The sequence below is a fragment of the Rhizobium sp. LC145 genome (assembly GCF_001005825.1).
Lineage (GTDB): Bacteria > Pseudomonadota > Alphaproteobacteria > Rhizobiales > Rhizobiaceae > Neorhizobium.
Genome location: NZ_LBHV01000009.1, coordinates 172,071 through 229,741, shown reverse-complemented (window position 1 = coordinate 229,741; position 57,671 = coordinate 172,071). Strand labels below are relative to the sequence as shown.

The 57,671-nt window shown below is 61.1% G+C and carries 50 protein-coding genes and 1 pseudogene (2 of these 51 cut by a window edge); 24 read left to right on the top strand and 27 right to left on the bottom strand.

Annotated elements, in window-relative coordinates; genetic code table 11:
- The 6 genes from YH62_RS23040 to YH62_RS23015 form a co-directional block, all read right to left on the bottom strand.
- Window positions 1-770, bottom strand: the 5' portion of a protein-coding gene (locus YH62_RS23040; RefSeq protein WP_046796619.1) for an alpha-glucosidase/alpha-galactosidase. It extends 604 nt beyond the left edge of the window; the window shows 770 of its 1,374 coding nt (coding positions 1-770); it begins with the start codon at window positions 768-770; the stop codon falls past the left edge of the window.
- Between the two features lie 22 nt (window positions 771-792).
- Window positions 793-2,460, bottom strand: coding sequence for an ABC transporter ATP-binding protein (locus tag YH62_RS23035; protein WP_046796655.1), 1,668 nt, complete (start codon window positions 2,458-2,460; stop codon window positions 793-795).
- Between the two features lie 10 nt (window positions 2,461-2,470).
- Window positions 2,471-3,601: an ABC transporter permease gene (locus YH62_RS23030; protein ID WP_046796618.1), complete on the bottom strand. Its 1,131-nt coding sequence runs from the start codon at window positions 3,599-3,601 to the stop codon at window positions 2,471-2,473.
- 1 nt (window position 3,602) lies between these two features.
- Window positions 3,603-4,610: an ABC transporter permease gene (locus YH62_RS23025; RefSeq protein WP_046796617.1), complete on the bottom strand. Its 1,008-nt coding sequence runs from the start codon at window positions 4,608-4,610 to the stop codon at window positions 3,603-3,605.
- A 115-nt stretch (window positions 4,611-4,725) separates the two neighbouring features.
- Complete coding sequence (locus YH62_RS23020; RefSeq protein WP_046796616.1) at window positions 4,726-6,813, bottom strand: ABC transporter substrate-binding protein; 2,088 nt, start codon at window positions 6,811-6,813, stop codon at window positions 4,726-4,728.
- 119 nt (window positions 6,814-6,932) lie between these two features.
- Window positions 6,933-8,399 carry an alpha-glucosidase/alpha-galactosidase gene (locus YH62_RS23015; RefSeq protein ID WP_046796615.1) on the bottom strand — a complete coding sequence of 489 codons (1,467 nt, stop codon included), beginning with the start codon at window positions 8,397-8,399 and terminating at the stop codon, window positions 6,933-6,935.
- Window positions 8,400-8,599: 200 nt separating this feature from the next.
- On the opposite strand from YH62_RS23015, the gene YH62_RS23010 reads away from it, so the two are divergent.
- Window positions 8,600-9,499, top strand: coding sequence for an AraC family transcriptional regulator (locus tag YH62_RS23010; RefSeq protein ID WP_046796614.1), 900 nt, complete (start codon window positions 8,600-8,602; stop codon window positions 9,497-9,499).
- 310 nt (window positions 9,500-9,809) lie between these two features.
- Here YH62_RS23010 and YH62_RS23005 read toward each other — a convergent pair whose 3' ends face one another.
- Window positions 9,810-10,706, bottom strand: a complete 897-nt coding sequence (locus tag YH62_RS23005; protein WP_245282159.1) for a LysR family transcriptional regulator — start codon at window positions 10,704-10,706, stop codon at window positions 9,810-9,812.
- A 134-nt stretch (window positions 10,707-10,840) separates the two neighbouring features.
- On the opposite strand from YH62_RS23005, the gene YH62_RS23000 reads away from it, so the two are divergent.
- The 4 genes and pseudogenes from YH62_RS23000 to YH62_RS29635 form a co-directional block, all read left to right on the top strand.
- A complete protein-coding gene (locus tag YH62_RS23000; protein WP_046796612.1) occupies window positions 10,841-11,827 on the top strand; it encodes an MBL fold metallo-hydrolase in 987 nt (328 codons plus the stop codon).
- Window positions 11,828-11,947: 120 nt separating this feature from the next.
- Complete coding sequence (locus tag YH62_RS22995; protein WP_046796611.1) at window positions 11,948-12,571, top strand: pyridoxamine 5'-phosphate oxidase family protein; 624 nt, start codon at window positions 11,948-11,950, stop codon at window positions 12,569-12,571.
- Window positions 12,568-13,041 carry a nuclear transport factor 2 family protein gene (locus tag YH62_RS22990; protein WP_046796610.1) on the top strand — a complete coding sequence of 158 codons (474 nt, stop codon included), beginning with the start codon at window positions 12,568-12,570 and terminating at the stop codon, window positions 13,039-13,041. Before YH62_RS22995 ends, YH62_RS22990 begins: the two co-directional genes overlap by 4 nt.
- Before the next feature lie 11 nt (window positions 13,042-13,052).
- Window positions 13,053-13,322 (top strand): annotated as a pseudogene (locus tag YH62_RS29635) (3-keto-5-aminohexanoate cleavage protein); the annotation flags it as partial.
- A gap of 13 nt (window positions 13,323-13,335) precedes the next feature.
- Here YH62_RS29635 and YH62_RS22985 read toward each other — a convergent pair.
- A complete protein-coding gene (locus YH62_RS22985) occupies window positions 13,336-14,094 on the bottom strand; it encodes an HXXEE domain-containing protein (protein ID WP_052760488.1) in 759 nt (252 codons plus the stop codon).
- Between the two features lie 89 nt (window positions 14,095-14,183).
- Complete coding sequence (locus tag YH62_RS22980) at window positions 14,184-15,068, bottom strand: LysR substrate-binding domain-containing protein (protein WP_046796609.1); 885 nt, start codon at window positions 15,066-15,068, stop codon at window positions 14,184-14,186.
- 125 nt (window positions 15,069-15,193) lie between these two features.
- On the opposite strand from YH62_RS22980, the gene YH62_RS22975 reads away from it, so the two are divergent.
- The 7 genes from YH62_RS22975 (at window position 15,194) to YH62_RS22940 (ending at window position 23,813) form a co-directional block, all read left to right on the top strand.
- The gene (locus YH62_RS22975) at window positions 15,194-16,801 is read left to right on the top strand and encodes an ABC transporter substrate-binding protein (RefSeq protein ID WP_046796608.1); all 1,608 of its coding nucleotides are present in this window, start codon (window positions 15,194-15,196) and stop codon (window positions 16,799-16,801) included.
- A gap of 67 nt (window positions 16,802-16,868) precedes the next feature.
- On the top strand, window positions 16,869-18,272 hold the full coding sequence (locus YH62_RS22970) for an adenylosuccinate lyase family protein (RefSeq protein ID WP_052760487.1): 1,404 nt from the start codon (window positions 16,869-16,871) through the stop codon (window positions 18,270-18,272).
- Window positions 18,272-19,252: an ABC transporter permease gene (locus YH62_RS22965; RefSeq protein WP_046796607.1), complete on the top strand. Its 981-nt coding sequence runs from the start codon at window positions 18,272-18,274 to the stop codon at window positions 19,250-19,252. The genes YH62_RS22970 and YH62_RS22965 overlap by 1 nt, the downstream gene beginning before the upstream one ends.
- A complete protein-coding gene (locus YH62_RS22960) occupies window positions 19,249-20,460 on the top strand; it encodes an ABC transporter permease (protein ID WP_046796606.1) in 1,212 nt (403 codons plus the stop codon). Before YH62_RS22965 ends, YH62_RS22960 begins: the two co-directional genes overlap by 4 nt.
- Window positions 20,461-20,473: 13 nt before the next feature.
- Entirely contained in the window at window positions 20,474-21,442 is a 969-nt protein-coding gene (locus tag YH62_RS22955; protein WP_046796605.1) for an ABC transporter ATP-binding protein, read from the top strand.
- Between the two features lie 12 nt (window positions 21,443-21,454).
- The gene (locus tag YH62_RS22950; protein ID WP_052760491.1) at window positions 21,455-22,438 is read left to right on the top strand and encodes an ABC transporter ATP-binding protein; all 984 of its coding nucleotides are present in this window, start codon (window positions 21,455-21,457) and stop codon (window positions 22,436-22,438) included.
- Between the two features lie 1,111 nt (window positions 22,439-23,549).
- On the top strand, window positions 23,550-23,813 hold the full coding sequence (locus YH62_RS22940) for a hypothetical protein (RefSeq protein WP_046796604.1): 264 nt from the start codon (window positions 23,550-23,552) through the stop codon (window positions 23,811-23,813).
- A 248-nt stretch (window positions 23,814-24,061) separates the two neighbouring features.
- Here YH62_RS22940 and YH62_RS22935 read toward each other — a convergent pair whose 3' ends face one another.
- From YH62_RS22935 to YH62_RS22895, 9 genes are all read right to left on the bottom strand, one after another.
- Window positions 24,062-24,337: a DUF2277 domain-containing protein gene (locus YH62_RS22935; protein ID WP_046796603.1), complete on the bottom strand. Its 276-nt coding sequence runs from the start codon at window positions 24,335-24,337 to the stop codon at window positions 24,062-24,064.
- 264 nt (window positions 24,338-24,601) lie between these two features.
- Entirely contained in the window at window positions 24,602-26,377 is a 1,776-nt protein-coding gene (locus YH62_RS22930) for a M14 family metallopeptidase (RefSeq protein WP_046796602.1), read from the bottom strand.
- A 7-nt stretch (window positions 26,378-26,384) separates the two neighbouring features.
- The gene (locus YH62_RS22925) at window positions 26,385-27,233 is read right to left on the bottom strand and encodes an ABC transporter permease (protein ID WP_046796651.1); all 849 of its coding nucleotides are present in this window, start codon (window positions 27,231-27,233) and stop codon (window positions 26,385-26,387) included.
- A 5-nt stretch (window positions 27,234-27,238) separates the two neighbouring features.
- A complete protein-coding gene (locus tag YH62_RS22920; protein WP_046796601.1) occupies window positions 27,239-28,162 on the bottom strand; it encodes an ABC transporter permease in 924 nt (307 codons plus the stop codon).
- 60 nt (window positions 28,163-28,222) lie between these two features.
- Window positions 28,223-29,758, bottom strand: coding sequence for an ABC transporter substrate-binding protein (locus tag YH62_RS22915; RefSeq protein ID WP_046796600.1), 1,536 nt, complete (start codon window positions 29,756-29,758; stop codon window positions 28,223-28,225).
- A 43-nt stretch (window positions 29,759-29,801) separates the two neighbouring features.
- Window positions 29,802-31,628 carry an ABC transporter ATP-binding protein gene (locus YH62_RS22910; RefSeq protein WP_046796599.1) on the bottom strand — a complete coding sequence of 609 codons (1,827 nt, stop codon included), beginning with the start codon at window positions 31,626-31,628 and terminating at the stop codon, window positions 29,802-29,804.
- Entirely contained in the window at window positions 31,625-33,406 is a 1,782-nt protein-coding gene (locus tag YH62_RS22905) for a biotin carboxylase N-terminal domain-containing protein (RefSeq protein WP_046796598.1), read from the bottom strand. Before YH62_RS22905 ends, YH62_RS22910 begins: the two co-directional genes overlap by 4 nt.
- Entirely contained in the window at window positions 33,403-35,049 is a 1,647-nt protein-coding gene (gene pxpB / locus YH62_RS22900; RefSeq protein WP_348625783.1) for a 5-oxoprolinase subunit PxpB, read from the bottom strand. Before pxpB ends, YH62_RS22905 begins: the two co-directional genes overlap by 4 nt.
- A gap of 8 nt (window positions 35,050-35,057) precedes the next feature.
- A complete protein-coding gene (locus tag YH62_RS22895; RefSeq protein ID WP_046796597.1) occupies window positions 35,058-35,825 on the bottom strand; it encodes a 5-oxoprolinase subunit PxpA in 768 nt (255 codons plus the stop codon).
- A gap of 55 nt (window positions 35,826-35,880) precedes the next feature.
- On the opposite strand from YH62_RS22895, the gene YH62_RS31055 reads away from it, so the two are divergent.
- On the top strand, window positions 35,881-36,015 hold the full coding sequence (locus tag YH62_RS31055) for a hypothetical protein (protein WP_280950077.1): 135 nt from the start codon (window positions 35,881-35,883) through the stop codon (window positions 36,013-36,015).
- 103 nt (window positions 36,016-36,118) lie between these two features.
- Window positions 36,119-36,793, top strand: coding sequence for a GntR family transcriptional regulator (locus tag YH62_RS22890; protein WP_046796596.1), 675 nt, complete (start codon window positions 36,119-36,121; stop codon window positions 36,791-36,793).
- A 24-nt stretch (window positions 36,794-36,817) separates the two neighbouring features.
- Here YH62_RS22890 and nikR read toward each other — a convergent pair whose 3' ends face one another.
- A complete protein-coding gene (gene nikR / locus YH62_RS22885; protein ID WP_046796595.1) occupies window positions 36,818-37,216 on the bottom strand; it encodes a nickel-responsive transcriptional regulator NikR in 399 nt (132 codons plus the stop codon).
- 171 nt (window positions 37,217-37,387) lie between these two features.
- Here nikR and nikA point away from each other — a divergent pair, with 171 nt between their 5' ends.
- From nikA to nikE, 5 genes are read left to right on the top strand one after another with little or no spacing between them, the layout of a single operon-like run.
- A complete protein-coding gene (nikA, locus tag YH62_RS22880; protein WP_046796594.1) occupies window positions 37,388-38,974 on the top strand; it encodes a nickel ABC transporter substrate-binding protein in 1,587 nt (528 codons plus the stop codon).
- A gap of 4 nt (window positions 38,975-38,978) precedes the next feature.
- Entirely contained in the window at window positions 38,979-39,923 is a 945-nt protein-coding gene (nikB, locus tag YH62_RS22875) for a nickel ABC transporter permease subunit NikB (RefSeq protein ID WP_046796593.1), read from the top strand.
- Window positions 39,920-40,792, top strand: a complete 873-nt coding sequence (nikC, locus tag YH62_RS22870; protein ID WP_046796592.1) for a nickel ABC transporter permease subunit NikC — start codon at window positions 39,920-39,922, stop codon at window positions 40,790-40,792. Before nikB ends, nikC begins: the two co-directional genes overlap by 4 nt.
- Entirely contained in the window at window positions 40,789-41,577 is a 789-nt protein-coding gene (nikD, locus tag YH62_RS22865; RefSeq protein WP_052760486.1) for a nickel import ATP-binding protein NikD, read from the top strand. The genes nikC and nikD overlap by 4 nt, the downstream gene beginning before the upstream one ends.
- Complete coding sequence (gene nikE / locus YH62_RS22860; RefSeq protein ID WP_046796591.1) at window positions 41,574-42,395, top strand: nickel import ATP-binding protein NikE; 822 nt, start codon at window positions 41,574-41,576, stop codon at window positions 42,393-42,395. The genes nikD and nikE overlap by 4 nt, the downstream gene beginning before the upstream one ends.
- A gap of 10 nt (window positions 42,396-42,405) precedes the next feature.
- On the opposite strand, the gene YH62_RS22855 is transcribed toward nikE, so the two are convergent.
- A complete protein-coding gene (locus YH62_RS22855; protein ID WP_046796590.1) occupies window positions 42,406-43,422 on the bottom strand; it encodes an AraC family transcriptional regulator in 1,017 nt (338 codons plus the stop codon).
- Window positions 43,423-43,564: 142 nt separating this feature from the next.
- On the opposite strand from YH62_RS22855, the gene YH62_RS22850 reads away from it, so the two are divergent.
- Genes YH62_RS22850 through YH62_RS22830 form a run of 5 tightly spaced genes read left to right on the top strand, consistent with a single transcriptional unit; the run spans window position 43,565 to window position 49,110 of the window.
- Window positions 43,565-44,449, top strand: coding sequence for a sugar phosphate isomerase/epimerase family protein (locus YH62_RS22850; RefSeq protein ID WP_046796589.1), 885 nt, complete (start codon window positions 43,565-43,567; stop codon window positions 44,447-44,449).
- The gene (locus YH62_RS22845; protein WP_046796648.1) at window positions 44,446-45,963 is read left to right on the top strand and encodes a sugar ABC transporter ATP-binding protein; all 1,518 of its coding nucleotides are present in this window, start codon (window positions 44,446-44,448) and stop codon (window positions 45,961-45,963) included. The genes YH62_RS22850 and YH62_RS22845 overlap by 4 nt, the downstream gene beginning before the upstream one ends.
- The gene (locus tag YH62_RS22840; protein WP_046796588.1) at window positions 45,960-46,949 is read left to right on the top strand and encodes an ABC transporter permease; all 990 of its coding nucleotides are present in this window, start codon (window positions 45,960-45,962) and stop codon (window positions 46,947-46,949) included. Before YH62_RS22845 ends, YH62_RS22840 begins: the two co-directional genes overlap by 4 nt.
- The gene (locus YH62_RS22835; RefSeq protein ID WP_046796587.1) at window positions 46,946-47,926 is read left to right on the top strand and encodes an ABC transporter permease; all 981 of its coding nucleotides are present in this window, start codon (window positions 46,946-46,948) and stop codon (window positions 47,924-47,926) included. Before YH62_RS22840 ends, YH62_RS22835 begins: the two co-directional genes overlap by 4 nt.
- Window positions 47,927-47,979: 53 nt before the next feature.
- Window positions 47,980-49,110 (top strand): substrate-binding domain-containing protein, encoded by a 1,131-nt coding sequence (locus tag YH62_RS22830; RefSeq protein ID WP_046796586.1) that lies wholly within the window; start codon window positions 47,980-47,982, stop codon window positions 49,108-49,110.
- A 71-nt stretch (window positions 49,111-49,181) separates the two neighbouring features.
- Here the strand turns inward: YH62_RS22830 and YH62_RS22825 are convergent, their stop codons facing one another.
- The 7 genes from YH62_RS22825 to YH62_RS22795 all read right to left on the bottom strand — a co-directional run.
- The gene (locus tag YH62_RS22825; RefSeq protein ID WP_046796585.1) at window positions 49,182-50,426 is read right to left on the bottom strand and encodes a glucarate dehydratase family protein; all 1,245 of its coding nucleotides are present in this window, start codon (window positions 50,424-50,426) and stop codon (window positions 49,182-49,184) included.
- A gap of 14 nt (window positions 50,427-50,440) precedes the next feature.
- Window positions 50,441-51,226 (bottom strand): TIM barrel protein, encoded by a 786-nt coding sequence (locus tag YH62_RS22820; protein WP_046796584.1) that lies wholly within the window; start codon window positions 51,224-51,226, stop codon window positions 50,441-50,443.
- Window positions 51,223-52,248, bottom strand: a complete 1,026-nt coding sequence (locus tag YH62_RS22815) for a hydroxyacid dehydrogenase (protein ID WP_046796583.1) — start codon at window positions 52,246-52,248, stop codon at window positions 51,223-51,225. The genes YH62_RS22820 and YH62_RS22815 overlap by 4 nt, the downstream gene beginning before the upstream one ends.
- A complete protein-coding gene (locus YH62_RS22810) occupies window positions 52,248-52,997 on the bottom strand; it encodes a glucose 1-dehydrogenase (RefSeq protein ID WP_046796582.1) in 750 nt (249 codons plus the stop codon). Before YH62_RS22810 ends, YH62_RS22815 begins: the two co-directional genes overlap by 1 nt.
- Window positions 52,998-53,012: 15 nt before the next feature.
- Window positions 53,013-55,343: an alginate lyase gene (locus YH62_RS22805; protein ID WP_046796581.1), complete on the bottom strand. Its 2,331-nt coding sequence runs from the start codon at window positions 55,341-55,343 to the stop codon at window positions 53,013-53,015.
- 74 nt (window positions 55,344-55,417) lie between these two features.
- Entirely contained in the window at window positions 55,418-56,986 is a 1,569-nt protein-coding gene (locus tag YH62_RS22800) for an extracellular solute-binding protein (RefSeq protein ID WP_046796580.1), read from the bottom strand.
- A gap of 23 nt (window positions 56,987-57,009) precedes the next feature.
- Window positions 57,010-57,671, bottom strand: partial view of a carbohydrate ABC transporter permease gene (locus YH62_RS22795; RefSeq protein ID WP_046796579.1) — the 3' portion only. It continues 220 nt past the right edge of the window; only the last 662 of its 882 coding nucleotides appear in the window; the start codon falls outside the window, past its right edge — the gene reads right to left on this strand; it ends in the stop codon at window positions 57,010-57,012.

The following is a 57,671-nucleotide window of genomic DNA, read 5'->3' as shown; positions in this document are numbered from 1 at the left end:
CCAAGCCGCGTCAGCATCTCGTAGCGCACCTTGTTCGGGCAGCGCGGATTCCAACCAGGTTTCGGCGCGCGTCCTTCGCGATAGGCGCGGACCAGATCGGGATAAAGGTTCCTGTAGGAACCGTCCGGCTGCCGGTGCTCGAACTTCAGGTAGAAGGCCATGTGGTTGATGCCGGCCGAGCGGTAGCGGATTTCCTCATAAGGGATGTCGAGGTCGTGCGCCAGTTCCATGGCCGTACCCTGCACAGAGTGGCAGAGCCCCACCTGCTTGATCGTCGGGTATTTTTCCGCGATCGCCCAGGTATTGATCGCCATGGGATTCACGTATTGCAACATGATCGCATTCGGGCAGACCGCGAGCATATCCTCGCAGATCTTCCACAGGTGCGGCACCGTGCGCAGGCCCCGCATGATGCCGCCGACGCCGAGCGTATCGGCGATCGTCTGGCGCAGACCGTATTTCTTGGGCAGTTCGAAGTCAGTCACCGTGCAGGGTTCGTAGCCGCCGATCTGGAAGGCGACCACGACGAAGTCGGCGCCCGCCAGCGCCTTGCGCTGATCAAGATGGGTCTCGACCTTCGCCTTCACCTCAAGCGTGGAGATCAGCTTGTTGACGACGACCGCGCTTTCTTCCAGCCGCTGCGGATTGATGTCCATGAGTGCGATCGTCGCGCCGGACAGAGCCGGACGCTGCAAGACGTCGCCGATAATGTTCTTCATGAAAACGGTGGAGCCAGCTCCGATGAAAGTGATCCTGGGATTTCGTGCCATAACAACCTCCGGCATTCGGCAATCATGCTACCTCGAAAGCGGCCTTGACGAGCCGTTCCGTGTAGTCGGTCTTGGGATTGGATAGAACTTCGTTGACAGGCCCCTCTTCCATGATCTTGCCGTGCTGCATGACGATGACACGGTGACAGAGCGCCTTCACGACCTTGAGATCGTGGGAGATGAAGAGATAGCTCAAGCCCCTCTCCTCCTGCAGCTTTCGCAGGAGGTCGATGATCTGGGCCTGAACCGACAGATCCAGCGCCGAGGTCGGCTCGTCGAGCAGGATGAATTCGGGTTCGAGCGCGATCGCGCGGGCAATCGCGATGCGCTGGCGCTGCCCGCCCGAAAACTCGTGCGGAAAGCGCGAAAGGATGTTTCCCGGCATGCCGGCCGCGACCAGTGCCTCGCGTACCCTGTCCAGGCGCTCGGCCTTGCTGACGCCAAGCCTGTTGACGACGAGCCCCTCCTCGATGATCTGGCCGATCGTCATGCGTGGATTGAGGGAGGAAAACGGATCCTGGAAAACGACTTGCATTCGGGAGCGTAGCGGCCGCATTTCGGCGCGCGAGCGACCATGGATCGGCTGGCGGTCGAAAAGGATCTCCCCGCTTTCGGCATTGGTGAGCCGCAGCAGCGCCTGCCCGAAAGTCGTCTTGCCGGAGCCGGATTCGCCGACGAGCCCGAGTGTCTCGTGTCGTCGTAGCGTCAGGTTCAGGCTGTCGACGGCCACAAGTTCGCGAAGCGCCGGCTTGAAGAAGCCGCCGTGGCGCAGCATGAAGGAGACTCGCACTCCCCTTGCATCGAGGATGACATCGGAACTCTCCGGTATCGGCTTGGCCTGGCCGCGCGGCTCCGAGGCCAGCAGGTGCTTGGTATAGGGATGCTGCGGGTTGGTGAAAAGCTGCTCCGTCGTGTTATGCTCCCGCATCTCCCCATGCTGCATCACGTAGACGTAGTCGGAGAATTTCCGGACAATCGTCAGATCATGGGTGATCAGCACAACCGCCATGCCCCGCTGCTGTTGCAAGCTGCGGATGAGATTGAGAATTTGCGCCTGTACCGTCACGTCGAGCGCCGTGGTCGGTTCGTCGGCGATCAGCACGTCCGGATCGTTGGCAAGCGCCATGGCGATCATCACGCGCTGGCGCTGTCCGCCCGAAAGCTGGTGCGGATATTGCCTAAGCCGCGCTTCCGGATCGGGAATCTGCACCTGTTTCAACAATTCCAGCGCACGGGCCTCGGCCTGTCTGCGGGTCGTCTTGCGATGAACGCGGATCGCCTCGACGATCTGGGTGCCGACCGAATAGAGCGGATTGAGCGAACTCATCGGCTCCTGGAAGATCATCGAAATCCGGTCGCCTCTCAGCCGGCGACGCGCCTTTTCAGAGAATGTGAGGATATTGGCTCCGTCATATTCGACCCTCGCCTTCGGCGACACGCTGGCGCGCTTGGAAAGCAGGCCCATGACGGTACGCGCCGTCACTGACTTGCCGGAGCCGGATTCGCCGACGATGGCGATCGTCTCTCCACGATAGAGCTGGAAGGAAACATCCTTCACGGCCTCCACGTGGCCGTGTTCCACCGTGAAGTTCACGCCGATATTGCGGGCGTCGATGATGGGACTTTCCGACCGGAGGTCGTGGTCGCGGCGGGTGGACGGCGCAAAGGAACTGACGAGTGAAAGGGCCATCTTCATCACCTCAATATGGATCGACCGCGTCGCGCAAACCGTCACCCAAGGCGTTGAACGCAAAGACGGTGACGAGCACGAAGCCGACGGGAGCAAGAATCCAGGGATAGGTCCCGATGACCGAATAGTTTGCGGTATCCTGCAACATCAGGCCCCAGGAGATCAGCGGCGGCTTCACGGCAAAACCGAGAAAGCCAAGGAAGGATTCCAGGAGCACGACATGCGGGATCGCCAGGGTCACCGCGACGATGACGTGGCTCAGGACATTGGGAAAGATGTGCTGGAAAATGATGCGGCGGTCCGTGGCGCCGATCGCCATCGCCGCCCGCACGTAATCGATGCGCGCCAGAGCAAGCGTCTTGCCGCGCACCTCGCGCGACATCTGCGCCCAGCCGAGCGCCGACATGACGAAGATGACAAAGGCAAGAAAGACATTGGTCGGCGCGGTGATGGGGATCAGCGATGTCAGCGCCAGATAGAGCGGCAATTGCGGAAAGGCGAGCACCAGCTCGACGAAACGCTGCACCCAGACGTCGAAGCTTCCACCGTAATAACCCGAGACCATGCCGATCGTCGTGCCCACGACCGTTATGATGACGACCACGATCAAGGCGATCATCAGTGAGATGCGCGAGCCGATGATCGCACGCGACAGCACGTCACGGCCGAACTTGTCGGTGCCGAGAAAATGCACCGGCTGCCCATCGACGGTACCAAAGAAGTGCCGGCTGGCCGGGATAAAGCCAAAAAGCCTGTATTCGGCACCCTTTACGAAGAACCCGAGATGTCTCGGATTGTCATAGTCCGGCCCGACGATCGGCTGGAAGGTGACTGGATCGAGCTCTTCGGAATCTGCTAGCGCGTAGACGCGTGGCCAGACGAGATTACCCTCCTTGTCGTGGAAGCTGATCGTCTGCGGCGGTGCAAAGCCGATATCCGTCGCCTTCGGATCCATCGGCGCCAGAAAGTCAGCAAAGACGGCCATGATCATCAAAAGACCGACGAGGATCAGCCCCATCATGCCGGTCCAGGAGCGTTTCAGGCGTCGCCAGACGAGCGCCAGATAGCTCTCATTGCCATGCGGGCCGCTCTTGAGAGCCTCTTCCTGCTGCGAAGAAGATGAGGAGTCCAAAGCGTACATCTCAGGCTCCTTCGTATTGGCGGACCCGCGGGTCCAGCATCGCAAGCAGCATGTCGGCGATGATGTTGCCGATGATCAGCGTCGCCGACAGCACCATCATGAAGGTCGCGGTAACATAGACGTCGCCGATCGCCATCGAGCCGACGATGGCGGGGCCAACGGTTGGCAGCGAGAAGATGATCGCCGTCTCGATCTCACCGGTCAGCATGTAGGGAAGCACGACCCCCTGGTACATGACGAGCGGGTGCACCGCATTCGGCACTGCGTGGCGCATCACGACGGCGCCCTCCGACAGGCCCTTGGCCCGCGCCGTCTCGACATATTGCGCATTCAGCGTGTCGAGCAGATTGCCGCGCATGACGCGCATATTGTAGGCGAGCCCTCCGAAGGTGGCGATCGCCACGACCGGCCAGACATGGCTGACGAGATCGACGAATTTCCCCCACGACCAGGGCGCACCGCCATATTGCGGCGAGAAGAAACTGCCGATTTCCGAAACATCGAAGTGGAAGACGAGCAGGTAAACGATGATCAGCGCCATCAGGAAGCGCGGTACCGTCATGCCGAGAAAGGAAATGCCCGAAAGCAGGTTGTCGATCCAGGAATACTGGCGTGTCGCCGCCCAGATGCCGAAGGCGATGCCGAGCACGGAGGCAAGCAGATGGCACACAAGCGCAAGCGCCAGGGTGCGCGGCAGACGCTCGCCGACGACGTCGGCGACCGGCTTGTTGTAGTACATGCTGTAGCCGAAATCGCCCTCGGTGATGATCCCTTTGATCCAGTTGACGTATTGGATGACGAGCGGCTTATCGAGGCCGTGCTCGGCGCGATAGGCCTGCGCCTGCGCCTCGGCCTGGGCGTAAGATGCTCCGCTCTGATTGATGAGCTGCGAACGGATATAGTCGGCATAGTCGCCAGGCGGCGCCTGGATGATCGCGAAAGTCACCACACTCAGGACGAAGAGCACGGGGATCGCAGACGCAATGCGCATGAGCAGGAATCGTAGCATCGGACGGTTCGCTTCTCCTTGCGGCCAGTCACGCTTTCTCGCTGCAACCGGCTTGTTGGTCCCGTCCGGCCGCGCACCACGCGCGGCCGGATTCTCGCTTCGTCAGGGAGGAGCTCTAGTTGATAGGGCCGTTTTCGCCCGGCTTGCCGGGAAGCTGCTCAGGGAAGAGTTCGTATTTTCCCTGCTTGTCGGCCGCGACCCACAGCCGTTCGCGGATGACGGAATCCTCGGCCCAGTTGAACATGAAGATCGGAGTGCCCTGCGGCACGTTTGAAAAGCGCTTGTTGATGATGAGCGCGCCGGGATATTCCGTCAGACCGACGGTATCGACATTCTCAGTCGCGGTCTTCTGATACTGCTTCATCAGGGCCACGCGCTCATCATTGTCCTGGCTGGTGCGGAACTTGTTGATGATATCGGCGAGCTCCTCCTCGTAGGGCATAAGGTCGAGCTTGCCATCCTTGCCGGCGCGGTGATGCCAGCTCGTGCGGGGACCGACAGGGGCAAGCTGCTCCGTGCTCTGGACCACCGAAGCCAGCTCGGTGGTGTTGCGCTGGATCAACCAGTCGAAGCGGCCGCTATAGTGAGCGTCGTCCCGCTTCGGACCGTCGAGCGCATTGATGATGATCTTGAGCCCCAGCTTTTCCATCTGGCCGACAATGCCTTCGGCAAGGCTCTTGTCGGTGCTGTAGCCGTTGTTGACCAGAAGCACGATCTCGACATTTTTCCCGCCTTCGGTGCCAGCCGGGAAATTTACGAAACCGTCGCCATCCGTATCCTTCAGACCGACCTTCTCAAGCAGCCCCTTGGCGCTTTCGAGATCATGGGGATAGTAGACGACGGATTCCCTGTCGTAGAAGCTCGTGCCCGATACCAGGCCACCGGGATAGATCGCCGTGAACGGCCCCTTGACCAGTGAATCTCCCAGCGCCTTGCGATCGATCCCAATGGTAACGGCCTTGCGGAAATCCTCGTTGCGGTTCAGCTCGCGGATCGCCTGGCCGCGGGCATCCGGATCGCCCCAGCCGTTGGCGGAGAAATTCATGCGCAGATTATACCCGATGAGGCGCGGTCCAAACGCGAGACGCGCAGGGGCGGTCTCCTCCGCGGCGCGCTTCAGCGAGGCCACGAAATTTTCCGGCTGCTCGAGATTGGAAATGTCGCCGGAGCCGGCAACCGCCTGCACATCACGGTCGGCCCAGGTCGAGAGCTTGTAATGCAGCTCGTTGAGGTAAGGCAGCTGGTTGCCTTCTTCGTCGACCTTCCAATAATAGGGATTGCGGCGCATCACGATGATATCGTCGGAGCGGTATTCCACCGGCACCCAGCCGCCCATGACCGGCATGTTCAGGAATTCCGGCGGGAAGGCATTCTTGAACTGATTATAGGTGTTCTTCGAATATTTAGGATGCTGGGGCTTAAGGAGATGCGACGGCCCCGGGCAGAAGTTCGGATAGGCCATCGTATAGAGATACTGTTTCGGGAAGGCCTCCTTGAAGGTCCACTCCACCGTATAGGCGTCGATCTTCTTCAGCACCGTGCCCTCGCCGAAGGCTTCCGGCGAGGCACCGCCGCCGAGCGGTGAGACGTTCGGATCGATGACCTCGTCTTCCCAATAGAACATGATGTCGTCGGCATCGAAGGGATCGCCGTCCGACCACTTGGCGCCTTCGATAAGGTGCATGGTCAGCTTGTGACCGTCCTCAGACCACTCCCAGCTCTTGGCGAGGTTGGGAAGCGGTTCGGTGTCTTTTGCCTCGATCTGGAAGAGCGGCGCGGTGCGCGTGAGGCATTCCGAAAGGCCGATGTCGATGCCGCCCCAGCCCTGCGTCTGGCCGGCACCATAGTTCCAGCCTTCCGGCCGGCCGCCGATGACGTGGCGCATCGTATCGCCATAGACCCCGATACCGTCCGGCATGTTCTCGGTCTTGAAGACCAGCGGCTCCTTGGGCAGGCGATCCTTGACGGGCGGCAGCTTGCCAGCCTCGACGAACTTCTTCGTCACCCAATCGGGCTCGCGATATTCCGGCAGCGCCTTGAACTCGAGAATGGAATCGCGGGTCACGTATTTGATTTTGCCTTCCGCCGGGAATTGCGGCGGAACCGGCGGGGTCGTCGGCTCGGATGCCGCGGCATTCACGGCCATCACCGAAACGCCAAACGCCAATCCGGCGCGAATGCCGATCTCTCGTAAATTCGTCATCGTCTTTCTCCTCCTCTTCCGGAGCGCTTCGACGCGCCTCCGCTTCTCCTCGAACGACAATGAAAGAAAGTTCCCGAACGCCTCTCTCCCTCGGAGGCTTCCCGGCGCTTCCGCCGGCCTCAGACAGCCCGCTTGAGCGCCTCCTTTTCGGCCCGCAATTCCTCGATTGAGCGGATATTGCGCCGCGCAGCTCCGGCCCATTCGCGCGTCTTTACCTTCGCGCTTGCGAGCCGCTCCTTGGCGCCGGGGACCGCATGGGCATATTGCGGCAGCCAGCGGGCCTGCGCGACGACCATTTCATCGACCATCTGCCAGACCTCCTCGGGGGTCGAGACGGCCCCCACCAGCGGATCGTGCAGGACGGCGAGCTTCAGAAGATCGATGTCGCCGCTGATCGCCGCATGCACCGACATGCGCTGCACGTTGATGGAGGAAATGCAGGTCGCGGCGCAGGCTTCCGGAATGGTGATGCCGGAGACCATGTTGATGCCGAAGCGATCCACAAAACCGGGCGACTCGATGATCGCATCCGTAGGCAGATTGGCGATCACGCCGTTGTTCTTGACGTTGAAATGGCCGCGATAGACGCGCCCCGTTTCGAGTGCTTCCAGGATATGGCTTGCATGCTCGTTGGAACGCATGGCCGGATCGATCGGCTTTTCGGCCGAGGCGAGAAATTGCGGGAATTCCGTTTCGAACCAGTTTCGAGTCTCGGTGGAATGACGCAGATAGCCGCCTGTCTCCCCATGGATCCAGTTCGACATGTCGATCCATCTGGTGATCTCTTCCGGCCGCTTGCGATACCAGGGCAGGTATTCCGAAAGATGCCCGTTGCTCTCGGTCGAATAGACGCCGAAGCGTTTCAGGACATCGATGCGCAGCTTCTCCTGCTGCGAATAGACCGGATGAGCCTCGAAGGCGGCAATGAGTTCGTCCTTGCCGATCTGGCGACCGTTCAATTTCAGGTCGACGAACCAGGTCTGATGATTGATGCCGGAGCAGATGTAATCCAGCTCCTTTACCGATTTTGCGCCAAGGACCTCGGCGATCTGCTCGGCGCCGTGCTGGACGCCGTGGCAGAGCCCGACGGTGTCGACCCTGCCGTATTCGATGGCGGCCCAGGTGTTCATCGCCATCGGGTTCGCATAGTTCAGGAACTTCGCCCCGGGGGCTGCGACCTCACGGATGTCCTTGCAGAAATCGAGGATGACCGGGATGTTGCGCTGACCATAGAGAATGCCGCCGGCGCAGATCGTATCACCGACACACTGGTCGATCCCGTATTTCAGCGGAATACGGATATCGTCCGCATAGGCTTCCAGGCCCCCGACACGCACGCAGCTCATGATATAGCGCGCGCCCTCCAATGCCTTGCGGCGATCGGTGGTCGCCGTCACTTTCGTAGGCAGTTTGTTGGATTGGACGACCTTGTCGAGGATCGCCTTGATCATCTGAAGATTGTGCTCACTGATATCCGTAAGAGCGAATTCGACGTCGGCGAATTCCGGAACGCAAAGGATGTCCGTGAACAGTTTCTTCGTGAAGCCGACGCTGCCTGCTCCGATGATAGCGATTTTGAAACTCATGATTCACATCCTCATTGCGAGCTGAAGGCTAAAGCCGGCGACAGTAGCGACAGGATAACAGCCGCGCAGGCTACGGCAGAAAAAGCTTTTAAAAGCTGGCATAGCAACGCCAAATCCTCCCGAAAACCTTCCTCCAACTTCTCCTCGGACAAGGATTATGCGTATATTCCGACAGGGAGCCAGAGAAGGATTATGCTATTATGGGTAATTTTGTGCTGCGGAATCTCATTGCAGCCGGCCCTGGCATGCGGACCGTTTCGCTGCCGCGAGGACGCCAGACGCTCCATACCATGCCGACCAGTAGCGGTTATGAGATAAGGAAGGGTCCAACCTATGACTGGGACGGGCGCAAGCGTGGTCAGGCGCCCTTCACGGTCCTGCAACATTGCATCAGCGGACGGGGGAACCTGCGCTACGAAAACCGCAGAACGCATGTCAAACCCGGTGAAACACTGCTGTTGCTCATTCCGCATAATCATCGCTACTGGCTCGAGCGCGATGAGGAATGGGAATTTTTCTGGATCTCGATGAATGGCGAGGAGGCTTTGAGGATCCACCGTTCCATTCTGGCAATGACCGGCCCTATCCTGCACCTGCAGCCCGAGACGATCGATCGCCTGGCCTATTGCTGCCATCGGCTCATGACCGGAGGAGAAACACCGGGTGCTGCATCTGCGACCGCCTATGAGGCAGCCATGCTGCTTTATGACGACGTCTTCGGATCACATCCCACATTCAGCCAGGAATATCGAACGATGCAGCATGTGCTCAGCTACATCGACAGCCACCTCGATGAGCATCTCTCGGTCAGCGATCTGGCGGCGGTGGCCGGCCTGAGCCGGGCCCATTTTTCCCGCATTTTCACGGCGAGCGAGGGACTGCCACCAGCCGAATTCGTTCTGCAGAAGAGGCTTCGGCGGGCCGCCAAGCTGCTGACGAAAGCCGCCGAAATGCCGATAAAGGAAGTATCGGCACTCTGCGGCTTCGAGGACCCCAATTACTTCTCGAAGGTATTCCGCCGCCTCTATGGCACGAACCCGAGCGATTTCCGCACGACGGGCATGTATGCGGCCGTCACCACGCAGCGAAAAAGAGCCTGAATACCCCTGTCAATTGTCGCGTAAGATCGCTTTGAACCAAAACGTTGCTCTTGAAAGGTGGTCAGGTAGTAAGGCCCTAACGACAGCTCTGCGCCCCATATCGGTCATAGAGGCAAATCTTCGGCCTGCCTGCAAGCAGACATCGGCCTGGCCGGGCGGCGTTACGTCACCTGTGCGCCAAAGCGGAAATCAACTCGCCGGTGGCGGATGTCCGTTCCGGCCCGCAAGGGCAAGCGGTCGTCAATGCAGGACGATCGACTACCACTGAGCCTGATCGCCATTAACGGAGGCGCGTCTGATAGGCGGAACGCTAGGGTCCCATTCGCGCGCGCAGGCGGGGGCCGATCCAGTCAAGGAAGCACCGGACCTTCAGCGGCAGCGGATCGACTGGTCCGTAAATAATATTTACTGGCAGCGGTTCCGGTGCGAACTCCGCCAACAATTCCCGCAGCGCGCCAGAGCGCAAATGTTCGTTGATCTGGTAAGAAAGCACGCGAATAATGCCGATACCGGCCAGCGCAGCCTGAATCGCAGCCTCTGTCGTGTTGACCGCGAGTTTGAGGCGCGGCTCGACGGCGAAGGCCGCGCCGTCCCGGCGGTATCGCCATTCCGGGGCGGTCGCGAAGCCCTGGAAGCTTATGCCATCATGCGGGGCGAGGTCTTCCGGCTGACGCGGCACTCCTCGGCGAGCGAGATAGTCGGGGCTCGCGCAGATCACCCGGCGGACGGCGCCAACCCGTGTTGCGATAATCGCGCTGTCCGGCAGGTGCCCGATCCGGAGGGCTACATCGACGTGCTCATCCGCCAGACTTAGTTGCCGATCAGTCAGGGTCAGCCGCAGGTTGATCTCGGGTTGCTCCTTGAGGAATTCGAGCGCAATTGGCAGCAGATGGCGCTCGCCGAAGGCAATCGGCGCGGTCACGTGCAGCCCGCCACGCAGCGCTGCATAATCGCCGCTGGCCTGCCGCTCCGCTGCGTCAAGCTCCTCAAGAATTCGACGTGACGCGGCGACGAAGGTGCGCCCCTCCTCCGTCAAGGCGAGGCCGCGACGGGTGCGCACGACCAAGCGAACGCCAAGATGTTTTTCAAGATCGGCCACTTTGCGGCTGACCGTGGCGAGCGGCGCATTCAACCGCCGTGCCCCGGCAGATAGACTGCCGGCGTCGACCACCGCCAATAGCACCGCCATCGCGTCAAAACGATCCATCAAAGCCTTCCATAAAATGAGAGGAATGTTTCCAAAATACCAAGATACCCCGTTGTTTGTGGATGTCATAGCCTTCGCGTCGTCAAGGGGCTTGCCATAAGTCCCATCGTGCTACTGATCGAGAGGAAGATGTCATGCCTCAACTTTCACGTCGCGCCTTTGCCGGCGCCCTGCCTCTCAGCCTTGTCGGGGGAAGCCTCCTCGGTGGAGGCCTGCTCGGAGACTCCCTCGCCCGTGCGGCGACGCGGGATGCTGCCAAGGCGCCTGTTGTGGTGAACCCGTTCGCACAGATCCGCATCGGCCGGTTCACCGTTACGGCGCTGACGGATGGGTATGCCGACATGCCGTATGACTACTTTCCGGGACGCTCGGCACCCGAGGTTGAGAGGGCGGCAAGCGCACAGTTTGCCGCCCGGCCGAGTGGGGTTCGGTTCCTCTTCAACCAATATCTCGTCGAGGATGGCGAGCGCCGCATCCTGATCGATGCCGGTGCGGCAGGCTCGATCGGGCAGACCGGACAGTTACCACAGGCACTCGCCGCGCTCGGTCTGCAGCCCGACAAGATCGACGCGATCATCGTAACGCATATGCACCAAGACCATATGGGCGGACTTGTTCTGGGAGGCAAGAACAACTACCCCGAGGCCGATCTTTATATCGATCGTCGCGACGTCACCCACTGGACCGATCCAGCCAAACGCAACGGCGCCCCTGATTATCTGCAGACCAGCTTCAGGATGGCGGAGGAAGTCGTGCGGCTATACCCGAGGCTCCAAACGATCGATGGAGAGCGCGAGATCATGCGGGGCGTTTCAATCATCGACCTGACCGGCCATACGCCCGGCCATATCGGCGTGCGGATCGAAGATGGCGGGAAGAGCCTGATCATGGTTTCGGATATGATTTTTCCGGTCGTGCATCCTGCCGCGACCGATGTGTTCTTCCTGTTTGAGCAGGACCGTGCCGCTGCAAAAGCCATGCGTGATCGCTTCCTTCCGCGTGCCGCGTCGGAGGGCGCGCTCATCGCTGCCACGCACATGCCTTTCCCTGGTCTCGGCCGTATCGTCGCCGGTCGTGGGGAAATGCGTTGGCAGGTCGCAGATTGGGCCATGCAGGACTGATGTTCGCGCTCAGCGAGCTGAAGGGTAAAATTGCCAAGCACTAAATTGGGCTTAACAAAGATAGATTCGGCTCGCACCGTAAGACAGCGATGCGAGCCTGCCCGAACAAGGGGATTATTGATGCCATATCATTTCCTGGAGGTCGCTATGACGCCGAGCGTCAGAGCCGCTCAGGCGAACATGGGGGTGGACCAGCTATGGCTGGGCGCTGACAACCGTCCTTCAGATACCCTCACCGAAAGCGAGATCGCCTTCATTGCCTCACGCGACAGCTTCTATATGGCATCGGTCTCCGAAACGGGTTGGCCATACGTTCAACACCGTGGAGGAAAAGCCGGCTTCCTTAAGGTCGTCGATCAGCGAACATTGGCCTTTGCCGACTACCGGGGTAATCGCCAGTACATCAGCGCCGGCAATTTTGCTGCTAACGATCGGACCTGCCTGTTCTTGATGGATTATGTGCGACGGGCACGGCTCAAAATTTATGCGTATGTGGAGCGACTGGCGCTTGATGCTGACCAGGAACTCACGGAACTGGTCTCCGACACGACCTACAAAGGAAGGGCGGAACGGATCTTCAGGCTTCGGCTTGTGGCGTTCGATTGGAATTGCCCACAGCACATCATTCCGCGCTACACCGAACAGCAGGTTGAACAAGCTGTCGCTCCTCTTCGTGAACAACTGCAGCGATTGGAAACCGAGAATGCGACTTTGCGTGCACGGTTGGAGAACCCAGAAAGATGACCGAAGCTCAACGACCACCCCTTCCGCCTTTTACGTTCGAAAACGCAGTCGAGAAAGTTCGTCTTGCTGAAGACGGCTGGAACAGCCGCGACCCGGCGAGGGTCGCTCTGGCATATACGGTAGACTGCCAGTGGCGTAACCGTGCTGAATTCGTGAGCGGGCGCGAAGCGATCGTAGCGTTTCTTTCGAGAAAATGGCGGAGAGAGCTGGATTACCGGTTGATCAAGGAACTCTGGGCTTTCGGCGGCTACCGAATTGCCGTCAGGTTCGCCTATGAGTGGCATGACGACAGTGGGAACTGGTTCAGATCGTTCGGCAACGAGAATTGGGAGTTTGACGATAGAGGCCTGATGCGGAAGCGCTATGCCTGTATCAACGACCTGCCTATCAGCGCCGACGAGCGCTGCTTTCGGTGGCCGCTTGGCCGCAGGCCTGATGATCATCCTGGTCTCAGCGAGCTCGGTTTTTAGTCGAGACTAACCTGTCTCTTAACGGTGCACGTCCTGGCGGCTATCACCCGCGGCTACCGCTCACGGCGGATGCCATTGCCCTCGACGGTGCAGCATGCGTCTCCGCGGGGGCTGCCGAACTTCACATACACCCACGCGGCCCGAACGGACGTGAGAGCCTCCTGGTGGTCGACGAGGCGATATGCGCCGTGCGGCGCGTTTGTCCGGGAAGTCTTGTCGGAGTGTCAACGGACGCGTGGATAGAACGCGACGAGAAGCAGACGCGAGACTGCATCTCTGCCTGTCGGCTTCCGACTACGCCCCCATCCGCGCCCTCCCGAGGTCAGTTGGTCCGCGGGTTCGAGAGATCAACACCCCATCACGCCACCGCTCCCCAAGCCATAGGATGAGCATCAGCAGGAAGGGATTCATCAGTTGCAGCAAGACAACCACAGTCGCACTCAAGCCAAAATTGACAAACAGCACCAGCGGAGCCGCCAAAACCATGTGAACTATGATCCCGCCAGCCACAAGAAGGGCGAGCGCGCCGTAGCTCATCCGCCCTGGACCGAAGCAGGCGCGGATAACCCACACGGCCAGGACCACGAAAAGCAGTGAAGTGAAAAAACCTCCACCGAAGCTACCCCCAAGCGCGGCTGCCATATGTACCAGGGCGTTGATGATTATGATGCCGTATATAGAAAGACCGACAAGCGGGTGTCGTCGGCTGAGCAGGGCTGCAATGGGAGCCGCGACCCAGAACGCAGTGACATTGACCGCAAGGAAAAACACCGGTGGGATCGGGCAATTCGGATACGGCGGCAAACCAGGCTGTGCACAAATCATGCCCGGAAATGCATGGAACGTCCCAAGCAGATCGATGCCGTATTCTTCGAAGTTGTGAAGCAGGTAGGCCGCCGTCCCGATCCAAGACAACCACACCCAGTCATGCCATCGCGAGCGGCTTGGATCGCTCCGGAGACGGTTAGTTGCAAAAAGCAGAACCGACAGGACGATTGCTCCAACGCCGCCAATCCAAGCAGAGGCGATGTCGAACCAGTGCCAGTAATGCATGATTGAGGAGGCCCTTTTGATAATATGCAGGCCCGAGCACGACTGGAGAATGTTGCCATAACGCGCCGCAGACTGAACACCGGCCTGCTCTATTCCACAACTGCATCCCTCAGCCAATTGCGAAAGAACCGGAAACTGTCGGACCGAAGTTTCGGATCGGCGAACATGAAAAAATAGTGCTCATGCACCATGTCTTTCTCAAACAGCGCAACGAGTTGACCATCCGCCAGTTCCTGCTTGACCAGCTTTTGGCGAACAATGGCGATGCCAAGTCCTTCGACTGCGGCCGTCAGTTCGAGGCCAGAGCTTTCGAGATCGATGAAGCGCGTCCTGGAAAAAATCCTCGGAGCGCGCGCCCCCAGCCACCGCTCCCAGTTGCGTGTGAATTCCGCGGAACGCAGCAAGGTATGCCGCTCCAGGTCGTCCGGTGTATCTAGGGGCGGCGCGCGGTGAAGATAGGCAGGGCTACAGACTGGTGTAAGATCCGCGTCGCCCAATATCTCGCACACGAATCCCTTCTTGCTGATCGCCTCCCCCACATGGATCGTACCGTCCAACCCTTCGATATCGTGCCCGCCAGTGACGAACTTTACGACAATATCGGGACGACGTGCATAAAGCGTTCCAAGCACCGGCATGATGCATTTCTGCAGAAAAACGCGCGGGCTGCCGATGACGAGCGGCCGCCGATCGATACCGACGGAGAGATCGCTCGTCACCGCGCGTATCTGGCCGAGGGACGTATGAATCTTGTCCCAGTAGACTTCGCCGGCCGGCGTAAATGTGATCCTTCGATGCGACCGCTCGAAGAGATCGCAACCGAGGAATGATTCAAGATTCTGGATCTGCCGACTAACGGCACCGGGAGTGAGACAGAGTTCGTCCGCCGCCTTGGCAATGCTCATGTGCCGCCCCACAGACTCGAACACCGGAAGCGCGGTCATCGGCGGCAAGTCCTTGCGCTTTGTCTGCATGTGGCTTCCTCCCCACGGCTATCTCTATCTTTCGATTGAGAAAAACTCAATCGAATCCAGAAAAATTCGATTTTTCCCCGGACAACACAGCGATACGGTCCCACAAAATAAATGGGAGGAGGACCATGAAAAACTTAACACTGGCATCTTTTGGCGTAGCGCTCGCGACCGCGACGTCCCTTTCCGCTGTCCCGGCTGCGGCTGAACAGCTGCGCGTTGGTCTCGCGGCGCTCGCGACTTCGGTCGATCCGCATTTCCATCGCGCCGGCTATAATTTCGACCTTCGGGAGAACATCTCGGACGCACTCGTCTATACGAACGGCGTCAACGGCACCGTCGAGCCTCGCCTTGCGAAATCATGGGAGATTCAGGGCGATACCAAATGGGTCATCACCCTCGAGCCGAAGGCGAAGTTCGACGATGGCAACCCGCTCGGCGCCGACGACGTGATCTATTCCATCTGCCGGGTACGCAATGTTCCCAACAGCCCCGGCCTCTTCAGCAGCTTCATCGCCACGATCGCCAATATCAAGGACGCCGGCGATGGCAAGATCGAGATCGACACCAAGAAACCCGATCCGAACCTGCTGCGCAGCCTGAGCAATATCGGAATTGTCCAGAATCCGACGGGCCGCACGCTGGCCTATGACGACAAGAGCTGCGGCAACGACAACTGGCTGGCCACCGGGGACTTCAACAGCGGCAAGACCTCGCCCGGTATCGGCCACTACCACGTCAAGAAGTTCACGCCCGACGTGGAGATCGAGCTGGAACGCAACGACCAGTATTACGGCACGCCGGCCGCCTATGATTCGGTGCTGGTCAAATCCCTGCCGGACAACAGCGCCCGCATCGCCGCCCTGCTCGGCGGCTCGGTGGACGTCATCAACGCGGTGCCGATCAACAGCATCGACAGCATCCAGTCCTCGGGCAAGTACCATCTGTCGTCCATGCCCTCGACGCTCCTGATCTTCCTGCTTCCCGACCAGGGCCAGGAGAAGACGCCGAAGGTTTCCGGTACCGACGGAAAGAACCCCTTCCTCGACCCGCGCGTCCGCAAGGCGCTCAATCTCGCCATCAACCGCGAGCAGATCGCCGAAACCGTGATGGGCGGCATGGCCCAGCCGGCGAGCCAGATCATCGTGGACGGTGTCTTCGGTCATAATCCCGATCTGCAGGCGTATCCTTACGACCCGGCGGAAGCCAAGCGCCTGCTGGCCGAAGCCGGCTATCCGAACGGCTTCTCCCTGACGTTGAACGCGCCCAGCGACCGCTACGTCAACGGCGCCCAGGTGGCTCAGGCGGTCACCGCCATGCTCTCGCAGGTCGGACTGAACGTGACGCTGGAGACCTTTCCCTTCAGCATCTATTTCACCAAGGCGAGCGCCTACGAATTCAGTCTCTATCTCGCCGGTGCCGCCGCCGATACCGGCGAAGGCTTGAGCCAGATGATCAATCTCGCCGGCACACGTAACCCCGATCGCGGCTGGGGTGGCGCAAACCGCGGACGTTATTCCAGCGAGGTCACCGACAAGGCGCTTGAAGACGCACAGTCGACGCTGGATGACGCCAAACGGGAAGAGCTGCTGCGTGCTGCAGTCGCCGAGGTCTACAAGGATGACGGTTACGTGCCGCTCTATCACGAGTTCGGCGTCTGGGGAGTTCGCAACGGTGTTCACTATGACGCCAATGCCAACCTGACCAACATCTTCTACACCGCCCGCCCCGAATAAGGCGTGCCGGCAAGGCCGTCATCCCTCGCTGGCCTTGCCCTCTCATTCATGAAAGTGCGAAATCCAGATGGGTACAGAATTCAACGACGCCCTCACGTCACAATATGACTACCGGGGACTGCGGGACGCTTTTGCGCCGCCGGCCATGTACCAGGCCTTCCTGGATGTCGAAAAGGCCGTCGCGCTGGCTCAGGGAGAGCTTGGCATGATCCCGGCCGCCTCGGCGGAGGCGATCGCCGGACATTGCCGTTTCGAATACCTGGATACGGACCGCCTCGATACGTCGTACCGGACGACCCGTCACCCGCTTATGCCGCTCATCAACGAACTTGTCCGGCTTGCCGGTCCACAGCATGGCGGGTATGTCCACTGGGGCATCACCACGCAGAACGTCATCCAGACCGGATTGCTGCTGCTCGCCAAGCGTGCCCAGGCGACATTGGATGGGTTGCTCGCCGACATCCTGCGCCATCTCGGTCGCCATGCCCGCACCCACGCGAAGACCATTATGGCGGGGCGGACCCACTATCGCCATGCGGTGCCGATCACCTTCGGCTTCAAAGTGGCGGTCTGGATCGATGAATTCTTGCAGGCCGCGGACCGGCTTCGGGAAGCGGAAAGCCGGGCCTTCGTCGTCATGACCGGCGGTGCGGTCGGCTGCTTCTCCGCTCTGGGTAGAGAGGGTCCGGCCCTCCAGTCACGCGTGGCAGCTCTTCTCCGCATGGGCGAGATGGCTATTCCCTCGCGCGCAATCCGCACGCATATGTGCGAATATGTCAATGCGCTGAGCCTGACGGCCTCCATCTGCCATAAGATCGCGGAAGAGATCTACCAGAGTTCTTCGGAGGAATATGGCGAGCTGCATGAAGGCCGCGTCGAAGGCTCGATCGGTTCCTCCACCATGCCACAGAAGATCAACCCCATCCTCTGCTACGGCATCATCGCCAACAGCAACAAACTCTATTCCTGCGCCGGCATGCTGATGGCAAGTGCCCACCGCCCGTTCGAATCCGACGGTAGCGCCAACCAGATGTTCGAGGACGGATTGGCGGAGGTGATCGGCGCCATTTCCGAAATTCTCGTGCGGACCGAACTTCTGGTGCGCGACCTCTACGTCGACAAGGAGCGGATGCGGTCCAACCTGGACCTGTCGCACGGCGCGATCCTCGGCGAGTTCGCCATGATGCGGCTCGGCGAAACCCTCGGCAAACACAAGGGCCACGAATTGGTGCACGACGCCGCCATGGCTGCCGCAGCCGGCAGAGCGCCTTTCCTGGATGAGCTTGCCCAATTGCCGGGCGGCCAGGCGCTGCGCACGGAGATCGAGGATCGGCTCGAAACCGGCAGCACCGGCGGCATATGCGCCGAATATGCGCTGCATTTTGGATCGCTGGTTGAGAACATCGGAGCCGGATCGATGCCGACAGCCGAGCAACGCAATATCAACGCCTATCTGAAGGCTGACCGCTGATGCTCTCCTTCGTGCTGCAGCGCCTGTTGCAAAGCGTGGTCGTGGTCTTTGTGCTGTCGATCGTGCTGTTCGTCGGGATCTGGCTGATCGGCAATCCGGCCGACATCCTGATTTCCTCGGAAGCTTCGGAGGCCGACCGGCTGGCCGCCATCACCGCCCTCGGCCTCGACAAGCCGCTCTGGCAGCAATACCTGACCTTCCTCGGCAATGCAGTGCAGGGAGATTGGGGTACCTCCTTCGTCTACAAGGAACCCGCCACCAGTATCCTGCTGCAGCGTCTGCCGGCGAGCCTCGAACTCGGGCTAGTCGCCTTCGTCATCGCGATTGTCGCTTCAGTACCGGCCGGGCTCTATGCGGGGCTTAAACCGGAATCGCTGCTCGGCCGGGGCGTCATGACCTTTTCCCTGATCGGCGTCAGCATCCCCACCTTCTGGCAGGGCATGCTCCTGATCGTCGCCTTCGGCATCGCTTTGCCGATCCTGCCGGTGGGTGATCGGGGAGCGGTCGCAACCCATTTCGGCATCACCAGCAGCCTATGGACGCTCGATGGCTGGTCGCATGTTATCATGCCGGCCTTCAGCCTGGCGCTCCTCAAGATGTCGCTCCTGATGCGCGTCACACGCGCCGCGACGATGGAAATCTCCCGCCTCGACTTCGTGAAGTTCGCCTATGCGAAGGGAGTGCGCAGCCGCAAGGTCGTCGTCAGGCATATCCTGCGCAACGCCTTGGTTCCACTCATCACCGTCACCGGGATCGAGCTCGCCAACCTGCTCGCCTATGGCGTGATCACCGAAACGGTGTTTTCCTGGCCAGGTCTCGGCAAGTTATTGATCAACTCAATCAAGGTGCTAGACAGGCCGCTGATCGTCGCCCAGCTCACCTATACCGCGCTGCTGTTCATCGCCATCAACTTCATCGTCGATATTCTGCACATGGCGATCGATCCGCGCGTGAAATCCGTTCTGAGGCGCGCGGCATGAGCACGACTGGTTTCAACGATTTTGCGCAGCGTTTCGCGGAGAGCCGCACGGCCGTCATCAGCCTGCTGATCAGCCTCGTTTTCGTCGCCTGCGCCCTATTCGCGCCGCTAATGTCGCCGACGGACCCTTACGACCTGACCCAGCTTCAACTGTCGGACGCCTTGAAGCCCGCCGGCTCGACGCGGATGCTGCCCGGAGAGGAAGTCCGCGCCAATATCCGCTTCCAGGGGGGCACGGCATCTGTCGAGCCCGCCTCACCCGCACAGACCCGCCAAAGCATCACAGCCGAGTCGTGCGGAGCAAACTGTCTCGGCGTCGGGGTGGCCCCGGAAGGCACCAAACTCGCCAGCCTGCAGATCCGCAATCTGCCGGCCGGCGCCAGCGTGGAAGGCGGAAAGAAGCATATCGTCCAACCCTGGTGGACCGTGGACAACCCGGAGGACGGCAGGGTCAGGATCGTCTCCAACAGCCAGCTTCCTGAAAACTTCACTGTCCTCGCCATCGCAAAATCCCTGGATCGGGAAACGGATTTCGTCTTTCGTCTCGGCACTGACGGTTTCGGCCGCGACATGCTCTCCGCCATCCTCTACGGCATCAGGATCAGCGTCTTCGTCGGACTTGTGGCTGCGGGTGCCGCGATGGTGCTTGGTACCGGCTTTGGGCTTCTCGCGGCCTGGCGGGGCGGTGTCACCGATGCAATCATCATGCGTGCGGTAGATTTCATGCTTGGCCTTCCTGCGCTGCTCGTTGGGCTTGCGATCCTCGCCATCTTGGGCAATGGCGTCAGCAAGGTCGTGCTTGCCATCGTCATCGTGCAATGGTCCTATTACGCTCGCACGGCCCGCTCCTTCGCGATCAGCGAGCTTGGCAAGGAATATGTCGAGGCCGCCCGATGCCTGCGTCTTTCCCCGACGCGCATTATGCTGCGCCACGTGCTGCCCAACTGCATGCCGCAGATTATCGTGCTCTTCACTCTCAATATCGCTGCCGCGATCTCGCTCGAATCCTCACTGAGTTTCCTCGGTGTTGGCCTGCCGCTCACCAGACCCTCCCTCGGCATGCTGATCGCCAGCGGCTATGAATTCATCTTCTCGCACAAATACTGGATCAGCATCTATCCGGGCGTGGTGCTGCTCGTGATGATCGTCGCGATGAACTTGCTCGGCGACCGGCTGCGCGATCTCAACAATCCGCGGCTTGACCGCTAGGAAAGGTGCAGGGATGACGGAACCCTTTTTCCAAGTCGACGGCCTCAACACCTGGTTCTTCACGCGACAGGGCGTGATCAAGTCGGTGCGCGATATTTCCTTTGATCTTCGTCGTGGCGAGGTGTTGGGCATCGTCGGCGAGTCCGGATCCGGCAAATCGGTGACCGGCATGTCGATCATGGGTCAGATCGACGAGCCGGGGCGTATCGTTTCCGGCTCAATCTCGCTCGACGGCCAGGAGCTGACTGCCCTTACGTTCGAGGAGATGCGCCGCTTTCGCGGCCGCAAGATCGCCATGGTCTTCCAGAACCCATTGATGACCCTGAACCCGCTGATGCGGGTGCGCGATCAGATGTACGAAGCGATCAGCGAGCATGAAGATGTTTCCCGCAGACAGATGCACGACCGCTGCATCGAAGTGCTGATGGCCGTGGGTATTCCCTCCCCGGAGGAGCGGCTGAACGCTTATCCGCACGAGATGTCGGGCGGCATGCGCCAGAGGGTCGTCATCGCGACCGCCTTGTTGCTCGGACCGGACATGATCATTGCCGACGAGCCGACGACTGCTCTCGACGTGACGATCCAAGCCCAGATCATCTACCACATCCGTCGGCAGATCGACGAGCGTGGCCTCGGCATGGTCTGGATCACTCACGATCTTTCGACACTTTCCGAACTCGCCGACCGGATTATGGTGATGTATGCCGGCGCGATGATGGAGATCGGCACGACGGAGGACATCATCGGCGTTCCGCGCCATCCTTATACCCGCAAGCTTCTCGGCTCCGTTCCATCGCGCAACACGCCGGGCGAGAAGCTAAGGCAGATCCCCGGCAACATGCCCTCGCTCCTTTCTCTGGGAAAGGGCTGTCCCTTCGCCAGCCGTTGCGAACGGGCGACGGAGATCTGCGGCGAGCCGGTACCGGCGACGCAACTATCGGCTACGCATCACATCTGGTGCTATCATCCATTCGAGGAGTGACGCGTGAACGAGATGATCTTCGAGGCAAAGGATTTGTCGCGCAGCTTCACGGTGGGGCACAGGGTATTTGGCGATCTGGCGAACCGTTTTATGGGTGACCGCCCTCCAACGGTACTGCGCGCGGTGGACAATGTCTCGCTTACGCTGCGCGAGGGAGAAACGCTCGGTGTCGTCGGGGAATCCGGCTGCGGGAAATCGACCCTGGCGCGAATGATCGCCGGCATCCTGCCGGTATCCTCTGGCGAACGGCACTTCCGCGGTGAGCCTTACGATAGCCTCCTTGCCCGCAAGCGCGATGCGCTGAAGATCCAGATGGTCTTCCAAGACCCGCTTTCCTCTCTCAATCCGCGCCTGCGTGTCGGCGAAATCGTCGGCGAGGCGGCGGTCTTGCATGGGCTGGTGCCGCGCTCACGGGTGAAGGAATACGTGATCGACATCCTCGCCCGGGTCGGTCTGCCTGCGGACAGCCTCGGACGCTATCCACATCAGTTTTCCGGTGGCCAGCGCCAACGCATCGGCATCGCCAGGTCGTTGGCGGTAAAGCCCGACATGCTGATCTGCGACGAAGCCGTTGCCGCGCTCGATGTCTCGGTCCAGGCGCAGATCATCAATCTCCTGATGGACATCAGGCGCGACAGTGGCCTTGCGATGATCTTCATCAGCCATGACCTCAGCGTCATCCGCCACCTGTGCGATCGGGTGGCCGTGATGTATCTCGGCCGCGTCGTGGAGCTTGCCGAGACCGAGCAGCTCTTCGCATCGCCTGCGCACCCCTATACCCGCATGTTGCTCGACGGCATGCCGAAGATTTCGCTTGAGCGACGTAAGTTCATGCCGATCAAGGGCGAAATCCCCTCGCCGCTCAGCCCGCCTTCCGGTTGCCATTTCCATCCTCGCTGTCCAATTGCGACGGAGAATTGCAGACGGACGCGTCCGGAGTTGCGAGAGATTGCGTCCGGCCAGGTTCACGCATGCTTGAATGTCGAAGCTATATAAGGAGAGGAGGGCTTTGATTGGAAGTTTGGTTGGCGGGGCCTGACTGCACAGAGACTTTTAAAATGGGCATATCGCGCCCTCAAAGCGGAACGGTCCGTTTCGCGTGGAAATGTACACGCACCGTAATCGCCCTGGCCGAGACGGGGCCGTGTGCGGCCTGGCTGCTTCTGCAGCGTGGAGAAACAAAAGTGGACATGCCACCGTGGTGCGCGGACGCCTGCTATCGACCAATCTCGGCCACTCAGAGCACGTCAGCGACTACCTGAAACCTGCCCTTGCGTGCGCTTCCACTACTGGCAATTCGGAGGCCCCCGTCCGGTTTCGGATACCGCCCAGGGGATAGCTGCCATTAGTCGCGAAGCTATCAACACGACCACTTAAGACCTTCCGAGAACCGTTCATGACTTCTATCGCAACGCACTCGATCCCATGACTGTGGGTGCGCCATCCGAAGATGGAATGCCTGAGCCATTGCAGTTCGCCTTGGATGCACGGACAAGCCCGTTACTCATTGCATCTGACGGTATGGAATGGGTGATCGGCAAAGGGTGGCTGGTTTTTGACGGCAGGAACGAATGTCTGCTATCACTCGAAGTGGCAAATGAGACGGACGTCTAACGCGTTATTCAGCGGTGCGTCGGTGCGGGAGCATTTGCGGTTAGCGAGCCGAGCAGAAAGAATGGGGATACGAAGGCATATTTGCTGACCCCGACGGCATCTGTGGATGGTCGCCGCAGTTTCCAAGGAGAGAGAATAATCAACGATCGGCTGGGGGTCTCCGCTCGCTCCGTGGGTATTCGATAGGCGACTTTCCGCCCCCACCCTTTGACGATCCCTCGGCACTCCGAGAGGCTGTCATGTTCAGATTTCAGTTCCTCAGCGAGGGTGAGGCAAGCCATAGGGGTCGGCGTCTTCAAGCAACCACGCCGCGATGATCGATTCTGCTGTCGCTCGCCGCCCGGCCGACTTGCTGCCCCGTTCGGGTTCGCGTCCGACCAGCGTCTCGCATCGGCAAAAGAAATCGGCAACCAACATCGGCAACTGTACTGACTTCCAGCCTCGAATGCCTTATATTCCAGTCGATTAACTCGTTACCGAGATCGGCAAAAAAATGTTTGAAACACCTGCCCGTATTGAACCGCTGTTCTTTGACGACACGGTGCCGACCGTGCTGGCCGATATCGCTATCGAGCTGCAGAAGGCCGCCGACGAACTCGGCCAAGGTCTGCACCCGGAATCGGCTGCCGAGCTGGCCGATCTCGTTCGGGTCATGAATAACTACTACAGCAATGATTACAGGGAGCGGCTGTTTCCGAACTTGTTCACCGATGCTGAAGTGCCGGCGCCCGAAGCACCAGCGTTGTCATTCAGATAGATTGAGGTAGTTGCTAACGCTTGGTCTTGGGGGATCCTTTGTGCAAAGCTATGGACAGCTTGCGGCCCTATGCGGTCGGTCTAGTTCTGATACTTCAGCGATAGCTGACGCACGCGATTCGGACATCGAAGCTACGACACACGCGCTCGAGGTGGAGCCATTGCTGCAGTTACGGAAACCTGTCGATCAAACGGCTCCCGCTTCAAAATCCCTCTACCGTGGAATTGCTCGCAGGACCGAGAAACAGCTCAGACGGCGCGTCCATAACGCTGCTTAGCCCGCTCCCTCGCCCTAGAGGCGACGACCTCGCGGTCTTTGGGCGGTGCTTTGGTTTCCAGAGCCTGCAACAGCTTGTGCACAGATCTTTTGATCTCCTCTACCGCGTCGTAAAACGCGGCTTCATTGGCTTGTGAGGGGCGAGTGGACCCAGAGATCTTGCGCACGAACTGTAGGGCTGCGTCGTGCATCTCGTCCTTGGTGGCTGGTGGGTCAAAGTTGAACAGCGACTTGATGTTTCGGCACATGAGGTCCTCCTTCGCTGGTGGTGCAGTGTTGCACCAGCCCTGCGCCGATGCAACACAACGCAAGAGCCAGGTAGCCACTTCACTGGCTTGTCCGCTTCGCGCGCCAGTCAGAAAACGCGGCTTAGTCCTTTCACCCTCTGTGAACATGCCGACTCTTCCCTGCGATATAGTCAGCAATCCGATCCTAATCTGCTGTGATTAGGGTCGGTGATGCCGGCATGGACCGCCCGTTCATGGACAGCGCAGAAATAGTGGCGTACTTCATCATGCCACCGTTCCTGCGGCTGAAGTCTGGTGCTGGAGCAACCCCGCCACCTCTCCGGCAACGATCTCCTGCCATGCGGCATAGGCCGAAAGAACCGTCTCCATCTGCGCCGTATGGCCGGCGATGAAGTCGTTTCCGTAGATCGTTTCGTCCGGATATTCGGTTATCAGCGTCATCGGCACGGTATGGCGATCGTCGACCGACGAGAGGCACGGGAAACCATTGATGATCCGGAAGCCTGTCTCCCCGGCGTGGATCTCGTAAAGCGCGATCTGCCGGTCATTGTATTCCAGGAGACCCGGGATGGCACCGAGATGGCGCGTCACCCGATCAAGCAGCGCTTCGGCCGGCACTTCCCACTTCGCATGGTGACGCATGACGAGGAAGAAGCCCTTCGGCAGCGTCCACATGGCGAAATTGCGCGGCACATAGCCCGAAAGCGGCCGCGTCCACTCATGCGAGGGATAGCCGTGCAGATTCACATGCAGCTTAGCGCCGCTGAGTTCCTGTGCCCTGAAGCGGATCTCCTTCTCGTTGATGTGCTCCCCGGAGTTCTCGCGGGTACGGTATTCGAGATCGTCGCCGAGCGCCGTATAGCGCGCCGCATGGTGCATGTGGCGCGGATTATCCATGCGCAGCCGCTGGTGCAGCGCGTAACCGTCGGGGTTTTCGAGCGGCGAAATGGTGAAATGCGCCCCCTTCATCTTCGCCAGTTTGCGGGCAGCCCTGAGCGCGCCGACAATACCGGTCGTCTCGTTGGGGTGCTGGCCGCCGCTGATCATCACCGCGGCATCGCTGCCGGCATGATAGCGCGCAGCAACAATCCGGCCCGAGCGTGAACGGGCCCTGAATTCCTCACCGCCAATCTTCTCAAGCAGCCTGGCGACCTGTCCTGCGGCCGGCGGCTCGACAGCCGTGTCGATTGCCTGATCGCCGCAATCCAGGAACGACGTGGAGAGCGCCTTCGTCTCGATACGGACCGATATCTCGCCTTCGCTCAAGACGATCTCCGGAACGATCTGGCCCGGTTTCAGGCCGCGATCGCCGAGCGGGCGGCCGGATTTCTTCTGGAAGAATTCGAGCAGCGAGAAATAGAAATCCTCGTGGAGCGCTTCGCGCAGGCTGACAGCCTCGTCCCCCACGTCGAGCCGCTCGTCCTCTGCCGGATGGCGCACACGAATGGCCAGCTCTTCGAAATAGGGCTCCTGATTGCCCCAATCGTGTCCGGAGATCGCTGCGATCGCATCCTCGAACAGTGCCTCATATTCGGTTTGCAGGCGCTCGCCGTCCGCATCGCCCGCGAGCCGATACCAGCCGGTCGGGGACACATTCGTCTCGCCGACCGCGTCGGCATGAATCCGGTTGGGGGCAAGAACCTTCAACGTCTCCGTTCCGCCGGCGCGCGTCAGCAGAACGTCATAGAAGAACCCGTCGTCCTCGCGGGGCACGAAACCGATATTCGCCTTGCCGACAAGCGATGCAAGCGGATAGGCCTCGAGGCGAAACCGGTTGGCCGGCGCCGCCGCATGTACCGGATAACGAACCTCGATCGCCTCCACGCCCGTAAGATCAATGTCCTCGCGGAAAGAGAAGAGAAGCGGCTTGTATGCGCTGCGTATGCGGGCGGTCACACCCCTTTCCGCAAGCCGACGTTCGGCCTCGCGGCGGCTCTTTGCATCGTCGAAGGTCCAGGCTTCGAAGGATTGGCCGGCAACTGCCCGCGCCATCAACTGGTCAAGCGTGCGCTCGAAGGTCTTGCTGAATATCTCGGTCATGCGAATTTCACCTTGAGGTTCTGCCCGTCGGGTCGAGGCTGTCGCGCAGCCAGTCGCCCAGGAGATTGAGACCGAGCACCGTCAGCAGGATGGCGAGCCCCGGAAAGACGCTCACCCACCAGGCCGTCTGCAGATAGGTGCGTCCGTCGGCAAGCATGCCGCCCCAGCTCGGGATGGTCGGATCGACGCCGAGGCCGAGGAAGGTCAGGCTGCTTTCGAGCAGGATGTTGTTGGCGACATTGAGCGTCATCAGCACGATCACCGGTCCGATCAGGTTCGGCAGCAGATGCTGGAAGATGATGCGCCAGTCCCTCACTCCGATTGCCCGCGCCGAGAGGATGAATTCACGCTCGCGTAGCGTCAGCACCGAGCCTCGCACAAGCCTGGCATACTGCACCCATTGCGAGACGATCAGCAGGATGATCGTGTTCGTCAGACTGCCGCCCACGATGGCGATGAAGGTGATCGCCAGGAGAATGAAGGGCATGGCAAGCTGCAGGTCGGCGAAACGCATCACCAGCATGTCCCAGAAACCGCGGTAGTAGCCGGCGATCAGACCCATGAGAACGCCGATGATGACGGCGCCGATCACCGAGGTGAAGCCGACGAGCAGCGAGATCTTGCCGCCGGCCACGACGCGAGCCAGCACGTCGCGCCCCAGCGGATCCGTTCCGAACGGGTGGGCCGCATTGGTGAAGGGCTTGGCAAGGCGCGCCATCAGGTCGATCTTGTCGGCGCCGCCCGGAAACAGAAGATCGGAGAAAACGACGGCGAGGCAAATGATGATGGTCAGCGAAGCGCCGAGGATGAATTCGAGGCTCGAAAAGCGCGACAGGCGGGAGATCTTGGAGGCCATCGTCATCACTCCGTACGGATGCGCGGGTCGACAAGCCCGTAGGCGATATCGACCAGAAGATTGATGCCGACGATCATCAGCGACAGCACGGTGATGACGGCCTGGAGAACGGGATAGTCACGTGCTGCAACCGCATCGAAGGCAAGTGTACCCATTCCCGGCCAGTTGAAGACCCGTTCGATCACGACGATGCCGCCGAGAAGCCCGCCGAACTGCAGGCCGAAATAGGTGATGAGCGGAATGGCGCAGTTGCGCAGCGCGTGCTTGTACAGAACCTTGCTCTCGCTCAAGCCCTTCGCACGCGCCACCATGATATATTGCGACTGGAGCGTCTCCAGCATGGATGTGCGCACGAGACGGACATTGGTCGCAGTCAGGATGATCCCCATGGTGACGGCCGGCATGACATAGCTTGCCGCGCCGGACATGCCGCTTGGCGGTAGCCAGCCGAGTGCGACCGCAAACAGCAGGATCAGCATGGTCGCGAGCCAGAAATTCGGGAAGGACAGGCCGAGCAGCGAGAAGATGCGGATGAACTGGTCGGCGCCCTTGCCGCGCGCCGTCGCGGCCTTGACGCCGAGCGGGATGGAAAGCGCGATCGATACCGCCATGGAGATGAAGGCAAGAAGCAGCGTCGCCGGCAATGCGTTTCCGATCAGCAGCGAAACCGGTGTTCCGCCCGAAAAACTGCGACCAAAATCCAGCGTGACGAGCCCCTTTAGGAAGGTCAGGTACTGCACGATGAACGGCTGATCGGTTCCAAGTGCCGCGCGAATGCGCGCCAGATCGTCTTCCGTCATGCTGCCACCGCCCTGGAACATCATCAGTGCGGGATCGCCGGTCAGGCGAATGGCGAAGGAGACGACGAGCGTGATCGCAATGACGACGAAAATCGCCTGCAGCAATCGTTTGATGAGGAAACCGGCCACGTTCTTTTCCTTGAAAACGGTGGGGTGCCGCCCGGTTAAGGGCGGCACCCGGGTGTCAGATCACTCGACGGTCACATCCGTCAGCTTCATGCGGTTGTCCGGAGGCGCGATGAAACCCTTGACCCGCTTGTTGATGCCGAAGATGGCGTTGGTATTGTAGAGCGGCAGTTCGAGAGCCCGATCGGCAGCGTATTTGGCGACTTCCTTCAGGATCTTCTCGCGCTCGGCGCGATCGGTCAGCGGACGCTGGGACTCCAGGAGCTTGTCGAGCGTCTCGTCCTTGTCGTAAGGGTTCCACTTTTCGCCCGAGTGGTACATCGAATAGGCGGTGTTGTCGTAGTCGAACGTCCAGCCGCCCCATTTCTGCTGGAACATGGCGCCCGTCTTGCCCTGCGGGATGATGTCGTTCAGCAGAACATTGGTCTCATAGGGCTTGATCGTGGCGGTGATGCCGACCATCGACAGGTAGCTGGAGACGACCTGCGCCACTTCGTTCATCGTCGCGTCATTGCCGCGGATATCGATCTGCAGCATCGCGCCCGGTTTGACGCCGGCTTCGGCGAGAAGCTTCTTGGCGCCTTCCGGATCATAGGGCAGCGGCTTCAGTTCGGGGTCGTAGCCGAAGGACAGCGCGCTCTGGAAGCTCGCGATCTCGGAGGCCTGGCCGGCCAGGATCGACTGAACGATCGTGGCGCGGTCGACGGCCATGATGATCGCCTGGCGCACCTTCGGATCGGCGGTGATGCCGTCACGGGTGTTGAAGCGAAGCGCATCAACGGTCGGGCCGGGAACGCTGAGAACCTCGAGGTTCGAATCGCCTTCGATCACCGGGATCATGCCGATCGGGATGGTCGGCGGGATCACCAGATCGACGCGGCCGGCCTGCAGTTCGGCAACGGCGGTGGCCGGCTCGGTGATGAAGCGGTATTCGAGTTCCGAAAGCTTCGGCGCGCCGCCCCAATAATCCGGGTTCGCCTCCAGCTTGATGTCGGTCTTCGGCGCATAGGACACGAACTTGAACGGTCCCGTACCGACCGGGTTGAGGTTGAAATTGTCCTCACCCTTTTCCTGGATGTATTTCGGCGGAACGATCATTGCGCCGTAGCCGGCAAGCTTGGTCAGCAGCACCGGATCGGGCGCCTTCAGCTTCATGTCGACCGTAAACTCGTCGACGACCTCGACGCTGTCGATCGCGGTATAGTTGGAGCGCTGCGGCCCCTTGGCGCCCTGCTCGCCGAGAAGGCGCTCGAAGGTGAACTTTACAGCTTCCGCATTGAAGGGCTCGCCGTTGTGGAACTTGACGTTCTGGCGCAGCTTGAAGCGGATGCGCTTGCCTTCATCCAGCTCTTCCCAGGATTCCGCCAGGCCCGGAACGAGCTTGAGGTCGGGACCGCGATAGGTCAGGCCGTCGAAGATATTGGTCGCGACCGCCGCCCACTGAACGAGGAAGGTATCGACCGGATCCCAGCTGCCGGGATCCTGAGGTGACGAGATGGTCATCTTGCCCGCGGCAAGAGCCGGTGCGGCCGAAAATACAGCACCTGAGATGGCAAGCGCCATGCAGGTGGCTGTCAGTCCCCGTTTGATCGTTTTCATTTTTCTGTTCCTCTTCAGATGAATGCGATTGTTTCTAAGTTTCTCAGGCACTCTTCGCGACGAAATGCCCCGGTTTGATTTCCTCATGCGCCAGGATGGCGGGCTCGTCGCCGACGCGACGGACCGGATTGGGGATTTCGCCCTCGATCAGCGCGGTGTTGCGCTCCACGGTCGGGTCGGCGACCGGCACGGCCGAAAGGAGACGGCGCGTGTAATCATGCTGCGGCGTCTCGAACACCTGGGCCCGGCTGCCCATTTCCATGATCTGGCCAAGATAGAGCACCGCGACGCGATGGCTCATCTTTTCCACCACCGCCATGTCATGGCTGATGAAGAGATAGGCCAGACCACGCTCGGCCTGCAGATCCATGAACAGGTTGATGATCTGAGCCTGGATCGACACGTCGAGCGCCGAGAGCGCCTCGTCGGCGATGATGAGCTTCGGATCGGAGGCGAGCGCGCGGGCGATGCAGACGCGCTGACGCTGGCCGCCGGAGAATTCGTGCGGATAGCGATCCGCATGGGCCGAGCTCAGGCCGACCCGTTCCAGCAACTCGTCCACACGCCGGCGCACCGCCTTGCTGCCTGTGATCAGGCCATGCGTGTTGATCGGTTCGGCGATCGAAAAACCAACCGTCTTGCGCGGATCGAGCGAGGCGAAGGGATCCTGGAAGATATATTGCACTTCCTGGCGCATGCGGAACCGCTCCGCCGCCGACATCGACGAATAGGTGCGGCCGTTGAACGAGATCTCGCCGCCCATGGCCGTCTGGAGCTGCTGGATCGTCCGGCCGATCGTGGATTTCCCGGAACCGCTCTCGCCGACCAGAGCCAGCGTTTCGCCGGGATGGATGTCGAAGCTCACCTTCTGCACCGCGCTTAAGCGGTGAGTGGCCTTGCCGAACAGGTTCTTGCGGATATCGAAACGGACGAAGAGGTCCTTTACCGACAGAAGCGGCTTCTCACCGTATTGTGCCGTGTCCTGCACACGCTCTTCTCCGACCACCGTCGGCTCGCCATCCTGCAGCACGGTCAGCGGCATGCGCTTCGGGAACGCTTCGCCGGTCATGCTGCCGAGACGCGGAACGGCAGCCAAAAGCGTGCGGGTATAGGGATGCTGCGGATTGGCGAAGATTTCCCGCACGGGACCTTCCTCGACCTTTCGGCCCTTCCACATGACGACGACATCGTCCGCCATTTCGGCGACGACACCCATGTCATGGGTGATGAAGACCATCGCCATGCCGAGCGTTTTTTGCAGATCCCGCACGATATTGAGGATCTGCGCCTGGATCGTCACATCGAGAGCGGTGGTCGGCTCGTCGGCGATCAGCAGTTTCGGCCGGCAGGCAAGCGCCATGGCAATCATCACGCGCTGGCGCATCCCGCCGGACAGTTGATGCGGATAGCGCTTCAGAAGCTCCGCCGAATCCGGCAGACGGACCATGTCGAGCAGCCGCCTGGCTTCCTCGATGGCGGCGGCCTTGCCGAGTTTCTCGTGCAGGACGAGAACCTCGCAGATCTGGTCGCCGATGGTAAAGACCGGATTGAGCGAGGTCATCGGCTCCTGGAAGATCATGGCGACCTCCTTGCCGCGGACCGACCGCATCTCCTTCTGGCTCGCCTGCAACAGGTCTTTCCCGCCGAACATGATGCGACCGCCTGCGAATCTCGCCCCCATCATGTCCGCCAGCCGCATGACCGACAGCGACGTGACGGATTTTCCCGAGCCGGATTCACCGACGATCGCAACCGTTTTGCCCGGTTCGACGGCAAAGGATAGATCCTCAACGACCCGGTTTGCGCCGAACTCGACGCTCAGGCCTTCGACTGACAGAAGCGGCTCGCGTTTGTCCATCGGGTTGATCATACGGGTGCCTCCGGCTTTGCCTGCGCAGTCGGGTTCGAAACGGCATTCCCCTCGCCTGCCGAGATGCGGGCGATGAGCGCGCCGGCTGGCTGGAAGCTGCCGACTTCAGCGAGAATGGTGATGGTACCGGCAGCGGGAGCGGCGACGGTCGTCTCCATCTTCATCGCGTCCATGACCGCAAGCAGGTCTCCCTTTTCGATAAAGGCGCCATTGGCAACATTCCACTGAACGAGCGTGCCGGGAACCGGCGCATGAATTGCACCTGGATCGCTTTCGTCGGATTCGACCTCCGGCGCGATCTGTTGCGGCACCTGCCCCAGCAGCCGCAGGAAAGCATCCGGAATGCCAAGCTCAACGAGCCTGCCGTCGATCTCGACGCGACCGCGTAGCAGAGGTCTCTCGGCAGGCGGGGCCGATCGAGCCGCGGTTTCCAGAGTTTCCGCAAAGTCCGTCTCGATCCATCGGGTATGGACTCCGAAGTCGTCCCCGGAAAAATCGGGATGGTCGAGCACGGCGCGATGGAAGGGCAGTACGGATGGCACGCCGACGATTACGAACTCACCGAGCGCGCGGCGCGCACGGGCGATGGCCTGGCTGCGCGTTGCCCCCCAGACGATCAGCTTGGCGATGAGGGAATCGAACATCGGCGGAACCGCCGATCCGTTCGCCACGCCGGAATCCAGTCTTATTCCCGGACCGGAAGGTGCAGAAAACTGCGTGATGTCACCGGCGGACGGAAGAAAACCGCGGCCCGGATCCTCGATATTGATGCGGAACTCGATCGCATGACCGCGCGGCTCCGGCATCTCGGTGACGCTCAGCGGCAGCCCGTCGGCGATGCGGAACTGCTCGATGACGAGATCGAGCCCGGTCGTTTCCTCGGTGACCGGATGCTCGACCTGAAGACGGGTATTGACCTCCAGGAAAGAGATCACACCATCGGCGCTCAGCAGGAACTCCACCGTGCCTGCCCCGGTATAGCCCGCCTCGGCGCAGATATCGCGCGCAGCCTGGTGGATCTTCTCCCGCTGCTCGGATGACAGGAAGGGTGCCGGCGCCTCCTCGACAAGTTTCTGGTTGCGGCGCTGCAGGGAACAATCGCGCGTACCGACAACCACGACATTGCCATGGCGATCCGCAAGCACCTGAGCTTCGATATGCCGGGGGCGGTCGAGAAACTGCTCGACGAAGCATTCGCCGCGGCCGAAGGCGGCCACCGCCTCGCGGGTCGCCGAGTCGAAAAGCTCTTCCACCTCATCGAAATCGCGGGCGATCTTCAGCCCGCGTCCACCGCCGCCATGCGCCGCCTTGATGGCGATCGGCAGTCCGAATTTTTTCGCGAAGGCCAGCGCTTCGGTGGGGGACGCAATTGCACCATCCGAACCGGCGACCAACGGAGCGCCGACCTTCTGGGCAATGGCACGTGCCCTGAGCTTGTCGCCGAGCGCCTCGATGACCTCCGGCTCCGGGCCGATCCAGGTCAGGCCGGCATCGATCACGGCTCTGGCGAACTCGGCGCGCTCGGAAAGAAACCCGTAGCCGGGATGCACGGCATCGGCGCCGCAGCGGCGGGCGATATCGATGAGCTTTCCGATGTCGAGATATGTGTCCCTGGCGCTTGCCCCCTTCAGCGCATAGGCTTCGTCCGCCTGGGCGACGAAGAGAGCGTCCGCATCGGCATCGGCATAGACCGCCACGGAGGCGAGGCCATAATCCTTGCAGGCCCGGATGATCCGAACCGCGATTTCACCGCGGTTTGCAATCAGAACCTTCTTCATTTCTGCTTTCCTGGAATGAACCGGGCGGCGAAGCGGCTGGTCGCGTTGAAGCGAATGCGCGCGCCTACGGGAATTTGCCCGGCGAGATCGAGATGATGCCCTGCGACATTGGCGATGACCGGATAGCCGCCGGTCAGCGGATGATCGGCGAGGAACAGAACCGGCTGGCCGTTGGCCGGCACCTGAATGGCGCCCCTGACGGTCGCCTCGCTCGGCAGTTCGTCATGGTTCCTGCGTTCCAGCGCTTCGCCCTGCAGCCGGATGCCAACGCGGCTCGACTGCGGCGTGACGGTCCATTCCTGGCGCAGGAACGCTTCGACCGCCTCCGCCGTGAACCAATCCGTTCTCGGCCCCATGACCACGTCCAGCACCACGGTCTCGCCGGCTCGCGGCATATTGAAAGCGGGCAGCTCCTCGGTCGAGACGACCGACCCCGCGGGAGCGGGCAGAACCGGGACGATATCACCGGGCGCGGGAGCGGCCGGACCGATCTGCGCCAGGACATCGGTCGAAGCGCTGCCGAGGACCGGCGTCACATCAAATCCGCCCCGCATGGAAAGATAGGAGCGCATGCCGGCAGGTGGTGTTCCAAGCAGAACCATGTCGCCATCGTCGAGCGCAACGGCTTTGCCATGGGGAGCCGCTATCCTGGCGCCCTGCCTATCGGTGATCGAGATGGACAAGGGGGCGCCGGTCACGGCCATGACACCGTGGCCGCGCATTTTGAAGCCGAAGCCGCCCAAGGATATTTCGAGCGCGGCATGGCCCGCCGGATTGCCGACCAGACGATTGGCCGCCTTCAGGCTGTCCCGATCGACCGCACCGGACATGCTGACGCCCTGGCTCGCCTGACCCGGCCGCCCGAGATCCTGGAATAGGATAGGCAGGCCGACGGCGGTGATCTCGATCGCGGCCTTCGTAACATCCACATATTCCAGCGACGCCTCGGCTTTCGCAGCCTTGGGCGATGTCGCGATCTCGTATGGCTTGTCCCTGGAGATGTCGCGGAAGCGGACACGGCCTCCCGGCTGGAGGAGCGAGGCCGGCGTTCGGTCGACGTCGAACATCACGAGCGGCGTGGTGCCAATCAACTGCCAGCCCCCAGGGCTCGCCTTCGGATAGACGCCGCTGAATTCCCCGGCAAGACCGACCGATCCGGCCGGGACCCGTGTGCGGGGCGATGCGCGCCGCGGCACCGTCAGACGCCGATCGCCACCCGCCAGATAGGCAAAACCCGGCGCAAACCCGGTGAACGCCACAAGGTATTCGCCCCCTGTATGGAGGCGCACGACCTCATCGACTCTTATGTTCAGCATGTTCGCGATTTCGGGCAAATCCTCGCCATCGTAGCGGACCGGTATCTCGACCAGCGCACCGGAGGCTGCCTTGCGCTCGCCACCGGCCAAGGCCGCGATTGCCTTGGTCAAAGCCTCAGCTGAAATTCCATTGGTATCGAAGGAGACAAGCAAAGTGCGGGCAGCCGGGACAATCTCCCGGATACCTGCGATCGGATTGTCTTGCAGCGCGTCGAACAGAGCCAAGGTTTCGCCGAGGTCCGCCAGTTCGATAAGCATGCTGTCCGCCCGGACAGGCAGGATGCGCATCGACGTATCGCGGGACTGGGCAAGAGTTGCGGCCTGCATGGCTTTGTTCAGATCCCACTCGCAAAAGACCGAATGACAAGGCCGGATTCTTCGAGCACGGCCCGCAGGCGACGCGCAATGGCGACCGCTTCCGGATTGTCGCCGTGGACGCAGATCGTCTGCGCGTCGATCTTGGCCAGTTTGCCGTCGATGGATTCCACAACGCCCTCCCTGACCATGCGCACCATGCGCTGGGCCACGAGTTCGGGATCATGCAGAACGGCGCCCTTTTCCCGGCGCGACACCAGATTGCCCTCAGCCGTATAGGCGCGGTCCGCGAAGGCTTCGGCGACGACCGCAAGCCCGGCGGCGCGTGCCTTTGCGATGAGCGGCGAGCCGGCAAGCGCGACCAGCATCAGGTCGGGATTGACAGCAAGGATCGCGGCAATCACATCGCCGGCCTGGCGCGGATCGAGCGCGATCGTGTTGTAGAGCGCGCCATGCGGTTTCACATAGGTGACGCGCGTGCCAGCGGCCTGCGCCAATCCCGTAAGCGCGCCGATCTGATAGATCACGTCGCCGATCAGCTCTTCGCTGGTCGGGTCCATATTACGGCGCCCGAAGCCTGCAAGATCGCGATAACCGACATGAGCTCCAACCGCCACGCCGCGCTCGGCCGCCGCCTTGAGGGTGTTCAGAATGCCAGCGGGATCGCCGGCATGAAAGCCGCAGGCGATATTAGCGCTGCTCACCACATCGAGCATGGCGCCATCGTCGCCCATCTTCCAGGCGCCGAAGCTTTCACCCAAATCGCTGTTGAGGTCGATCGTAAGCATGAAAATAGGACCATTCTCCCAAAAGGTCTTGAAACGCTATCAAAGGAGAACAATCATGTCTATAGTGTTGAACAATCAAGCTGCATTGCTCGACAAAACGTCACGTGCATCGAAAATGGGCATGAATGGACATCAGCACGAATTAACTCGTCCCCCGCCGTTTCATGGCGGCATTTCGCTTGTTGCCTGACGCAAAGCACTTTACCGGAGGCGGTAAGACCTTATCAGAGGAAGGGGAATCGGGCTTGGCCGTACGCAGACCACAGCGAGACGAGACGAAACCCTCCCGCCAATTGGAGGTCGCGGGCGCGCGCGGACCTGAGCCGGTTCAGACCCTGGCCGAGACAGTCGCGGCCCGCATTCGCGAGCAGGTCATTTCCGGCATGCTGACGCCGGGCAGCCATCTTTCCGAATTGACACTGAGCGAGGAACTGCAGGTATCGCGCAACACGTTGCGCGAAGTCTTCCGGCTGCTCACCAAGGAAGGCCTGCTGCGCTACGAAGCCAACCGAGGCGTGTTTGTTTCGACCCCCAGCATGTCGACGATCATCGACATCTACCGGGTACGGCGCTTTATCGAATGTTCGGCAATGGCGCAGGCGCATCCCCGTCATCCGGGAGCGCGTAATATGCGCGCCGCGGTCGAGACCGCCCATCACTGCCGGGAGGCCCGTGACTGGCTCGGCGTCGGCAGCGCCGACATCGCCTTTCACGCCGCCGTCGTCGAACTGGCCGACAGCCCCCGGCTTTCAAGCTTCTATGCACAGATCTCGCTGGAGCTGAGGCTCGTCTTCGGCCTGCTTCAGGACCCGGAATTCCTCCATGGTCCGTTCATCGATCAGAATCTGACAATCCTCACCGAACTGGAGAACGGCAGGCCGGCCGTCGCGACGGAGATGCTGGAAGCCTATCTCCTGCGGGCCGAGCGCTTCATCCTCGGCGCCTATGCGCGGATCGCCGAGAGGTGAAGCGGGGCGGCAAAGGCCGTGCCGCTACAGCGGCAAGAGCGCAAGCGACCCGTGGGTCACGTGCCGTTCCGCCCTCACATGATCGGCGAAGTGGCGAACCTCGTCCGTCTTGCCCTTGAGAACGCTGACTTCAAGGCAGCGCTGCTGATCGAGATGGACATGCATGCTCGCGACCGAAAGGTCGTGATGATCGTGGAAAGTATTGGTCAGCCGCCTGGCAAGATCCCGGGCATGATGGTCGTAGGTATAGCTCAAGACCCCGACGCAGCTTTCCATTCGGCCTTCCTCGAGCGAGGCCTGTTGCAAACCGGCGCGCGCGAGATCCCTGAGCGCCTCGGAGCGGTTCTGGTAGCCTCTGGCTTCAATCATCCTGTCCAGTTCGGCCATGAGGTCGTCATCGATGGTGATCGTAATCCGCTGCACAGCCAATCCTTCCAGACAGAAAACCTAACGTGATCCGACGGTTCTGGCCTGCTCTCTGGCCTTTGTCCAGACGATTTACGGCATATGGCGTATGTGCGGATTGACGATATGCAAGTATGATGTTTTCTCAAAAATCACATACCCGTTCGCTGTTCGTCAAAGAGCATTTTCATGTGGAAGAATAAGCTGCAACGGCTGGTGCTGACGCTCGTGCTGGTGCTGTCACCTGCCCTGTCGGCGTCCGATGCTTTCTCCGGACAGAAACTGAATTTCTCGTGGCCGGTGAATGTCGGGCCGCTCAACCCGCACCTCTACTCCCCCAACCAGATGTTCGCGCAGGCCATGGTCTACGAGCCGCTGGTGCGATACCAGGCAGACGGAACCATCCGGCCATGGCTTGCTACATTATGGGATGTCTCGGGCGACGGGAAGACATACATATTCGAGCTTCGGGAAGACGTCCGCTTCTCCAACGGTGAGGTATTCGCCGCGGCCGCGGCCAAAGCCAATATCGATGCGGTGCTGGCAACCCGCGCCCGCCATGGCTGGCTGGAATTGGCGAACCAGATCGTTTCCGCCGAGGTGGTGGATCCCCATCGCCTGAAACTGACACTCAAGCATGCCTATTACCCGCTGCTGCAGGAATTGGCCCTGCCGCGTCCCTTCCGCTTCATCGCTCCGTCGCAGTTCAAGAACGGGGGGACGGCGGACGGGATCGTCGAGCCGATCGGCACCGGCCCCTGGAAGCTAACGGAAACCTCGCTCGGAGAGCGGGACGTCTTCGAACGCAACGACAGCTACTGGGGCAACAAGCCCGCTTACGACCAGGTGACGGTGAAGGTCGTCCCCGACCCGAATACCCGCGCCATCGCATTCGAGACCGGCGAGATCGACCTCATCTACGGCGTGGACGGCCCGATTTCACCCGATACGTTCGAACGATTCCGCCAGATGGGGACGTATTCGGCGGAATTGTCGGAACCGCTGGAAACGCGCCTGCTTGCGATCAACACCAATCGCGGCCCGACGCGGGATCTCGCCGTTCGCAAGGCTATCAATCACGCCGTCGACAAGGACATGATGATCGCGACCGTGCTCCACGGAACGCAAAAGCGGGCCGATACCCTCTTCGCCGGCAACGTTCCCTATGCGGATATCCGCCTTCAACCTTATGTCCATGACCCGGCATTGGCGGCCCGGCTCCTCGATGACGCCGGATGGCTGGCGAAAACCGGCAAAGGCACCCGCGAGAAGAACGGTGAGCCGCTCACGGTCGAATTGTGCTTCACCGGCACGGATGCCGTCAGCAAATCCATGGCCGAGATCATCCAGGCTGATCTCAGCGAAGTCGGCATCGACGTGCGCCTTGTCGGCGAGGAGGAGAGCAGCATCTACGCCCGCCAGCGCGACGGCCGCTTCGGACTGATCTTCAACAGGACGTGGGGCGCACCCTATGATCCCCATGCCTTCGTCAGCTCGATGCGCGTTCCCTCCCATGCGGATTATCAGGCGCAACTGGGCCTGCTGGACAAGGCTGAAATCGACGAAAAAATCGGCAAGGTCCTGATCTCGACCGACGAAACGGTTCGCCGGGAACTCTACAGGGATATTCTGACGCGCCTTCACGAAGAAGCGGTCTACCTGCCCCTCACCCATGTGAGCGCGATCGCCGTCGCCAGGAAGAAGCTTGGGAAGATCCCGTTCGCAGCGACGTCCAGCGAGATCCCGTTCGAACTCTTCGAACCGAAGGCGGACTGACCCCATGCTTGCCTTCATCGTCCGCCGACTGCTCCTCCTCGTCCCCATGCTGCTTGCAGCCTCGATCGTCATCTTCCTGATGCTCAGGCTCGGGCCGAGCGACCCGGCAATGGATTATCTGAGACTGTCGAAAGTGCCCCCGACACAGGAAGCTCTCGAAACCGCGCGCCGGATGCTCGGGCTCGACCTGCCCATTGTAAGCCAATATCTCGATTGGCTGGGCAAGGCGCTGACGCTCGATTTCGGGACGTCCTACGCCACCCAGAGGCCGGTTCTCCCGGATCTCATCCATTACCTTCCGGCGACGCTGCAGCTTGCGGGCTCAGCACTTGCTTTGACTTTGGCGCTCTCCATTCCCATGGGCATGTGGGCGGCCCGCCACCGCGAGGGTTGGCCGGATCAGGTCGTCCGACTGGTCGCATTCGTCGGCGTCTCAATGCCGAATTTCTGGCTCGGCTTCCTGCTCGTTCTTGTCTTTTCGGTGCATCTCGGCTGGTTGCCACCGATGGGCCGTGGCGGTCTGGCGCATCTCGTCATGCCGGTAGTGGCGATCTCCTTCATGTCCCTGTCGATCAATGCGCGCCTCTTGCGGGCGAGCATGCTGGAAGCGGCCGGGCAGAGGCATGTGCGTTACGCCCGCCTGAGGGGATTGTCCGAGAACAGGATCGAACGGGCGCATATCTTGCGCAATGCGTGGCTGCCGATCATCACTGCAATGGGCATGCATGTCGGCGAACTGATCGGCGGAACGCTCGTCATCGAAAGCATATTCGGCTGGCCGGGCGTCGGCCGCTATGCCGTCTCGGCGATCATGAACAGAGATTATCCCGTCATCCAGTGCTTCACGCTGGCGATGGTGACGATCTTCGTCATCTGCAACCTGATCGTGGATATTGTTTATGCGTGGGCAGACCCGAGAATCCGCCTGGCGGGGGAGGACGCGGCGTGACGGATGCGGTTCAGCCGATCGCCAAATCTCAGGAAACGGGATTTCACCTGCCGCGCCGCTGGCCGGTTCGGCTTGCCTGCCTCGTCTTGCTCCTGCTTGCCGTTGCGGCCGTGGCCGGTCCTTGGATCTCTCCTTATCATCCCGACCAGATGGAACTGGCGCGCCGGCTTCAGCCTCCGGGCTCCGATCACTGGTTCGGCACCGATCACCTCGGGCGCGATATCCTTTCCCGTCTCATCGCCGGGGTGCGGGTTTCCCTCGGATCAGTGGCGGTCACGCTCGGACTCATCCTGACGCTGGGGATCGTCATCGGCGGAATAGCGGGGTTTGCCGGCGGTCGGGCCGACCGGTTCATCATGCGTGTCGCCGATGTCTTCCTGACCTTCCCGACGCTGGTTCTGGCGCTGTTCATGATCGGCGTGCTCGGCACCGGCCTGGTCAACGTCATCGTGGCGATCGCCCTGTCCCACTGGGCCTGGTATGCGCGCATCGTTCGCTGCATCGTGCTTTCGCTTCGCCACCGCGAATTCCTCCTTGCCGCCAGATTGAGCGGCGCGGGCCCGGTCCGGACCTTCATTGAACATCTTCTGCCGGCGACCTTTTCCCAACTGGTCGTGCTGGCGACACTCGATATCGGCCATATCATGCTGCACGTGTCGGGACTTTCCTTCCTCGGCCTCGGGATCGCACCGCCGACAGCCGAATGGGGCGTGATGATCAGCGACGCCCGCCAGTTCGTCTGGACGGCGCCACTGCTGATCCTCTGGCCGGGCCTCGCCCTGTTCGTCAGCGTCACCGCCTTCAACATCCTTGGCGACGCCCTGCGCGACCGCCTCGATCCGCACCTCAAGGCGGAGCACGGCCATTGATCGGAGAAACCCTTTCCATAGAAAACCTGAGCGTCGCAACGCTCGTCGGCAGCGAGCCGCGCATGCTCGTGGACGGCCTATCCCTGACCATCCGCCGCGGGCGGATATCAGCGCTCGTCGGCGCGAGCGGCTCGGGAAAATCCATGACCTGTTCGGCCGCGCTCGGCGTCTTGCCTCCGGGCGTCAATCTTGCGTCCGGGCGGGTCACTGTCGACGGCATGGCGCGGGAGGCTGCGACACTTCGCGGTCGCCACGTCGCCACGATCATGCAGAACCCCCGCAGCGCGTTCAATCCCGTGCGGACAATGCGCGATCACGCCGTCGAGACGCTGAAGGCGCTCGGACGGTTTGGATCCGATGCCGCAGATCGCATCGAAGTCAGCATGGTCGCGGTCGGCCTCGACGACGTAAAACACGTTCTCGGTCTGCACGCGTTCGAGATGAGCGGCGGAATGCTGCAGCGGATGATGATCGCGCTCGCCTTGCTGAGCGAGGCGCCGTTTCTCTTCGCCGACGAACCGACGACCGATCTCGATCTCGTCGTCCAGCTTCGTGTTCTGGAATTGCTGGACCGGCTGGTGGAAGAGCGAAACCTCGGCGTTTTGCTGGTCACCCACGACATGGGTGTGGTCGCAAGGCTCGCCGATGAGGTCGCGGTGCTGGATCAGGGGCGGGTCGTGGAGCAGGCCCCTGTCATGGACATATTCCAGGCTCCTCGCCACCACGTCACCCGCATGCTGGTGCGGGCGCATCTTTCCCTTTACGGCATGGAATTGGAAGCATGAGCCTGATCAGCGCCGTCGATATCGGCAAGACCTACCAGACCCACTCGCTCCTTGGGCGTGGCATCCGCAAACAGGTTCTCGAAAACATCTCCTTCGCCATCAAAGAGGGCGAGACCGTTGCCCTCCTCGGACGCAGCGGTTGCGGCAAGAGTACGCTCGCGCGGCTGCTCGTCGGCCTGGAGCAGCCGAGCTCGGGTAAGGTGCTTTATCGCGGCCGATCCATCAATGCTTTGCGCCGCCGGGAAACCCAGGGGTTCCGGCGCAATGTCCAGCTCGTATTTCAGGACTCGCCGGGAGCCGTGAATGGGCGCTTTACCGTTCGGGCCATCATCTGCGAGCCGCTGAGGCATCTGACCGCACTCGACCAAACCGGGCGCGAGGCGCGCGTGCGGGAAGTGCTGGAAATGGCAGAACTGCCGGCAAATATCGCCGACATGCTGCCTTCGCAGGTCAGCGGCGGCCAGTTGCAGCGCGTCTGCCTCGCGCGAGCGCTGGCGGTGAACCCAAAGCTGGTCATCCTTGACGAGGCGCTGTCCAATCTGGATACCCATCTCCAGGCATCCGCGCTTGCCCTTCTCGCGAAGCTTCAGCGCGACAACGGTACGGCATATCTGTTCGTCACCCATGATCTGAGGCTGGCGAGGCGTTTCGCGTCCCGCTGCCTTGTCATGGACGAAGGCCGGATCGTCGAGGAACTTCCAACCGCTGCCCTTGAGGACATGCGGCATCCGGCTTCGCGGCTTCTAAGGGATGCCGTATTGCCTCCAATGCCGGCCGTACGGCAGCTTCGTGGAAGAGCTTCACTCCCGCTCGAATAAACTCTCACCCTTAACGTAGCGATGTGGGCGCGTAACCAAACCTCTTTTTGAAAGCGTTCGAAAAATACTGGCTCGAATTGAAGCCGCATGTGAACGCGATTTCCGTCACGCTGGTCTCTTGAGCCGCCTGCAGCAGGCGGGACGCCTGCTCCAGACGCAGATGCTGCAGATACTGGCGCGGCGTCATGTTGGTCAGCTTCTTGCAGTAGTCGGCAAAGCGCGTGCGTGAAAGACCGCATTCTTCCGCCATTCCGTCAAGCGTCCAGTCCTCATCGAGAGCATGGGCAAGACGGCGAAGAAAGATCGCTACCGTATGCTGTGACGTCGAAAGGTCCGGATCGAGTTCCGGAGCCTGTTCCCTCATGCGGTCGATCAGGCTCAACATCAACGAATTTATCGCGACCTTCAGGCGCGTTTCGCCCTCCTGGGGGCTGCGATCAAGCAGGATCGCCGGAATAGCCTCGAAGGCGCGGCAAAGCTCGGCGCCGCCATCCCAGACGGGCTGATTGTTCTGCCTCAGGACATCACCGAGCCTGTCGGCCTCGTCCTTGGAGAAGACAAGCCATTCGGGCCAATCCGGCGCCTCGCTTGGCCGCCGCAATCCCGCATCGAGGATGATCCAGAGCAGCCGGCTGGGGCCGACATTAGGGTTTCCAATGGAATGGAGCTGCCAGGGACGGATGATGATGAACTGCCCCTGGCGAAGCGCGTAATTCTTGTCGTCGACCACCAGTTCAAGGCTTCCTCGCGCTAGGTAGGCGATCTTGAATCCCTCGTTGCAATGTCGCCCAAGACCCCAGGACTGGTTCTGCCGCGCATCCCAGAAACCGACGGTCCGAATGCCCGGCAGGCGCTCGCCAAGCGAAATTCCGGGGTAGTTGCCGCGCGTCCAGGCATGCAGCTCGACCTCGCCGCGCTTGGCTGCCGCCTGAAGCTCCCTGCAATTGTCCGCATACATGGCCGAGCCCGGCTGACGAAACACCGACGGGCGACAATTCGACTGAGGTACTACGATGTGCTTGTTCATGCCCTGCGCCTCCCAACACAAAACGATTTAAGAAATTTACCACTGTTCTCCGCCGCAAGCACGAACGAGTCAAGTCTGCCATTCTAGTCTCCGTCGCGGACAGTGATCGGAATATCTCCGCCGCACCGCACGGGAGGAATTCGTGAAGGTCGCATTCAATCTGCTCGTCATCGGCGCGGAGATAAACACCAATCATGCCCGCCAGCTCGAAAGGCTGAAGGCGCTCGGATATGATGCAGTGGAAGTGCCCGTCTTTTCCGGAACGCCCGAGCACTACAGGAGCATCGGCAGGCTCCTTCGCGATATCGGCCTCTCAGCCGGCGCAGCTGCTGTCGCAACGCCTAAGGCAAATCCGGTAAGCCCCGATCCGCGGGTGCGGGCAAAAGCCCGCGATCACCACCGCTGGATCGTCGACTGCACCCATGCCATGGGCGGTGAGATCATAGCTGGGCCAGTGCACTCACCGGTCGGCGTCTTCACCGGTTTCGGCCCCACACCCAGCGAAGTGGAATGGTGCGTGGAAGCCATGCGCGCGCTCGCCGACTATGCCGAGCCTGCCGGCATCCGGATTTCGGCCGAAGCGGTCAACCGCTTCGAATGCTACATGATGTCGACGATCGCCGAAGCGTCGGCCATCTACCGCAAAGTCGATCATCCGAACTATGGCTATATGTTCGATACGTTCCACGCCAATATCGAGGAAAAGGACCCGCCGGTCACCTACGAACGCCATCACCGCGAGATCAATCACTACCATGTATCGGAAAACGACCGCGGTACTCCCGGCTCTGGGCATATTCCCTTCCCGGACCATTTCGATGCCTTGCGGCGCTGCGGCTATGACGGATGGCTGACGGTGGAATCCTTCGGACGGGCACTGCCTGAACTCGCGGGCGCCACCAGGGTCTGGCGTGACCTTTTCGATGACCTCGACGGCCTTTTTGCCGAAAGCATCGCCTATATCCGGCATGAATGGGCGGCCGCGGGCGAAAGGCTTGCCGCACGAACCGCGAGTGCACCGGCATGACTATCATTCCCGCGCTGCATATGGCCGGCATCAGCAAGACCTTTCCCGGGGTCCGTGCCCTCGATTGCGTGGATTTCGACTGCCGGACCGGTGAAGTCCATGCCATTTGCGGTGAAAACGGGGCCGGAAAATCCACGCTGATGAAGATCCTCGGCGGCAGCTACCGCCCCGATGCCGGTGAGATCCGCCTCAATGGCCGGCTGGTACACCTCACCCATCCCCGGCAGGCGGCTGACGCCGGCATTTCCATCATCCACCAGGAGCTCAGCCTGCTGCCCTATCGCACGGTTGCAGAAAACATCTTCATGGGGCGTGAACTCGCCCGCTTCGGCCTGCTGGATAGAAGACAGATGAATAAGCGGGCCGCAGAACTGCTGAGGCGGGTCGGGGCGGATATCGATCCTGAGGGGCAGGTCTCCACGCTCTCGATTGCCATGCAGCAGCTCGTGGAGATCGCCAAGGCGCTGCTGCTCGACGCCGGCATCCTCGTCATGGATGAGCCGACGGCGGCGCTCGACGAGCGCGATGCCCAAAACCTCCTGTCGCTGATCCGCGGCTTAAGGGAGGAAGGCGTCGCCATCGTCTATATCTCCCATCGCATGCCCGAAGTCATGGCGGTTGCCGATCGGGTGACAGTCCTCAAGGATGGGCAGAAAATCTGGACGCGGGCACGGCACGCGGCGCCGGTCCCCGAAATCATACGCGCCATGGTGGGACGCGACCTCAAGGATTTTTACCCGAAGCGGCCGTCCTCTGGACCCGGCAAGGTACTTCTCAGCGTTGAAGGCGGCGCGAACGCCGCCCTGCGCGATATCAGCTTCGACGTGCGGGCGGGCGAGATCGTCGGCGTGGCAGGCCTTGAGGATTCCGGCAAGGCCCACCTTGCACAGGCGCTGGTGGGCGACGAACCGCTTTCGGCAGGGGTGATGCGCGTCAACGGCAAACCGGTGTCGATCCGGTCGCCTCGGCAGGCCACCGCGGCCGGCATCGGTTACCTTCCCGGCGATCGCAAGCGGGACGCTCTCGCCCTTCGCCAATCCGTACGCGACAATGCGCTTCTCACCTTGCGCTCCATGGCCGGATTCTTCGCCCGCCCCCAAAGGGCGGCTCTTTCGCCAGCCGCGATCGATAGCGAGCTGCGCGACATGGACGTGCGAGCAGCCGATTTCGGTCAGGAAATCGGAACTCTTTCGGGAGGCAATCAGCAAAAGGCGATCATCGTCCGCTGGCTTGCGCAGGCCTCGGATGTCCTCGTTTTCGTGGAGCCGACGCGCGGCATCGACATCGCTGCGAAGGCCGCGATCTACCAAACCATGAGAGCCTTTGCGGATGCCGGCCGCGGCATCGTCGTCGTCTCGTCGGACATGCCCGAACTCATAGGCATCGCCGACCGCATCCTCGTCATGCATCAGGGCCGCATCGCCGGCGAATTGCCGCGCGGCGCCAGCGAAGAGGAAGTCATGCGACTTTCACTCGGAATTGCGCAACAGGAACCGAGGGAGGCATTCGCATGAGCAGCAATGCGATCTCCATGGAACCTGCCTCTTTCAACCACAGGAAAGGCCTGCCCATCGCGGCGGTGCTCGCCATTCTCTCTGCCGGCTTTTTCGTCGTCATCGCGCTCGCGACCGGCGAGTCCGCGCAACTGAGCCTGCAGGGCATCGTCGGCCTGCTCCAGCGCATGGTGGCGCTCGGCCTCGTCGCGATCGGCCAGACCTTCGTCATACTCGTCGGATCGATCGACCTTTCGGTCGCCGCGCTCATCAGTGCTGTTGCCGTGCTGGCATCGCTTCTCATGCAGGGCGATCCGGCGATGATCCTGCCAGCCATTATCGCCTGTCTTGGCCTGTGCCTCGCCGTCGGACTGGTCAACGGCGCCCTCGTTGCCTATGGCGGCATTAATCCGCTGATCGCGACACTCGGAACCGGGCTCATCATTCAGGGCGTGCTCGCAGCATCCTTCGCCGATCTCCAAGGTGCCGTGGCGCGCCAGTTTCAGGTGCTCGCCTATGGCGGGATGCTCGGCATCCCCTACTCCGTCCTGCTCTTGGCACTGCTTGCGCTTGCCGCCGCCTTCATCCTGAACAAAACACTCTTCGGCGCGCGGATTTACGCGGTCGGCGGCAATCCGGACGGAGCAAGGCTTGCGGGAATCCATACCGAGCGTCTCGTGCTTGCCGCCCATGTGATCGCCAGCCTGTTTGCAGGAGCCGCCGGCCTCTATCTCGCCGCACGCCTTCAATCCGGCACGCCCTGGATCGGCCGGGACGGCATCTATGACCTCGAATCGATTGCCGTCACGGTCATAGGCGGGACGATCCTCGCAGGCGGCAAGGGTGGTGTGGCCGGAACGCTGGCGGGCGTCCTGCTCTTCGCAAGCCTGGACGCAAGCTTCAACATGCTCGGCATCGATGCCTTCCTGAAACAGGTCCTGCGCGGGGGGATCGTCATCGCCGCCGTCGCCATCCATGCGGTTCGCTACAAGGGGCATGTCGCATGACGCCAATCCCGCAGGTTGCTCCCCTCCGTCCTTCGCCAAAGCTCGCGCTCAATGCAGGTCTGGTGATTTTTGTCGTGCTTTACGCGGCCATCGCCGTCGTACAGCCCAACTACCTGGAACCCGGCCTGTTCATGAACTTCCTAAGGCGGGCGGCCCCCCTCCTCATTCTTGCTTGCGGGCAACTTTACGTGATCCTGACCGGCGGCTTTGATCTCTCGGTCGGTGCGGTCGCGACACTCGCCGTATTGGCCGCATCGATCCTGATCAATGGCGATCCCGACGCTACCTGGGCTGTCCTCGGCACGCTCTATCTCATGGGTATTGCCGTCGGCCTCGTCAACGGATTGGTGGTTGCCTTCCTGAAGGTGCCCTCGATCATTGCCACGCTCGGCACCATGTTGCTCGTCAACGGCCTGGCGCTCGCCTGGTCAGGCGGCGCTGCGCGAGGGGACCTGCCGGAAAACTTCCGCAATTTCGGGCGCCTGGTCTGGCGCGACGTCTGGCTCATCGGGTCACTGCCACTTGCCGTGGTCGTTCTTTGCGGCTTCGTGGCGATCGCCTGGTGGGGACTAAACGGCACGGTCTACGGCAAACGCGCGCTGGCGGTCGGCGACAATCCGCGAGCCGCCGAACTGGCCGGCACGCCGGTTGCCGCCACCCGCATCATCGCATTCGTGGTTTCGTCGATCTCCGCGGTCACCACCGGCATCCTGCTCGGCGGCTTTTCCGGCGTATCCGTCAACGCCGGCGAGGGGCTGGAACTTCAGGCGATCGCGGCCTGCGTCGTCGGTGGCGCCCAGCTTCTCGGCGGACGCGGTTCGATCTGGAGCGCCGTGTTCGGCGCGCTCAGCCTCTTTGCCCTTTTTACCCTGCTCAATCTCATGGGCCTGCCGCAGGCCCTCAGAGACAGCATTCAAGGAGCGATCCTGATCGTGGCGGTCGGCGCCACCATGTGGCGCAATCGCCGCCGGATCTGAGTAGTCGGCCCAATGTCTAATGCCGGATTCCCGGCTTTCTGGAGGAGGAGAGAATGAAACTGAAGATAATTCTGGCAGCGAGCGTCGCACTGGCCTGCACCGGCGAGGCCCTTGCTCAAAATTTCAATGATCCCGCGGAATTCAAGAAGCAGCGGGAGCAGCTTTCGATGAAGCCACAAGGGCCGGAAGGAAAGCCCTGGGCCCAGCACCTTGGCGACGGCATGGTCGACACGGCCAAATACAAGAAAGACGGACCCGTCACACTTTGCTTTTCCAATGCCGGCGTATTCAACCCCTGGCGCGTGGTTGGCCTGAACAACCTCAATGCCGAAGCGGAGCTGCACAAGGATCGTATCAAGGAACTGGTGGTTGTCGATGCGGAGGGCAAAGACGAAAAGCAAATCTCGGATATCGAGGCGCTCGTCAGCGGCGGCAGGTGCGATGCTCTGATCGTATCTCCCAACACGACGGCTGCCCTGACGCCCGCGGTCGAGGCCGCCTGCGGCAAGCTTCCGGTCATCGTCTTCGATCGCGGGGTCAACACCCAGTGCCCCGTCACCTATATCCACCCGGTCGGCGGATACGGCTTCGGCATCACCTCGGGCGAGTTCATCGCAAGTAAGCTTGCGAAGGGCGACAATGTGCTCGCCTTGCGCATCATGCCCGGTGTCGACGTGCTCGAAACCCGCTATTCGGCGGCCAAGACCATCTTCGACGAAGCCGGCATCAATGTGATCGGGTCGGAGTTCACCGGCAGCGATCGGGCCAAGACCAAATCGATCGTGGAAGACTATATCAATCGCGGCGAGAAGATCGAAGCGATCTGGATGGATGCGGGCGACACGGCAACCGCAGCACTCGAGGCTTTCGAAGACGCGGGATTGCCCTACCCCGTCATCAGCGGCGAGGATCAGCAGGATTTCCTGCGCAAGTGGCAGTCGGAAAAGCTGACGGCAGTCGGCCCCTCCTACCCCACCTACCAGTGGCGGACGGCGATCATCGCCGCGCTTGATGTTCTCGACGGAAAGCAGGTACCCGGCCCCGAATGGGTGCTTCCGCAGCCGGCGATCACCGAGGACGTGCTGGCCGAATTTGTCGACGAGCGCATGCCCCCGCTGCATTACAGCCTGTGCGGCTGCCAGGAACTGCCGGGCTACCCGGAGCGCTGGGGCGGCAAGAAATAATCCGCGGCGCTCTGTTGGAAGCATGAAAGATCGGCCGGCACTCGGCCGGTCTTTCGTGAACCGCTTCACCCCTACCAGCGCGGTACGCGACGCTCGTAGCCTGGGTCGAATTGCTTCATATAGGCCGTATCATCACGCTCCCTGACGCCTGCGGCTTCGTAGAGGGCAGCCAGTTCGCCAAGTTTTGTCCGATCCAGGGTCACGCCAAGCCCCGGTCCATCGGGCACGGCCAGTGCGCCGTCGCGAAATGCGAAATGCTCGTCGATCACATCGGTCCCTGTCCAGGGATAGTGCGTGTCGCAATCATAGCCGAGATTGGGGGTGGCTGACGCGACGTGAACCATCGCGGCCAAGGTTATGCCGAGATGCGAATTGGAGTGCATGGAAACGCCCATGTCCAGCACGTCGCAGACCTTGCCGAGATGCGTGGACGCACGCAGCCCGCCCCAATAATGATGATCGGAAAGCACGATCTTCACCGCGCGCTTGCGATAGGCTTCGGCGATCTGGTCGAATTCGAGCACGATCATGTTGGTTGCGAGCGGAATTGAAGTCGCCGCGGCAACTTCGGCCATGGCATCCATGCCGATGACCGGATCTTCGAGATATTCCAGAATGCCCTCAAGCTTGCGGGCAATATAAATGGCGGTCTCGACGGTCCAGCCGCCGTTCGGATCGATCCTGAGCGGATGATGGGGGAACGCCTCCCTGAGCTTGAACATGGTTTCGATTTCAAGATCGGGGTGAAGCACGCCGCCTTTGAGCTTCAAGGACTTGAAGCCATGGGCAACGACCATCCTGCGCGCTTCTCCTACCATCTGGTCCGGAGTGAGCACCTCTCCCCATTCGTCCGCCGTCTCGCCAATATGGGCTGCGAGCTTGAAGAACAGATAGGCGCTGAACGGCACAGTCTTTCGCACCGCCCCGCCGAGCAGGTCCGCCACGGGCCTGCCGAGCATCTTGCCCTGGATGTCCAGACATGGAACCTCAAAGGCCGATGCCACTACATCCGTGAGCTTATGGTCGGCGACCGCGCTCTTGGCGTTGATGCCGCCACCCTCCGGCAAGGCGGCGGCCACGCGGGATTTCAGCGCGTGCAGATGGAACGGATCAAGTCCTATCAGCGAAGGCGCTGCGCGCCTCAATCCGTCCAGCGCCTTTATGCTTCCATAGCTTTCGCCAAGCCCGACCGTGCCGTCATCGCAGATCACCTCGATCACAGTGCGTAATGCGTAAGGCTGGTGAACGCCCTTGCAGTTCAGCAGCGGCTTGTCCGGTATGGCTACAGGCGTCAGGCGGATATCGGCAATGCGCATTCAAAGCTCCCCTCTCACCACCAGGATCGCGCGGCAACCAGCGCATCTTCGAGCGGTGGCAATTCTCGATGCCAATGACGCTCCCATTCGAGGCTGACCGGAAGGCTCCGGTTATCGGCCAGCAGCAGAGGCTTCAGAACAGCCATCGGAAACGTTCCCTTTCCCGGCTCGACGTAATGGCGCCTTTCATCAGGGCCGATCGCGCTGTCCTTGACGTGAAGATGGACCACGTTTTGAGCAATATGGTTCCAGGTGGACACCACATCCGCACCTTTCGCCCAGGTATGGTGCGTATCCCACAAGATCCGCGAGGACGGCACCCGGCCTATGAATTCCACCAGTTGCTCCACATCCGCCAATGCGTTATGGGTCTCGATCATCAGCTCCGCCTTCAAGCCCCGCGAGCGGCGGTGTTCTTGCCAGGCGTCTAGGTCGGCAATAGCAAGGGCGAAGTCCGCTTCGCTCAGCCGATCCCCGCCGTCGAAGATACGCAGATGCACGGCACCAGCCGCTTCCGCCCAGGGCAGATAAGGTTCGATCGCGGAAAGCTTGCAGCCACCTTCGAAGAGGCGGATCGAGGTATTGAGGGCAACCACGCGCAGGCCACGGTCGGAAAGAAACTTTGCGAACCCGACCGGACTTTCGAACTCCGCCGCCAGAACCGTGGGCAGATCGAGCGAGCCCGACAATCCACGCAGCTCGACCGAGCCAACCCCGTGGCGTTGCGCCAGATCGGCAACCTCCCGCATGCTGAACTGCGAACAGCCGAGTGTCGAAAAGCAGTGGTTCAACGCCGTCATGCCATGCGCTCCAGGTCGTGCTTGCGGACGGGAAACAAGGGAGGCTCCCCGCCCACGAACCGCTCGATCTCCGTGATCGCCAGATCGGAAAGGGCACGCAATTCATTGCCCATGGCGCCGGCGATATGCGGCGTGAGCACGACATTGGGAAGATCGTAGAAAGGACTGTCCGGCGGCAACGGCTCCGGTTCCGGTGTATCGATCAGGATGCGCAGGCGCCCCGAACGGGCCTCAGCCAGAAGAGCTTCATGATCGACGAGCCAGCCCCGCGCCGTGTTGATCAGAACCGCATGATCGGCCATCAGCGCAAGCTCGCGCGCGCCGATCATGTGGCGGGTTTCGGGCAGGATGGGAGCATGCAGCGAGACGGTGTCGGACCAGGCGAGCAGTTCGTGCAGCTCCATCTTTTCAGCACCGAGCAGGCGCGCCTCTTCCGCCTCCAGGAAGGGATCGTAAACACCCACTTCGAAATTCGACCGCACCAGCATATCGATGACCGCCCTGCCGATCCGCGAAGCGCCGACAATGCCGATCCGCCGACCATGGTTCCCGATATGAGCAAGCCCGCGTCCCCGCCTGCTGCCGTACCCGCCGGTGCCACGCTCTGCGCGATGCTCGTCGCGCAGACGAAAGACGTCCTTGCCGCACATGATGATCGCGGCGAAGGTGAATTGCGCAACCGGAACCGCCATGGCAGGCGCCGCCGTGGTCACCAGGATATCGGAGCTTTCCCAGAATTCCGGGGGAAGTATCGGGCGTATCGACCCGGCGGCATAGGCCACCATCTTGAGGTGTGGTGCGCGTGTCAGGCGCTCCCTTGTCAGCGACGACGCTCCCCAGGCGCCGAGCAGGATGTCGGCTTCGCCAAGTGCCGCGGCGCCGGCGGGCGTATCCACATCGATATGGGGATGGCCGGGGATCACGTCCGCCACCGCATGGAGTCTCGCCCATTCGCGCGGCCCGAAGAAGCCTTCGGGCAATTCCGGCCGCATGGAGATGAGCAGTTTCGGTTTTTCTGGCATCAGGAAAACAGAACGCCGCCATTGATGTCGTAGCAGGCGCCGGTGATATAGGCGGCATCGTCGGACGCAAGGAAAGCGACGAGAGCGGCGACGTCTTCGCTGGTCCCTTCACGCTTCATCAATGCGGCGGCGGCGACCCGCTCGCGCACTTCGGGCTTGGTGAAAGTGTCATGGAAGGTCGTGGCGATCATGCCCGGGCAGACCGCATTGACCCGAATGGCGGGCCCAGCCTCCTTGGCAAGCGCCCGTGTGAAGGTCATCACCGCACCCTTCGATGTCGCATAGGCCACTGCCCCCGGCCCGCCGCCATCCCTTCCCGCCTGCGATGAGAAGGTGACGATCGCGCCGCCCTTTGCAAGCTTCGGGAGCACCGCCTTGGACATGAGGAAGAGCGAAGTGAGATTGACGTCCATGACCTGCCGCCAGAATGTCTCGTCCATCTCCGCCATGGTCTTGCGTGCTACCAAGCCACCGGCGACGTGGACCAGCGCATGGATGTCGCCAAAGCTTTCGGCAGCCGTCGAGATAACCCGCTCGGCATCCTCCTTGCGCGTCAGGTCCGCGCGCACCGCAATCGCTTTCCGGCCGAGCTCTTCTATTTTACGGGCAGCACTGCGAGCACCTTCTTCGGCGCCATTATAGGTAAGCACGACATTGGCACCCTCCTCGGCAAAGCGCAGCGCGCAGGCGCGGCCGATATCGCGACCGGCACCGGCGACAATGACGGTCTTGTTGGCGAAACGTTTCATCACAAACCTCTTTGATTAGAACTTCTTGGGGAGCGTCAGCTTGAAGCGCTGGTCATCGACATCGGTGAAATAGATGTCGGTGGAAAAACCCTGATCGTCGATGAAGCTGAAGATGCGCCTCGGCTCCTTCAAATCATAGGGAACCAGGAGGGTCACCAGCGTGTGGCTCGCCGCCGCCGGAACCGTGGCGTTGACATGGTGGTGCAGCTCCAGCCCCTCCAGCTCCGCCGGATCGATGCCCGGAAAGCCTTCGATAGCGGCGATCTGCGGCGCGCCGGCTGAGGAAAACACGAACTGACCGTAGAACCCGGCCTTCTGCCCGTGGTAGCGGAAACTCGAGCGGCCCACTTGCGGCGCACCGATGGTATGGCAGAGCCATTGAAGGTCTTGCGGTTCGCTGCACTCCACCTGGTCGACGATGACGAAATAGGCCTCGTTGACGAAATGGATTTCCCGTTGAGCCTTCTGAACCAGCGGATTGGCGACCTGATAGGCCGCCGTCGCGTCGCCCAGAATGCGCAAATGCTGCGGCTTTTCCTCGACCTCGACGATCTTGCCAGCAGCACGGCGGGCAAGCGCCTTGTCCTTCTCCGCATACTGGCCCTTGCCACCGATCAGCACCGCGTTTTTCGATCGCGTCTGCCGACGCCAATCCCGGTGCATGCCGGAGCCGAAAGCGATGTAATAGCCGGACTGGATGGCAAGATCCTCGCCATAGGCATAGAGCAGGAAGGCATTCTGATCCCCGTGGCTGTGACTGATCGAGCCATAGGGACTGGACTTGAAGACGAACTGCAGGTGCCGATCGGGGTCGTGCATGTGCTTCTGCACTGCCACCCAGCCGATGTCATCAAAGCAGGCGACCGCCGGCAGATCCTCCGGCGATGCTGCGGCAACCTGCGGAAAGTCGTGGCGGTAGACCAGATCATCGAAGTTCAGGTCCCACCAGCCATAGTTATAAAACGCCATTTCCGTGCCGGCGGCGTCGGCCTTGATGCGCTCGTAATACCATTGATAGTGACCGTTGCCGGTCACGCCTGCGAACTGGCGCACGTTATAGCCGGCTTTCAGACCCGGAAGATCGCCAAGCGTGGAATCATCGCCGAAGCCCGCGCGCCGGGTGCCCGGTGCCTTGGTGTAGAGCGGAAAGCTTCCGGTGTTCTGGAAGAAGGGTCGCCGATAGAGATCGACCCCCGTATGGGAGCGGATGAGATTGGCGGCCTCGATGAAATAGGCCATGCCGGTCATCCAGTAATGCGGACCTTCCGCCCATCCGCCATCCGTTCCGGCCCATGGCGAGTAGAGCGTCGCCAGGAATTCAACAGTGTAATCGAGCCACTCCGTCGCCTCCTCGCTTTCGCCCTGAAGCGCGATGCAGGCTGGCGTCAGAACCGCCGACAGCGACCGCACCGCATGGCTGTCATAGGGGAAAACATGGATGCGGGCGTGCGCAATGACATGCTCGGCAACATCGCGCGTGCGTCGCAAAAGTGCGGTGCGAACCGTTGTCCGCTCCTCTTCGCTCAGGTGGTCGTAAAGCCAGTCATAACCCCAGGCCAGCGCCACCACGATACGGAAGGCAGCTTCATCGTTATAGCCACGGGATGTGGCACCTTGCGGGTCCCAGCCGGCAACGGCCAGCAGCCAGGCGCGCGCGGTATCCAGGAGGTCGTCCCTGCCCAGGACCTTGCCACCGATCGCAAGATGCCGGATGGCGTAGATGACCTCCTGACAATCGATGTACATCTGCCGCCAGAGTGTGGCGATCCGTATATTGTTTGGGTAGGGTTGAGGTTCGGGGATAATCGGGCGGTTGATCCAGGGCTCGACCGATTTGGAATAGAAATCCGACCAGCCGCAATGGTGCGGGTCGTGCTCGACCGCCACGGCGAAGGCCTTGAGCTTGTCCGGATCGAGCCAGAGCCGAGGGTGAGCCGTGCCGCCCGCGGCATGACGTGCCTTGCGATCGGGAAGCGGCGTTTGCGGCAGGCCATCGGTGATCTCGAAACTGCGCGTGGCGCTCCAGTTCGAAGCACAGCCGCACGTCGCAGGGTCCCAGAGCGCATAGGACCAGTAATAACGGCCGGCTGGAAGCACCTCCTCCGGCGTGAAGAAATTCCAGGCGAGGTCCTCGTAGCTCCGCGTCCCCCCATCTGCAAAATCGGGATCGTTCGAGATACGGACCACATAACGCGCGCCGTCGTCGATATCCGGAAGCCAGGAGAAGCGCGGCGGGTTCTCGCGCGGCTGCCTCTGCTCGCTCGGCATATAATCTATGGTCAACGAACCGGCCCGCGGTTCATCGAGATGGGCTTGCTTGGCAATGGCCGGCGCAGAGTGACGCATCGCGGCTCGAACTCCCTATGGAAATATGGGGCTGGATGGCGACGGTGGCGCCGCCATCCAGATAAGGCGGCTGCCTAGCGGGCAGCTTCGTACTGACGCTCGTAGGCCGACTGCATGACGGCAATGACCTTGTCATAGCCGAGTTCGCCGAGGCGTTTCTTGTAAGCATCCCAGCCGGTGTCGACGTCCTGGGCGCCGAGGACCCAGGTCTGCTGCATCTCGGTCATGTAGGTGAGAATGCTCGGCCAGTAGCGGTCAAAAACGGCCTTTTCGTCGGCGTTCAGCGACACGCCAAGGAACTCGTCCTTGAGGCAGTTGCACTCCTCGTACAGGTCAATGCCCTCAAGCGCGATCTTGTTGGTCCATTGGCGCTCATATTCATACGTCATCCAGAACCCGCGCGGGACCTGCGCACCCACCGCCCAGAGCTGGGCATTGACGGGATCCTTGTTGCCCAGGACCTCCTTCGTGAAGTGCGGCTTTCCGTCGACCATTTCATAGGTCAGTCCCTCCACCCCGAAGTTCGACAGGATGCGGCCCTGCTCAGAGAACCAGAAGTCGAAATATTTGATGGTTTCGACTGGGTGCTCGTTGGTGGCGGTAATCGCCCAACCGGCAGGTTGCACCTGCAGACGGCGGGCGTCCTCGAACCTTTGCCCGCTCACCGTCTTGGGCGGCAGCATCGGCCGAAGCGCAAATCCGTCGATCTTGCCGGTCAGCGCATCGTTGTAGGTGGAGGTGCTGGCGAACCAGTCATGCGTCATGCCGCCGAGGTTGTTGCCGAGCAGATATTCGCGGGCGCGGGCGCCACGGGTGAATATCTCCTTGTCGATCAGGCCTTCCTTGTACCACTGGGCGACATGGGAAATGCCCGTCTTGTAGTTTTCCTCGGCCCAGGGATGACGAAGCTGGCCGTCATAGACCGCGAAATCGCCATAGCGTTCCGATCCCGAAACGCGGGCATCCCAGAGATTGATCAGCCGGATCGCATCGACCTCCTCACGGGCGAAATACGGAACCTCGTCCTTGACGCCGTTGCCGTTCGGGTCCTTATCCCGGAAGGCTTTGAGGACCTCATGGACCTCTTCGGGCGTCTCGGGCTGCTTGAGACCGAGCTTGTCCAGCCAATCCTGGCGGATGAACCAGCCTCGCGAGAACTTCCCGTCAGGCACATAAGGAATGAAGTAAAGTTTGCCGTCCGGTCCCGAGATCGCCCGGCGGATATCCGGATGGCTGTCGAAGAAGGCCTTGAGATGCGGCGCATGCTCCTCGATCAGGTCGTCCAGAGGAATGAACGCACCCTCCAGGCCGTATCGGATGAAGTCCTCCTTCAGCCCGCCGGAGGCGTCCCCGCCGACGATATCGGGGAGATCGCCCGAAGCGATGAGCAGATTGAAGGCGTCGCGACTGCTGGTGGTCGCCAGCGACGCGACATTTCGGACATGGATGTTGGTGAGTTCGGCCGCCTTCTGTTCGACCGGCCATTTTTCCGAATAGACGTATTTGTCGCGGAAGTGGAAATGGATCGTCAATTCCAGCGGATCGTCGACGATCTTCGTGGTTTCCTGAGCCAGGCCCGGCGACGCCGTTATCATCGCCGCGATCAGCGCTAGAACGGATGCTCCCTTATGCAATGCACTCATAGGTTTCTCCTCCCTTAGTGGCATTACTCTTTGACCCCGCCCAGCAGAATCCCCTTGGTGAAGTACCTCTGCGCGTAGGGATAGATGATGAGGACGGGAATGATGGAGGCGACCATGATGGCTGAGGTCACCGTCTCGAAGGAATATCGGGCTGTCAGCAGGCTCGAGGCGAATTCGTCGTTGGAGTTCAGATCGACGATCACGCGCTTCAGATAGACCTGCAGAGGTATCTTCTCCTCGCCGCGCAGGAGCACCATGGCCCAGAAGTAGCCGTTCCAGCGCGAGACGACGCAAAGCAGCGCCACGGTCACGATCGCGGGCTTGGAAAGAGGGATGAACACCTTCCACAGAAGCTGGAGCTCGCTTGCGCCGTCCATCTTGGCGGCTTCCTCGAACGATTTCGGGACCGCCTCGAAGAAGTTGCGCAGCAGGATCACGTTGAACGCATTGGCCGCGAAACCGATGATGATGCCGAACCGGCTATCGAGAAGCCCAAGATCCCGCATATTGAGGAAGAACGGGATCATCCCCGCGTTGAACCAGAGCGTGAAGGCGATCGCCATATTGAGGAAGGTGCGGCCGCGCAGGCGTTTGCGCGAAAGCGCATAGGCGCCCGGGATCATGATCGCCAGGCTCATCAGCGTGCCGCCGAAGGTGTAGATGAACGTATTGCCGTAGGCCACCC

Coding starts and splice junctions, on each gene's coding strand:
- YH62_RS22995 (WP_046796611.1), top strand. CDS start 11,948: ATGCCATATCATTTCCTGGAGGTCGCTATGACGCCGAGCGTCAGAGCC.
- pxpB (WP_348625783.1), bottom strand. CDS start 35,049: ATGCAGGCCGCAACTCTTGCCCAGTCCCGCGATACGTCGATGCGCATC.
- YH62_RS22895 (WP_046796597.1), bottom strand. CDS start 35,825: ATGCTTACGATCGACCTCAACAGCGATTTGGGTGAAAGCTTCGGCGCC.
- YH62_RS22805 (WP_046796581.1), bottom strand. CDS start 55,343: ATGCGTCACTCTGCGCCGGCCATTGCCAAGCAAGCCCATCTCGATGAA.
- nikB (WP_046796593.1), top strand. CDS start 38,979: ATGCTTGCCTTCATCGTCCGCCGACTGCTCCTCCTCGTCCCCATGCTG.
- YH62_RS22965 (WP_046796607.1), top strand. CDS start 18,272: ATGCTCTCCTTCGTGCTGCAGCGCCTGTTGCAAAGCGTGGTCGTGGTC.
- YH62_RS22825 (WP_046796585.1), bottom strand. CDS start 50,426: ATGCGCATTGCCGATATCCGCCTGACGCCTGTAGCCATACCGGACAAG.
- YH62_RS22935 (WP_046796603.1), bottom strand. CDS start 24,337: ATGTGCCGAAACATCAAGTCGCTGTTCAACTTTGACCCACCAGCCACC.
- YH62_RS22940 (WP_046796604.1), top strand. CDS start 23,550: ATGTTTGAAACACCTGCCCGTATTGAACCGCTGTTCTTTGACGACACG.
- YH62_RS22915 (WP_046796600.1), bottom strand. CDS start 29,758: ATGAAAACGATCAAACGGGGACTGACAGCCACCTGCATGGCGCTTGCC.
- YH62_RS22970 (WP_052760487.1), top strand. CDS start 16,869: ATGGGTACAGAATTCAACGACGCCCTCACGTCACAATATGACTACCGG.
- YH62_RS23000 (WP_046796612.1), top strand. CDS start 10,841: ATGCCTCAACTTTCACGTCGCGCCTTTGCCGGCGCCCTGCCTCTCAGC.
- YH62_RS22815 (WP_046796583.1), bottom strand. CDS start 52,248: ATGCCAGAAAAACCGAAACTGCTCATCTCCATGCGGCCGGAATTGCCC.
- YH62_RS22925 (WP_046796651.1), bottom strand. CDS start 27,233: ATGGCCTCCAAGATCTCCCGCCTGTCGCGCTTTTCGAGCCTCGAATTC.
- YH62_RS22810 (WP_046796582.1), bottom strand. CDS start 52,997: ATGAAACGTTTCGCCAACAAGACCGTCATTGTCGCCGGTGCCGGTCGC.
- YH62_RS22830 (WP_046796586.1), top strand. CDS start 47,980: ATGAAACTGAAGATAATTCTGGCAGCGAGCGTCGCACTGGCCTGCACC.
- YH62_RS22930 (WP_046796602.1), bottom strand. CDS start 26,377: ATGACCGAGATATTCAGCAAGACCTTCGAGCGCACGCTTGACCAGTTG.
- YH62_RS31055 (WP_280950077.1), top strand. CDS start 35,881: ATGTCTATAGTGTTGAACAATCAAGCTGCATTGCTCGACAAAACGTCA.
- YH62_RS23030 (WP_046796618.1), bottom strand. CDS start 3,601: ATGTACGCTTTGGACTCCTCATCTTCTTCGCAGCAGGAAGAGGCTCTC.
- YH62_RS23035 (WP_046796655.1), bottom strand. CDS start 2,460: ATGGCCCTTTCACTCGTCAGTTCCTTTGCGCCGTCCACCCGCCGCGAC.
- nikA (WP_046796594.1), top strand. CDS start 37,388: ATGTGGAAGAATAAGCTGCAACGGCTGGTGCTGACGCTCGTGCTGGTG.
- YH62_RS22990 (WP_046796610.1), top strand. CDS start 12,568: ATGACCGAAGCTCAACGACCACCCCTTCCGCCTTTTACGTTCGAAAAC.
- YH62_RS22975 (WP_046796608.1), top strand. CDS start 15,194: ATGAAAAACTTAACACTGGCATCTTTTGGCGTAGCGCTCGCGACCGCG.
- YH62_RS22905 (WP_046796598.1), bottom strand. CDS start 33,406: ATGAAGAAGGTTCTGATTGCAAACCGCGGTGAAATCGCGGTTCGGATC.
- YH62_RS22955 (WP_046796605.1), top strand. CDS start 20,474: ATGACGGAACCCTTTTTCCAAGTCGACGGCCTCAACACCTGGTTCTTC.
- YH62_RS23025 (WP_046796617.1), bottom strand. CDS start 4,610: ATGCTACGATTCCTGCTCATGCGCATTGCGTCTGCGATCCCCGTGCTC.
- YH62_RS22980 (WP_046796609.1), bottom strand. CDS start 15,068: ATGCAGACAAAGCGCAAGGACTTGCCGCCGATGACCGCGCTTCCGGTG.
- YH62_RS23010 (WP_046796614.1), top strand. CDS start 8,600: ATGGGTAATTTTGTGCTGCGGAATCTCATTGCAGCCGGCCCTGGCATG.
- YH62_RS23005 (WP_245282159.1), bottom strand. CDS start 10,706: ATGGATCGTTTTGACGCGATGGCGGTGCTATTGGCGGTGGTCGACGCC.
- YH62_RS23020 (WP_046796616.1), bottom strand. CDS start 6,813: ATGACGAATTTACGAGAGATCGGCATTCGCGCCGGATTGGCGTTTGGC.
- YH62_RS22960 (WP_046796606.1), top strand. CDS start 19,249: ATGAGCACGACTGGTTTCAACGATTTTGCGCAGCGTTTCGCGGAGAGC.
- YH62_RS22985 (WP_052760488.1), bottom strand. CDS start 14,094: ATGCATTACTGGCACTGGTTCGACATCGCCTCTGCTTGGATTGGCGGC.
- YH62_RS22855 (WP_046796590.1), bottom strand. CDS start 43,422: ATGAACAAGCACATCGTAGTACCTCAGTCGAATTGTCGCCCGTCGGTG.
- YH62_RS22840 (WP_046796588.1), top strand. CDS start 45,960: ATGAGCAGCAATGCGATCTCCATGGAACCTGCCTCTTTCAACCACAGG.
- nikE (WP_046796591.1), top strand. CDS start 41,574: ATGAGCCTGATCAGCGCCGTCGATATCGGCAAGACCTACCAGACCCAC.
- YH62_RS23015 (WP_046796615.1), bottom strand. CDS start 8,399: ATGAGTTTCAAAATCGCTATCATCGGAGCAGGCAGCGTCGGCTTCACG.
- YH62_RS22800 (WP_046796580.1), bottom strand. CDS start 56,986: ATGAGTGCATTGCATAAGGGAGCATCCGTTCTAGCGCTGATCGCGGCG.
- YH62_RS22845 (WP_046796648.1), top strand. CDS start 44,446: ATGACTATCATTCCCGCGCTGCATATGGCCGGCATCAGCAAGACCTTT.
- YH62_RS22950 (WP_052760491.1), top strand. CDS start 21,455: ATGATCTTCGAGGCAAAGGATTTGTCGCGCAGCTTCACGGTGGGGCAC.
- YH62_RS22820 (WP_046796584.1), bottom strand. CDS start 51,226: ATGACGGCGTTGAACCACTGCTTTTCGACACTCGGCTGTTCGCAGTTC.
- YH62_RS22835 (WP_046796587.1), top strand. CDS start 46,946: ATGACGCCAATCCCGCAGGTTGCTCCCCTCCGTCCTTCGCCAAAGCTC.
- YH62_RS22910 (WP_046796599.1), bottom strand. CDS start 31,628: ATGATCAACCCGATGGACAAACGCGAGCCGCTTCTGTCAGTCGAAGGC.